The sequence below is a fragment of the Agrobacterium tumefaciens genome, from assembly GCF_013318015.2.
Lineage (GTDB): Bacteria > Pseudomonadota > Alphaproteobacteria > Rhizobiales > Rhizobiaceae > Agrobacterium > Agrobacterium tumefaciens.
In genome coordinates this window covers 961,661-1,017,873 of the sequence record NZ_CP115841.1, presented here as the reverse complement: position 1 = coordinate 1,017,873, position 56,213 = coordinate 961,661, and the positions used below count along the sequence as shown (strand labels likewise).

General features: G+C 60.0%; 55 protein-coding genes and 1 pseudogene (2 of these 56 running past the window's edge). 26 read left to right on the top strand and 30 right to left on the bottom strand.

What is annotated here, in order from left to right; genetic code table 11:
- The 3 genes from G6L97_RS05110 to G6L97_RS05100 form a co-directional block, all read left to right on the top strand.
- Positions 1-419 carry the 3' end of a YcjX family GTP-binding protein gene (locus G6L97_RS05110; RefSeq protein ID WP_111783110.1) on the top strand. Its footprint begins 1,060 nt before the window's first position, so the window shows 419 of its 1,479 coding nt (coding positions 1,061-1,479); its start codon lies beyond the left edge, outside the window; the stop codon is at positions 417-419.
- Entirely contained in the window at positions 416-1,495 is a 1,080-nt protein-coding gene (locus G6L97_RS05105) for a YcjF family protein (RefSeq protein WP_111783111.1), read from the top strand. Before G6L97_RS05110 ends, G6L97_RS05105 begins: the two co-directional genes overlap by 4 nt.
- A 129-nt stretch (positions 1,496-1,624) precedes the next feature.
- Positions 1,625-2,185: a hypothetical protein gene (locus G6L97_RS05100; RefSeq protein WP_003512790.1), complete on the top strand. Its 561-nt coding sequence runs from the start codon at positions 1,625-1,627 to the stop codon at positions 2,183-2,185.
- A 14-nt stretch (positions 2,186-2,199) separates the two neighbouring features.
- Here G6L97_RS05100 and folK read toward each other — a convergent pair whose 3' ends face one another.
- The 3 genes from folK to folP form a co-directional block, all read right to left on the bottom strand.
- Positions 2,200-2,715: a 2-amino-4-hydroxy-6-hydroxymethyldihydropteridine diphosphokinase gene (gene folK / locus G6L97_RS05095; RefSeq protein ID WP_111783112.1), complete on the bottom strand. Its 516-nt coding sequence runs from the start codon at positions 2,713-2,715 to the stop codon at positions 2,200-2,202.
- A 4-nt stretch (positions 2,716-2,719) separates the two neighbouring features.
- Positions 2,720-3,085 carry a dihydroneopterin aldolase gene (gene folB, locus G6L97_RS05090; RefSeq protein ID WP_013636000.1) on the bottom strand — a complete coding sequence of 122 codons (366 nt, stop codon included), beginning with the start codon at positions 3,083-3,085 and terminating at the stop codon, positions 2,720-2,722.
- Between the two features lie 77 nt (positions 3,086-3,162).
- On the bottom strand, positions 3,163-3,948 hold the full coding sequence (gene folP / locus G6L97_RS05085; RefSeq protein ID WP_111783113.1) for a dihydropteroate synthase: 786 nt from the start codon (positions 3,946-3,948) through the stop codon (positions 3,163-3,165).
- 179 nt (positions 3,949-4,127) lie between these two features.
- Between folP and G6L97_RS05080 the strand changes: the two genes are divergently transcribed.
- A complete protein-coding gene (locus G6L97_RS05080) occupies positions 4,128-4,754 on the top strand; it encodes a DUF922 domain-containing Zn-dependent protease (RefSeq protein ID WP_038490810.1) in 627 nt (208 codons plus the stop codon).
- A gap of 308 nt (positions 4,755-5,062) precedes the next feature.
- Here the strand turns inward: G6L97_RS05080 and G6L97_RS05075 are convergent, their stop codons facing one another.
- Complete coding sequence (locus G6L97_RS05075; RefSeq protein ID WP_003512782.1) at positions 5,063-5,383, bottom strand: 2Fe-2S iron-sulfur cluster-binding protein; 321 nt, start codon at positions 5,381-5,383, stop codon at positions 5,063-5,065.
- A 127-nt stretch (positions 5,384-5,510) separates the two neighbouring features.
- Positions 5,511-5,879 (bottom strand): Hpt domain-containing protein, encoded by a 369-nt coding sequence (locus G6L97_RS05070; RefSeq protein ID WP_111783115.1) that lies wholly within the window; start codon positions 5,877-5,879, stop codon positions 5,511-5,513.
- 479 nt (positions 5,880-6,358) lie between these two features.
- Between G6L97_RS05070 and G6L97_RS05065 the strand changes: the two genes are divergently transcribed.
- Positions 6,359-12,910, top strand: a complete 6,552-nt coding sequence (locus G6L97_RS05065) for an apolipoprotein A-IV repeat region-like domain-containing protein (protein ID WP_111783116.1) — start codon at positions 6,359-6,361, stop codon at positions 12,908-12,910.
- 104 nt (positions 12,911-13,014) lie between these two features.
- On the opposite strand, the gene G6L97_RS05060 is transcribed toward G6L97_RS05065, so the two are convergent.
- Entirely contained in the window at positions 13,015-13,932 is a 918-nt protein-coding gene (locus G6L97_RS05060) for a PhzF family phenazine biosynthesis protein (protein WP_035251764.1), read from the bottom strand.
- Between the two features lie 306 nt (positions 13,933-14,238).
- Here G6L97_RS05060 and G6L97_RS05055 point away from each other — a divergent pair, with 306 nt between their 5' ends.
- Together G6L97_RS05055 and G6L97_RS05050 are read left to right on the top strand one after the other, a co-directional pair.
- Complete coding sequence (locus G6L97_RS05055; RefSeq protein WP_003512774.1) at positions 14,239-15,012, top strand: NAD kinase; 774 nt, start codon at positions 14,239-14,241, stop codon at positions 15,010-15,012.
- A gap of 21 nt (positions 15,013-15,033) precedes the next feature.
- Entirely contained in the window at positions 15,034-15,534 is a 501-nt protein-coding gene (locus tag G6L97_RS05050; protein WP_111783317.1) for a hypothetical protein, read from the top strand.
- A gap of 80 nt (positions 15,535-15,614) precedes the next feature.
- Here the strand turns inward: G6L97_RS05050 and G6L97_RS05045 are convergent, their stop codons facing one another.
- From G6L97_RS05045 to G6L97_RS05030, 4 genes are all read right to left on the bottom strand, one after another.
- The gene (locus tag G6L97_RS05045; RefSeq protein WP_013635994.1) at positions 15,615-16,085 is read right to left on the bottom strand and encodes a cysteine hydrolase family protein; all 471 of its coding nucleotides are present in this window, start codon (positions 16,083-16,085) and stop codon (positions 15,615-15,617) included.
- 73 nt (positions 16,086-16,158) lie between these two features.
- A protein-coding gene (gene prfB / locus G6L97_RS05040) for a peptide chain release factor 2 (protein ID WP_174002783.1) occupies positions 16,159-17,290 on the bottom strand; the annotation gives its coding sequence in 2 pieces (ribosomal slippage) (positions 16,159-17,220 and positions 17,222-17,290; 1,131 coding nt in all).
- Between the two features lie 98 nt (positions 17,291-17,388).
- Positions 17,389-19,833, bottom strand: a complete 2,445-nt coding sequence (locus G6L97_RS05035) for a penicillin-binding protein 1A (protein WP_003512768.1) — start codon at positions 19,831-19,833, stop codon at positions 17,389-17,391.
- 326 nt (positions 19,834-20,159) lie between these two features.
- Entirely contained in the window at positions 20,160-21,431 is a 1,272-nt protein-coding gene (locus G6L97_RS05030) for an N-acetylmuramoyl-L-alanine amidase (protein WP_025593308.1), read from the bottom strand.
- A gap of 645 nt (positions 21,432-22,076) precedes the next feature.
- On the opposite strand from G6L97_RS05030, the gene G6L97_RS05025 reads away from it, so the two are divergent.
- Entirely contained in the window at positions 22,077-25,034 is a 2,958-nt protein-coding gene (locus tag G6L97_RS05025; RefSeq protein ID WP_111783117.1) for an Rne/Rng family ribonuclease, read from the top strand.
- 206 nt (positions 25,035-25,240) lie between these two features.
- Here G6L97_RS05025 and G6L97_RS05020 read toward each other — a convergent pair whose 3' ends face one another.
- The 3 genes from G6L97_RS05020 to G6L97_RS05010 form a co-directional block, all read right to left on the bottom strand.
- Positions 25,241-25,945, bottom strand: coding sequence for an SDR family oxidoreductase (locus tag G6L97_RS05020; protein ID WP_111783118.1), 705 nt, complete (start codon positions 25,943-25,945; stop codon positions 25,241-25,243).
- 147 nt (positions 25,946-26,092) lie between these two features.
- Positions 26,093-26,458, bottom strand: coding sequence for an antibiotic biosynthesis monooxygenase family protein (locus G6L97_RS05015; RefSeq protein WP_111783119.1), 366 nt, complete (start codon positions 26,456-26,458; stop codon positions 26,093-26,095).
- Positions 26,455-26,781 (bottom strand): NIPSNAP family protein, encoded by a 327-nt coding sequence (locus tag G6L97_RS05010; RefSeq protein ID WP_111783120.1) that lies wholly within the window; start codon positions 26,779-26,781, stop codon positions 26,455-26,457. Before G6L97_RS05010 ends, G6L97_RS05015 begins: the two co-directional genes overlap by 4 nt.
- A gap of 74 nt (positions 26,782-26,855) precedes the next feature.
- Here G6L97_RS05010 and G6L97_RS05005 point away from each other — a divergent pair, with 74 nt between their 5' ends.
- Positions 26,856-27,539 carry an ArsR/SmtB family transcription factor gene (locus G6L97_RS05005; protein WP_013635985.1) on the top strand — a complete coding sequence of 228 codons (684 nt, stop codon included), beginning with the start codon at positions 26,856-26,858 and terminating at the stop codon, positions 27,537-27,539.
- A 31-nt stretch (positions 27,540-27,570) separates the two neighbouring features.
- Here G6L97_RS05005 and G6L97_RS05000 read toward each other — a convergent pair whose 3' ends face one another.
- Positions 27,571-28,728: a pyridoxal phosphate-dependent aminotransferase gene (locus tag G6L97_RS05000; protein ID WP_041694532.1), complete on the bottom strand. Its 1,158-nt coding sequence runs from the start codon at positions 28,726-28,728 to the stop codon at positions 27,571-27,573.
- Positions 28,729-28,899: 171 nt separating this feature from the next.
- Between G6L97_RS05000 and G6L97_RS04995 the strand changes: the two genes are divergently transcribed.
- The 5 genes from G6L97_RS04995 (at position 28,900) to aat (ending at position 32,719) form a co-directional block, all read left to right on the top strand.
- The gene (locus G6L97_RS04995) at positions 28,900-29,667 is read left to right on the top strand and encodes a DsbA family protein (protein WP_111783121.1); all 768 of its coding nucleotides are present in this window, start codon (positions 28,900-28,902) and stop codon (positions 29,665-29,667) included.
- Between the two features lie 124 nt (positions 29,668-29,791).
- Complete coding sequence (gene aroQ / locus G6L97_RS04990; protein ID WP_019565501.1) at positions 29,792-30,229, top strand: type II 3-dehydroquinate dehydratase; 438 nt, start codon at positions 29,792-29,794, stop codon at positions 30,227-30,229.
- Between the two features lie 25 nt (positions 30,230-30,254).
- On the top strand, positions 30,255-30,740 hold the full coding sequence (accB, locus tag G6L97_RS04985; RefSeq protein WP_003512759.1) for an acetyl-CoA carboxylase biotin carboxyl carrier protein: 486 nt from the start codon (positions 30,255-30,257) through the stop codon (positions 30,738-30,740).
- 12 nt (positions 30,741-30,752) lie between these two features.
- A complete protein-coding gene (gene accC, locus G6L97_RS04980) occupies positions 30,753-32,099 on the top strand; it encodes an acetyl-CoA carboxylase biotin carboxylase subunit (protein WP_013635980.1) in 1,347 nt (448 codons plus the stop codon).
- A gap of 5 nt (positions 32,100-32,104) precedes the next feature.
- Positions 32,105-32,719 (top strand): leucyl/phenylalanyl-tRNA--protein transferase, encoded by a 615-nt coding sequence (gene aat, locus G6L97_RS04975; protein ID WP_003512757.1) that lies wholly within the window; start codon positions 32,105-32,107, stop codon positions 32,717-32,719.
- 16 nt (positions 32,720-32,735) lie between these two features.
- Here aat and G6L97_RS04970 read toward each other — a convergent pair whose 3' ends face one another.
- The 5 genes from G6L97_RS04970 to gatB all read right to left on the bottom strand — a co-directional run bounded on the left by G6L97_RS04970 (position 32,736) and on the right by gatB (position 36,459).
- The gene (locus G6L97_RS04970; protein WP_013635979.1) at positions 32,736-33,173 is read right to left on the bottom strand and encodes a DUF2155 domain-containing protein; all 438 of its coding nucleotides are present in this window, start codon (positions 33,171-33,173) and stop codon (positions 32,736-32,738) included.
- A gap of 145 nt (positions 33,174-33,318) precedes the next feature.
- On the bottom strand, positions 33,319-33,717 hold the full coding sequence (locus tag G6L97_RS04965; protein ID WP_013635978.1) for an NADH:ubiquinone oxidoreductase subunit NDUFA12: 399 nt from the start codon (positions 33,715-33,717) through the stop codon (positions 33,319-33,321).
- 109 nt (positions 33,718-33,826) lie between these two features.
- Positions 33,827-34,300: a GNAT family N-acetyltransferase gene (locus G6L97_RS04960; protein ID WP_111783122.1), complete on the bottom strand. Its 474-nt coding sequence runs from the start codon at positions 34,298-34,300 to the stop codon at positions 33,827-33,829.
- Complete coding sequence (locus G6L97_RS04955; protein ID WP_003512751.1) at positions 34,297-34,794, bottom strand: GNAT family N-acetyltransferase; 498 nt, start codon at positions 34,792-34,794, stop codon at positions 34,297-34,299. The genes G6L97_RS04960 and G6L97_RS04955 overlap by 4 nt, the downstream gene beginning before the upstream one ends.
- Positions 34,795-34,953: 159 nt before the next feature.
- The gene (gene gatB / locus G6L97_RS04950) at positions 34,954-36,459 is read right to left on the bottom strand and encodes an Asp-tRNA(Asn)/Glu-tRNA(Gln) amidotransferase subunit GatB (RefSeq protein WP_065688244.1); all 1,506 of its coding nucleotides are present in this window, start codon (positions 36,457-36,459) and stop codon (positions 34,954-34,956) included.
- 151 nt (positions 36,460-36,610) lie between these two features.
- Between gatB and G6L97_RS04945 the strand changes: the two genes are divergently transcribed.
- The gene (locus G6L97_RS04945; protein WP_162686633.1) at positions 36,611-36,943 is read left to right on the top strand and encodes a DUF1294 domain-containing protein; all 333 of its coding nucleotides are present in this window, start codon (positions 36,611-36,613) and stop codon (positions 36,941-36,943) included.
- On the opposite strand, the gene G6L97_RS04940 is transcribed toward G6L97_RS04945, so the two are convergent.
- Positions 36,925-37,434, bottom strand: coding sequence for a GNAT family N-acetyltransferase (locus G6L97_RS04940; protein ID WP_003512748.1), 510 nt, complete (start codon positions 37,432-37,434; stop codon positions 36,925-36,927). The genes G6L97_RS04945 and G6L97_RS04940 overlap by 19 nt on opposite strands.
- Positions 37,435-37,731: 297 nt before the next feature.
- On the opposite strand from G6L97_RS04940, the gene G6L97_RS04935 reads away from it, so the two are divergent.
- On the top strand, positions 37,732-37,989 hold the full coding sequence (locus G6L97_RS04935) for a YjhX family toxin (protein WP_174002781.1): 258 nt from the start codon (positions 37,732-37,734) through the stop codon (positions 37,987-37,989).
- A 65-nt stretch (positions 37,990-38,054) separates the two neighbouring features.
- On the opposite strand, the pseudogene G6L97_RS04930 reads toward G6L97_RS04935, so the two are convergent.
- The 4 genes and pseudogenes from G6L97_RS04930 to G6L97_RS04915 all read right to left on the bottom strand — a co-directional run bounded on the left by G6L97_RS04930 (position 38,055) and on the right by G6L97_RS04915 (position 41,140).
- Positions 38,055-38,466: pseudogene (locus G6L97_RS04930) on the bottom strand (GNAT family N-acetyltransferase).
- A gap of 20 nt (positions 38,467-38,486) precedes the next feature.
- Positions 38,487-39,968 carry an Asp-tRNA(Asn)/Glu-tRNA(Gln) amidotransferase subunit GatA gene (gatA, locus tag G6L97_RS04925; RefSeq protein WP_003512742.1) on the bottom strand — a complete coding sequence of 494 codons (1,482 nt, stop codon included), beginning with the start codon at positions 39,966-39,968 and terminating at the stop codon, positions 38,487-38,489.
- 54 nt (positions 39,969-40,022) lie between these two features.
- Positions 40,023-40,310 (bottom strand): Asp-tRNA(Asn)/Glu-tRNA(Gln) amidotransferase subunit GatC, encoded by a 288-nt coding sequence (gatC, locus tag G6L97_RS04920; RefSeq protein WP_003512734.1) that lies wholly within the window; start codon positions 40,308-40,310, stop codon positions 40,023-40,025.
- Between the two features lie 125 nt (positions 40,311-40,435).
- A complete protein-coding gene (locus G6L97_RS04915) occupies positions 40,436-41,140 on the bottom strand; it encodes a metal-dependent hydrolase (RefSeq protein WP_003512733.1) in 705 nt (234 codons plus the stop codon).
- 84 nt (positions 41,141-41,224) lie between these two features.
- On the opposite strand from G6L97_RS04915, the gene G6L97_RS04910 reads away from it, so the two are divergent.
- Both G6L97_RS04910 and ruvX read left to right on the top strand, forming a co-directional pair.
- Positions 41,225-41,527, top strand: coding sequence for an alkylphosphonate utilization protein (locus G6L97_RS04910; protein ID WP_025593281.1), 303 nt, complete (start codon positions 41,225-41,227; stop codon positions 41,525-41,527).
- Positions 41,528-41,542: 15 nt separating this feature from the next.
- Complete coding sequence (ruvX, locus tag G6L97_RS04905) at positions 41,543-42,022, top strand: Holliday junction resolvase RuvX (protein ID WP_003512731.1); 480 nt, start codon at positions 41,543-41,545, stop codon at positions 42,020-42,022.
- On the opposite strand, the gene G6L97_RS04900 is transcribed toward ruvX, so the two are convergent.
- The 5 genes from G6L97_RS04900 to G6L97_RS04880 form a co-directional block, all read right to left on the bottom strand.
- A complete protein-coding gene (locus tag G6L97_RS04900; protein ID WP_003512730.1) occupies positions 41,974-42,291 on the bottom strand; it encodes a DUF6105 family protein in 318 nt (105 codons plus the stop codon). The two genes, ruvX and G6L97_RS04900, sit on opposite strands and share 49 nt — an antisense overlap.
- A complete protein-coding gene (locus G6L97_RS04895; protein ID WP_013635969.1) occupies positions 42,288-42,449 on the bottom strand; it encodes a hypothetical protein in 162 nt (53 codons plus the stop codon). Before G6L97_RS04895 ends, G6L97_RS04900 begins: the two co-directional genes overlap by 4 nt.
- 258 nt (positions 42,450-42,707) lie before the next feature.
- The gene (locus G6L97_RS04890; RefSeq protein WP_003512728.1) at positions 42,708-43,352 is read right to left on the bottom strand and encodes a TetR/AcrR family transcriptional regulator; all 645 of its coding nucleotides are present in this window, start codon (positions 43,350-43,352) and stop codon (positions 42,708-42,710) included.
- 135 nt (positions 43,353-43,487) lie between these two features.
- On the bottom strand, positions 43,488-44,099 hold the full coding sequence (locus tag G6L97_RS04885) for a GNAT family N-acetyltransferase (RefSeq protein ID WP_174002779.1): 612 nt from the start codon (positions 44,097-44,099) through the stop codon (positions 43,488-43,490).
- A 139-nt stretch (positions 44,100-44,238) separates the two neighbouring features.
- Positions 44,239-45,891 carry an acyl-CoA dehydrogenase family protein gene (locus G6L97_RS04880; RefSeq protein WP_025593276.1) on the bottom strand — a complete coding sequence of 551 codons (1,653 nt, stop codon included), beginning with the start codon at positions 45,889-45,891 and terminating at the stop codon, positions 44,239-44,241.
- Between the two features lie 129 nt (positions 45,892-46,020).
- Here G6L97_RS04880 and G6L97_RS04875 point away from each other — a divergent pair, with 129 nt between their 5' ends.
- The 4 genes from G6L97_RS04875 to dprA are packed head-to-tail and all read left to right on the top strand — an operon-like array spanning position 46,021 to position 50,078.
- Positions 46,021-46,962 carry an aspartate carbamoyltransferase catalytic subunit gene (locus G6L97_RS04875; protein ID WP_003512724.1) on the top strand — a complete coding sequence of 314 codons (942 nt, stop codon included), beginning with the start codon at positions 46,021-46,023 and terminating at the stop codon, positions 46,960-46,962.
- A complete protein-coding gene (locus G6L97_RS04870) occupies positions 46,959-48,251 on the top strand; it encodes a dihydroorotase (RefSeq protein ID WP_013635967.1) in 1,293 nt (430 codons plus the stop codon). The genes G6L97_RS04875 and G6L97_RS04870 overlap by 4 nt, the downstream gene beginning before the upstream one ends.
- A gap of 48 nt (positions 48,252-48,299) precedes the next feature.
- The gene (plsY, locus tag G6L97_RS04865) at positions 48,300-48,917 is read left to right on the top strand and encodes a glycerol-3-phosphate 1-O-acyltransferase PlsY (protein ID WP_003512722.1); all 618 of its coding nucleotides are present in this window, start codon (positions 48,300-48,302) and stop codon (positions 48,915-48,917) included.
- 21 nt (positions 48,918-48,938) lie between these two features.
- On the top strand, positions 48,939-50,078 hold the full coding sequence (dprA, locus tag G6L97_RS04860; protein ID WP_111783125.1) for a DNA-processing protein DprA: 1,140 nt from the start codon (positions 48,939-48,941) through the stop codon (positions 50,076-50,078).
- Here the strand turns inward: dprA and G6L97_RS04855 are convergent.
- Positions 50,034-50,264 (bottom strand): hypothetical protein, encoded by a 231-nt coding sequence (locus G6L97_RS04855; RefSeq protein WP_019565491.1) that lies wholly within the window; start codon positions 50,262-50,264, stop codon positions 50,034-50,036. The two genes, dprA and G6L97_RS04855, sit on opposite strands and share 45 nt — an antisense overlap.
- A 258-nt stretch (positions 50,265-50,522) precedes the next feature.
- Here G6L97_RS04855 and topA point away from each other — a divergent pair, with 258 nt between their 5' ends.
- The 4 genes in view from topA to G6L97_RS04835 are tightly spaced (at most 46 nt apart) and all read left to right on the top strand, a layout consistent with a single transcriptional unit that may run on beyond the window.
- A complete protein-coding gene (gene topA, locus G6L97_RS04850) occupies positions 50,523-53,207 on the top strand; it encodes a type I DNA topoisomerase (RefSeq protein ID WP_111788236.1) in 2,685 nt (894 codons plus the stop codon).
- Positions 53,204-55,558: a ribonuclease R gene (gene rnr, locus G6L97_RS04845; RefSeq protein WP_111783127.1), complete on the top strand. Its 2,355-nt coding sequence runs from the start codon at positions 53,204-53,206 to the stop codon at positions 55,556-55,558. The genes topA and rnr overlap by 4 nt, the downstream gene beginning before the upstream one ends.
- Positions 55,559-55,604: 46 nt before the next feature.
- Complete coding sequence (locus G6L97_RS04840; RefSeq protein ID WP_003512717.1) at positions 55,605-56,048, top strand: DUF983 domain-containing protein; 444 nt, start codon at positions 55,605-55,607, stop codon at positions 56,046-56,048.
- Between the two features lie 20 nt (positions 56,049-56,068).
- Positions 56,069-56,213, top strand: partial view of an NUDIX domain-containing protein gene (locus G6L97_RS04835; RefSeq protein ID WP_065704967.1) — the beginning only. It continues 524 nt past the right edge of the window; the window shows 145 of its 669 coding nt (coding positions 1-145); the start codon lies at positions 56,069-56,071; its stop codon lies beyond the right edge, outside the window.

Here is a 56,213-nt window from a genome sequence, read left to right as displayed (position 1 = left end):
AACGGCTAACCCGCCGTCTGGTGGACCGCGCCATCACCACCATCGGCATGAATGGTGCCGGCATCGAGGTCATGGCGCTGGCTTCCGTGCGCGCTACGCGGGAAGCAAGCGTGAGGCAGGACGGTCACGAGCTTCCGGTCATCGTCGGCACACCGATGGCGGGTGAAACCATCAACGGCGAGATATTTGACGGCAACCGTAAAACGGCGATCTTTCCCGGCGACCTGCCCGAAGACCCGGAGCCGCTTTTCCGCAGCATCGACAGGGATGGCGACAAGGCGACGTTGCCGGACGTCAATGTCGTGCGTTTCCGCCCCCCCAATATCGATGAACCGGGCAGCGGCGGCATCCGGCTTTCCGTTCCCCACATAAGGCTCGACCGCGCCATGCAGTTCCTGTTTGGAGACAAGCTCGCATGAAGGCTCCCACACAAAACGATCCGCAGGCACGCCGCCCGGCGGCTTTCACGCTCGAAACCGAAGAAACGGCAAGCCCAACCGTCGTGCAAAAACGCGCACCGCGCAGCTTCGACACCGAGATTTCCCTGACGCCCGATGAGGATGATCCATTTTTAGCACCTGAAGAGACGGATGCCGCCGCATTGCCGGTGGCCGTGCCGAAGAAAAGCCGCTTCTCCTTCGGCAAGCTCGCGCTTGGTGCACTCGGCGTGCTGTTCTCGCTGGCCTTCGGGCTCTGGGCGGATCAGCTTATCCGCAATCTCTTTTCCCGCTCCGACTGGCTGGGTTACACGGCGAGCGTTGCGCTCCTTGTTGCGCTTTTTGCCGTCCTCGTTCTGGTCGGACGAGAAGTGTTCGGCATCATGCGGCTCAACGCCGTCCAATCGCTGAAAGCCGATGCGGAGACGGCCAGCCTCGACAAGAGCCCGAAACCCGCCCGCGCCATCGTTACCCGCCTCAATGCAGTTCTCTCCCACCGCGCCGAAACGGCCAAGGGGCGCGCCGCACTCAAGGACACCGAAAACGACGTGATCGACGGGCCGCATCTGATCGAGCTTGCCGAACGCGAATTGCTGGTGCCGCTCGACCGGCAGGCCCGCGCGCTGATCCTCAACTCCTCCAAACGCGTCTCCGTCGTTACCGCCGTCAGCCCACGCGCCGTGGTCGATCTCGCTTATGTGCTTTTCGAGGTGACAAGGCTGGTGCGCGCCATGGCGGAACTTTACGGCGGCCGGCCGGGCACGCTCGGCATGCTCAGGCTTTTGCGTGACGTCGTCGCCCATCTCGCGGTCACAGGTTCTATCGCCGTCGGTGATGGGCTTGCCCAACAGGTTCTCGGTCACGGGCTTGCCTCAAAACTCTCCGCACGCCTGGGTGAAGGTGTCATCAACGGGCTGATGACGGCGCGAATCGGCATTGCGGCGATGGATCTGTGCCGCCCGCTACCCTTCAAGGCGGTAAAGCGACCCGGCATAGGTGATTTCATGTCTGACCTCACGCCCGATCTTGGTGGCGGAAAAACCGGTCAAAAAGCCTGATCAGCCGGACTTGTACGGCTCAAAAGGTTACGGACGAAGCTGTAAATAAAGCCGAAATAAACCAAGCATTAACCATTCCGCCGGTAGATTGCCGCTTATCGAACAGGCTTCTTCGCCGGGGAAAGTATCATGTATTCGCGCTTCTTTTCGCTTGTGGGCGGACTTGCCGCCATATTGTCCGTCAGCGGCAGCTTTGGCCTGTCTGACGTCCATGCCGCATCGCGCGATCGCGACGACGTGTTTTTCCGTTCCGTTGCCGGAAGCTGGAAAGGTCCGGGCGAAATCGTCGCCGGCAAGTACAAGGGCACCAAGTTTACCTGCGACCTGACGGGCGAGCCGCTCGACGATAAGCAGACGGGCATCAAGCTCGCCGGCACCTGCCGCGTCGGCGTGTTCAGCCAGCCCATGTCCGCGGTCATCAGCCAGAAGGGCGGCTCTTACGAGGGCAAGTTCCTCGACGGCGCCGAAGGCAAGGGACTGGACATCATTTCCGGGCAAGTCAGCGGTGACAAGGTCGTTGTGGGCATCAATCGCGCCAAGCTCAACGGTGCCATGGTCGCCCGCGTCTCGAACGACAATTCGATGAACATCACCATTTCCGTCAAGGTCGCCGACCAGATGATCCCGGTTATCGGCGTCACACTCGCGCGCGACATCGACCAGATCGCCGTCGGTTCGATCAAGCCGTAAAACCCGCGACCTTTTCAACCATCGCCAAGCGGGAGTGTCCACCACTCCCGTTTTTCGTTTGCGCTGATGATGCCGGTTTTATCCGCCTGCCGCAGCCATTCCCGCACGGGCTTGCCCCGGACTTCGAGATCGGGTGCGATATCGGCTAGCGGCAGCAGCACGAAGGCACGCTCCGTCATGCGCGGATGCGGCACTTCAATGCTTTCCGTAACGACAACATCATTACCATAGGTCAGCACGTCGATATCGATGGTGCGTGGCCCCCAGCGCTCCGTTCTGACCCGTTTCATGCCCTTTTCGATATCGAGGCACAATTGCAGCAGCGCGGGTGCTGAAAGCGAGGTTTCGACCAGCGCACAGCAATTGAAAAAATCCGCCTGGTCCGTCTTACCCCAGGGCGGCGTGCGATAAAGCCCGGAGACAGACAGCACCCGGCAATCGCCGTGCGCATCCAGTTCGCGCAAGGCTCTGGCCATTGCAGCGGCAGGGTCACCGATATTCCCGCCAAGGCCTAGTGCGGCAACTGTCATCCTGTCAGGCACGGTGTTCAACACTCACCTGCGCATAGTCGAGAATGCCGGGAACCGGCGCAGAGGGCTTGCGAACCGTGATACGCAGCCAGACAATCTGCGGATAACGCGCGCGCAGGGCCTTGGCGATATCGTTCGCGAGAGCCTCTATCAGGTAACGGCGCTGGCCGACGACGATCTTTTCGATAACGGCGAAGGCGACGCCATAATCGACGGTATTTTCGATATCGTCGGTTTCGAGCGCATTACCCGCTTCAACCTCCATCTCGGCATCGACGAAAAAGCGCTGGCCCAGCACCTCCTCCTGCTCGAGAAGGCCATGACGGGCGAAAAAGGAACAGTTTTTCAGAATAATGGTGTAGCGGCTCATCGCATCGCCTCCATGGCGGGGTTATACCGGAATAGCCGGCCTCTTTTAAGGCATGCGGCACTCCGGCATCTATTGATCTATGCATCGGGCCTTGCCGACGCTTTGGCAAGAACCGCGTCGGCAATTGCCAGCGCATCGCGTGTTGCGGCGACATTGTGCACGCGAAAAATCGCGGCACCCGCCAGCCTGAGGATCACTGTCGTCGCTGCTGTTCCGATATCGCGTTCGTGGGCCGCATCCCTGCCCGTCAGCGACCCGATGAACCGCTTGCGCGACGTCCCGGCCAGAACAGGCAGGTCAAACGCGGCAAGTTCGCCAAAGCGCGCCATCAGCTCGACATTTTCACGCTCGTCCTTGGCAAAACCGAAACCTGGATCGAGCACGATGGCGTCACGGGCAATTCCCGCAGCTTCCGCCATCTCAAGCGAACGATTGAGGAATTCGAACTGATCCTCGATAACATCGGCGCGCTTCTGCCTGTCGCGCCCGGTATGCATGATGCAGACGCCCGCGCGCGCGGCGGCAACCACACCCGCCATGTTCCCGTCCTTCTGCAGGCCGAAAACATCGTTGACAATATGGGCGCCCGCCTCGATCGCCAGCCTTGCCGTGGATGCGCGGTAGGTGTCGACGGAAATCAGAACATCAGTCTCGCGACGGAGCCGTTCGATAACCGGCAGCACGCGATCCTGTTCCTCACCCTCGGTCACCTCGGCCGCGCCCGGGCGGGTGGATTCGCCGCCGATATCGATGATATCCGCCCCCTCCTCGACACAGGTCAGGGCATGGGAAAAAGCCGCATCAACGGCAAGATAACGGCCGCCATCCGAAAAGGAATCGGGCGTCGCATTGACGATGGCCATAATACGGCCACGTCCATCAAGTTTCAGGGAGCGACCATGGGCCGCTTGCCACACATTGCTGCCGGCTGTTATCACGTAACACGCGCCTTTCGGGAATAACGGAGTGTTATGCCAATTCTTATAAGTTCCGCTCCGCCTATGCAGCAAACGTTTTTCAAGTTCAACCGGAAGGCCGGGTTATGACCATATCTTCACGTGCTCTTTGCGCCGTTTTCGCTGGCGCATTAGCCTTTTCCATGCCCGGATCGGCCTTTTCCGAAACCATCGTCAGCAAGACCTATTCCTATTTTTCGATCAGCGGTAAAACCGCCGCTGACCTCGACAAGCAGCTTTCCAAGCATGGCCCGCTGACGCGCAACACCGGCGCACGCCATCCCGGTGCCACCGAGATCAAATTCGGCGGCGAACTCACCTATGTCGAGAAAAACGGCATGTGCAGCGTTGGAAGCACCAAGGTGTTGCTGAACACCCGTATTCTCCTGCCGCAATGGAAAAACCGCCGCCGCACCACGGCGGAACTGGCCTTCATCTGGGATACGTTGCTTGCAGATATCAAGCGCCACGAGGAACGGCACGCGGAAATCGCCCGCACCCATGCCCGCTCGCTCGAAAGGCAACTGACGGCGCTTCGTCCGCAAAAAGACTGTGAAACGCTACAGGCAATGGTCGGCAAGATCACCCAGACCGTCATGGACGAGCACGACAAGGATCAGTTGAGGTTCGATATCGTGGAATCCAAAAACTTCGACGCGCGCATGACCCGGCTTTTGAAGAACCGGATCGAACAGGGCCAGAACCGGCGCTGAGGCGCCTTTCCGCCCATACTCCCCTGGACGCGAAACGCAACGCTAACATGACGTTACGTCATGTTCGATATCACCCGTGACTTCTCGTCATGGTGCGGTCGACGAGACTCATTGTAGCTTGTTCACATGGTTTTTAACGGTGGTGATCCGCAGGGGTCCGGCGTTCGAAACCACCTCCGGTTCTCCCGGTGCGCACTTGAGGCTCGCAGGTGTTTCCTCCCTCGCTTGCATGCTGCGTACCCGCCTCGCCCCGCTCCCCGCTAACAGGTGAGCGGGGCTTTTTCTGTGGCGTATAATGCGGCTTGCCGTCAGCCCTGACGTTCGGGAACGTGAACGACAAGGCCGTCAAGCTCGTCCTTCATCTTGATCTGACAGGAAAGACGCGAGGTCGGGCGTACTTCGAAGGCGAAGTCCAGCATGTCCTCTTCCATCGGCTCGGGTCCGCCGACACGTTCCGCCCATGCGTCATCCACATAGACATGACAGGTCGCACAGGCACAGGCGCCGCCGCATTCCGCATCGATGCCGGGTATGGAGTTGCGCACGGCATTCTCCATGACGGTGGAACCGTTGCTTACGTCGAGTTCATGGGGCGTGCCGTCAAAGGCAACAATGGTCAGTTTTGTCATGCCGGAGATCCAAAATGGTGTCTAAGAACTGTTCTAAACAAACACATAGAAAGGCCGGTTCGCCTTGGCAACCCGCTTCTCGCAGGCGCCAAGCGCAACCGGCCCTGTAAAACAGACTGGATTCGCCTTAGCGGCAGAGCTTGAGGATGAAATTTTCCGCTTCGACAATCGCTGCCGCAAGTCTGGCTACAGCAGCGCTATCGTTGCCCTTGTCCTCCACTGCCGCCGCCGCCGTGGAAACGGTGGAGGCACCAACCGCCTGCGCGGCCCCCTTCAGACGATGGGCAGTTGCCTTGACGGTCTTGTCGTCAGCGCCGGCCATTTCATGCAAGGCAGCACGGGCGTTACGGCTGAAGAGTTGCAGCACCTCGATTTCAAGTTCCTTGTCGCCCATCGTCTGGCGGGCGAGATGTTCGAAATCGATTGGTCTTGTCGCGGCGGCCGGCGCACTACCAAAATTATCCGGAGCTTCGAAAGCAATACTGACGGCTGCCATATCTGAAATTCCTTTGTCTCGCCGTTTCCTGTTTCGTGTCACATCTGTGTCGTATTTACGCATTGAAGCCGGTGCTATCAGCTTAAATTACGGCGTGACGCGGGCGAAAATCTTCTGCTATGGTTAATTTATGTTAAACTTATGCGAAACAAGGCGTTCAGCGTGAAACTCAGGTTTAAAAACTGTTAAAAAGCCGACACTTCGCTGCTGCGGCAAACCCGCATTAATTGTTTCGAACACCTAAATGTGTCACTACGGTACTGCCGTTCCGACGAGGCTTATGCTCAAGCTTTGTTATTCCGGCACAGTGATGTAATTTCGCCCGAAAGCTGGACCACCAGCAATTCGGGATTGGTAATGGCGGAATTGTTCTCTTTAACGGGATAATGTTCCGCTGGCATGATGGCGGCAGTCCATTTGCGGGTCGCAGATGGTCAAACGGCATGAAGCCGGGCGTATGTGTAACGAGGCGTAACCGCATGGCGAATAACAAGATCAGCGACTCTGTCGACGAGACTGCATTTCAGGCGTTGGAAGACGCCCTGCAGCTTGGTGCTTTCGAAGACAAGCCGGAATCGCGGAAGACGACAGCGCCAAAGCAGCCGGAGGCCAGATTGAAGGAAGCAAGCAGACAGACCCCTGCTCCCGAGGCCGCGCGCGCGCCTGCCGAACAGGCGCCCAGATCCCCCAATCTGGAAGCTGCCAACGACGGCTCCAAGCGCAGCCCGGCCATGATCCTGAAATCGCTCGAAGGCGGCTCCATCGGCGGCGCGCTCAGAAACGCGACGATCATGTCGGTGATCTGGGCGCTCGGCGGCCTCGGCATCGCGCATCTTATCTACGGCAGTGCACTCTGGAACATCGGCTCGGTTGCCGATCTCGCCGCAATACCTGGGCTGATGGCGATCGTCGTCGGCATCGTCGTTCCGATCATGCTGTTCTTCGCCTTCGCGATCATGATGGCGCGTGCCCGCGATCTGCGCAACGCTGCCCGGTCGATGGCAGAAGTCGCCCTTCGTCTTGCCGAACCCGAAACTGTCGCCTCCGACCGGATCATGTCCGTCGGCCAGGCGGTTCGCCGAGAAGTCTCGGCCATGAACGACGGCATCGAGCGCACCATTGCCCGCGCGACGGAACTCGAAACGCTCGTCCATTCTGAAGTCAACGCGCTTGAGCGCAGCTATGCAGACAATGAACTGCGCGTGCGCAGCCTCGTGCAGGAACTGAGCGCCGAGCGTGACGCCATCGTCAACCATGCGGAGCGCATCCGCTCCTCCATCGTCGGCGCGCAGGAACAGATCAAGGAAGAGCTTTCCATCGTCGGCGAAGAGCTTTCGATGCGGCTTTCCACGACCGGTGAGGCCTTCGCCTCGATGATCGACACACGCTCGGCCGCGCTGCTGGAAAAATCGCGCGCCTCGACCGAAGCGATGGGCAGCTTGATTGCCGCCAAGACCGAAAACCTGCTTCAGGCACTGAATTCCTCGGGCGCAACGCTATCGAGCGAATTCGACATGCGTCTGCACAACCTCACCTCGACGCTGGACGAGCGCGGCGAAGTGCTGCTGGAACGCTTCGCGATCCACGCCTCGACGCTGGACAGCGGCGCGGAAAGCCTCAACAGCGCACTCGAGGAACGCACCCGCCAGCTCAACGAGACCCTTTCCACCCGCACGCTCGAACTCAACCGCAATATCGATCGCGGCCAGCAGATCATCGGCGGTTCGCTGGATAACGTGCTCGACAAGCTGTCCACGACGCTTGAAGAAAAAGGCCTGTCCTTCCGCCAGAGCCTGCAAAGCACGGCTGATGACGCGATCATGGATCTCGATCTTCGCTCCGGCCTCTACGAAGAACGCCTGCAGGCGACGGTCGGCCAGGTCAACTCCGCCTTCGACGAACATGTGGCGGATTTCGCCAGTGCCTTCGACCAGCGCGCCGGCAGCCTCGACAGCAAGCTGATGGAGAGCCTCGCCCGGATCAACGAAACCGTTGCTGGCGGCTCCGAAGCCCTCGACACCATGCTGACCAGCGGACTTGAGCGCATCGGCAACACCATGACCGACCAGTCGCTTGCACTTGCAACCGCACTGGGCACCGGCCAGGAAATGCTCGAAAGCGCGCTTGAGACCCGTACCCGCGCGTTCAGCGACGCAATCGGCCAGCGCACCGCTGAAATCACCGATGCCTTCGCCAATTCGCACGAGAAGATCGACGGCGTGCTGGCGGAGCGCAGCAATGCCCTGTTTGGCGCGCTTTCGGCAAGCCAGGACCGTTTCGACGAGGCGCTTGCCAGCCGTTCGCTGGCAATTACCGGCTCGGTCTCCGGCACGGCGGAACGTCTAGCCGCGATGCTTGAGGAGCGTGCAGCCGCAATCAACAGCGTCGTTGCCGATGTCGAGCGCCGTCTTTCGGAAACGCTCGAAACCCGCGCCGCCGCCATCACCGGCGCCGTTTCCGGCATCGAGGACCGCATTTCCGATACGCTGGAAAGCCGCACGGCTGCCCTGCACGACGTCGTATCCGGTGCGGAAAACCGTATTGCCGAGACGCTGGATGGCCGCACGGCCGCTCTTTCCAGCGCCATTTCCGGCGTCGAGGAACGCATCGCCGACACGATGGACAGCCGCACGCTGTCGCTCGACATGACCTTCGCCAATGTCGAGGAGAGGCTGTCGGAAACGCTCGACAACCGCACCTCCGCTCTGTCCGGCATTGTGGCAAGTGCCGAAGAGAGGATTGCGGGCGCACTCGACAGCCGCACGTCCACCTTCGGCGACGTGGTTGCCGGTGCCGAGAGCCGTATCGCGGAAACGCTTGATGGTCGCACCGCAGCACTCAACGCCGTCGTTTCGGGGGCTGAAGAACGCATTGCGGATGCACTCGACAGCCGCACCATGGCACTCGACATGGCGTTTTCCGGTGCCGAGGAAAAAATTACCGAAGCACTCGATACCCGCACCGCCGTCCTTGGCGAATTGGTGGCCGGTGCCGAGAGCCGTATCGCAGAAACGCTTGATGGCCGCACGGCGGCGCTTAACGCCGTCGTCTCCGGCGTTGAAGAACGCATTGCAGATGCACTCGACAGCCGCACCATGGCATTTGACATGGCGTTTTCCGGCGCCGAGGAAAAAATTACCGAAGCGCTCGATACCCGCACCGCCGTTCTTGGCGAATTGGTGGCCGGTGCCGAGACCCGCATTGCCAGCGCACTCGACAGCCGCACGGCTTCGCTCAAAAACGTCGTATCCGGCGCGGAAGAGCGGATCACTGACGTGTTCGACAGCCGCACCATGGCGCTCGACCTGAGCTTCTCCGGTGTCGAGGAAAAGATCGCCGACATCCTCGACGGACGCACTGCTGCGCTTCACTCGGCGGTTTCCGGGGTCGAAGATCGTATTGCCGATGCCCTGGACAGCCGCACTGCCACCCTTTCCGGCATTGTCTCCAGTGCGGAAGAACGCATCGCGGACGCTCTCGACAGCCGCACCATGGCGCTCGACATGACGATTTCTGGCGTTGAGGAGCGTATCTCCGAGGCGATGGATGCCAGAACCGCATCACTGTCGCTCGCGGCCGCAGGCGTCGGCCAGCGACTGGAATCGACGGCTTTCACGCTTGAAAACGCACTCGCCAGCGGCCACGAGCGGCTGGAGACCATGCTCGGTTCGCAGGCCGAACGCATTGCCGGCTCGCTTGAGCGCAATAGCGGCCTGATCGAGCAGAGCGTCTTCGGCGCGGCCAGCCGCATCGAAAGCGTCGTGGAAGACGGCAGCAGCCGTTTTGCGCAGACGGTGGAAGAAGGCGTCTCCCGCCTCGAAAACAACCTCTCGCAATCGCATGAAGACATCCGTACCGCGCTCGAGCAGCGCCAGGCGGATATCGCCGCGACGTTGAGCTCAGCCACGACCCAGATGGGCGACATGCTCTCCGAGCAGGCGATGATGATCGGCACCACCGTTGCATCCAGCGCCAGCATGCTCGAACTCTCGCTTGAAACCCAGCAGGAGACGTTGCAGAAGGCCATAGACGGCAGTGCAGCCACGCTGGAACAGCGTCTTCGCAACAGCGCCGGCGATATTGCCGTCAAGATTGGTGAGGCCGCCCGCGAAATTGGCGGTGCGACCGATGCTCTCTCCTCGCGGATCGAAACCTCGATCGGAAGCGTCACGGGCAGGCTCGACGAGACCGGCACCCGCATCGAGACTTCGCTCGGTGCGCTGCAGGAGCGTGTGTCGAGCGATCTCGGCAACGTCAACACCTCTATCGAGGATGCCGGACGTCGCTTTGCCGACGCGCTGGAAGACAAGACAGCCGCCTTCGCCCGCACCAGCGACGATGCGGCTCAACGTATCACCGGCATTCTGGACGAGCAGACGATACGGGTTGCCGACACGTTCGAAAGCCGCACCAGCCGTCTGGCGGAAACCTTCGATGCCGGTTCGGCCCGCATCGATGAACGCCTCGGCACCATGGACCGCGCGCTGACGATCGGCCTCGAAAACGTCAACCGCACCATCGAAGGCAAGGCGAGCGAGCTCGCGGTCGGCCTGCGTGGCGCAGTCATTTCCGCCACCCAGAGTATCGACGAAGAAGCCGTTCGTTCCACTGCCCTGCTTGCGAAAACCGGCTCGGAATTCGCCGAACAGGTACAGGCGCAGAACGACGCCTTCACCAAGGCGATCGAAGAACGTTCTGGCGAGATCGTCAATCGCATCTCGGATGCACAGACGCGCCTGTCCGGCCAGGCGGCAGCCGTCGCCCAGACCTTCTCCGAGGCGGGCAACATCATCGTCAACAAGGTTGCCGAGGCCGAAGCGGTCGTGCGCTCGCAGGTGGGCGTCATTTCCGAGACCCTGACCGGTGTTGAATCCGCTCTCGATGCGCGCGGCGAATCCATCCGCTCGGCGCTGGACAACCGCACTCGCGAACTCAACTCGATGCTGGCCAGCCGTTCTGCTGAACTGTCGCGCCTGATCGAAGAGAAGGCAAAGCCTGTCGTCGACGAATACGCCACCATCGGTCGCGAAGCCGCCGAAAAGATCGTCTCCGCCGCCCAGCAGAGCGCCGAACTTCTGTCGCAGAGCAACAGCGGCATGGTCGGCATGGTTGAACAGGCGATCAGCGATTATGCCAATGCCGGAAGCGAGGCAGCAAGCAAGCTTGTCGCGGCAACCCGCCAGAGCACGGACATGCTGTCGCAGACGCATACCGCCATGGCCGACGCCGTCGAAGAAGGTATCGACAAATACACCCGTACAGGCAGCGATGTGGCAAACAAGCTTGTCGCCGCCACGCGCCAGAGCACTGATATGCTGTCGCAGACCCATAACAGCATGGCCGAAATCGTCGAAAAGTCGGCAAACAACTTCAACTCTGCGGTTGAGCGCGCCGCGCAGGAATTCGGCACGGCCGACGAAGCGTTGAACGCATCGGCCACCCGCTTCTCCGAATCCGCCTCGCAGGCCGCCGACATGGTGTCCAGCTCCAGCCGTCTGCTGGAAGGAAAGATCGATCGTCTGTCGAATATTTCCGGCCAGACACTGGCGCAGGTTGCCGGCATCGTCGGACGTTTCGAGGAACATTCGAAGGTTCTGAGCCAGGCGTCCGAACTGCTCAATGCCGCGCAGTCGAGCCTTGTCGGTACGCTGGAAGAGCGTCAGGATGCACTTCGCAGCCTGTCTGTCGGACTAGTCAAGCGTTCCGAGGAGATCGAAACCGCCATGCGCGGCGTCGTCAGCGTGGTGGAAACCACGCTCAACGAGGCAGAGGAGCGTTCGCAGAACGTCGCCGGCAACCTGCGTGACAATCTGCAGGCATCCTTCTCCGATATCGGCCGTTCGCTCGACGAGACGGAACAGCGCGCCCGCTCGGCAGCACAGACCATGCGGGGCGCCCTGCTCGCCGCTGGTCAGGATGCCAGCCGTTCGATCGAGAGCACGCTTTCCGACGCGCAGAAATATTCCGACGAGCTGGTCAACCGCCTGCGTGGCGGTGTCGAATCCTCGCTTTCGGAAGTCGACAACCTGCTCGGCAGTGCCTCGGAGAAATCCAATGCCGCCGCCGCCAACCTCAAGGAAACGCTGCGTCAGGCAGTTGAGGAAGCTGTCAGCCGTTTTGCCGGCGCGACGGACGAAATCCGCCGCTCCAGCCACGATATCCGCCGCGAGCTGGATGCGACCCGTGCCGAACTGAAGCGTGGCGCGTTCGACCTGCCGGAAGAGGCCAAGGAAAGCGCCGCAGCGATGCGCCGCGCCGTTTCCGAGCAGATCAAGGCCCTGCAGGATATTTCCCAGCTTGTCGGTCGCTCGACCCAACAGATGGAAGTTTCCGAACCCGTCGCCCGCGCCATTGCAGCGACCCAGCCTGCCGCTGAACGCCGTGTCGAAGCGCGTCCGCAGCCGGCAGCAGCCACGCCGGCACAGCCACCACGCCCGGCTCAGCCGCAGCCGGCAGCCGCACCCGCCTTGCGTGGCACCCTGCCGCTTGAGAACCGCCAGGTCGAAAACCGTCAGGCGCCTGCCCCGTCCCAGGCGGCTGCAGCGCCTGCCGCACGCCGCGAAGAAGGCGGTGGCTGGATCAGCGATCTTCTGCGCGGTGCCTCGCAGGAATCGGCCGCCGCTTCCGCACCCCGCGCAAGCGGCGATCAGCAGCCGACCCGTGCTGCCGATACCCGCAATCCGCGTCACATGGTGGAATCGCTGAACTCGCTGTCCGTCGACATCGCCCGCGCGATCGACCACGATGCGTCGGTGGAACTGTGGCGCCGGTACCAGCGCGGCGAACGTGACGTCTTCACCCGTCGCCTCTATACGCTGAAGGGCCAGACGACGTTTGACGAGATCAAGCGCAAATATGAGCGGGAGGCCGAATTCCGCACCGCCGTAGACCGCTACATCACCGATTTCGAAAAGCTGCTCGCTGATGTCGCCCGCACGGACCGTGACCGGACAGTCACCCAGTCCTACCTCACCTCCGATACCGGCAAGGTCTACACGATGCTTGCCCATGCGGCGGGTCGGTTCAACTGATCTCTGGTTAAGACCAGAAACAATAAAACCCCGGTCATGGCCGGGGTTTTTCGTTTTGGTCGGCAGGTAGCTTTTCGACTGTAGTTCAGTCGCTCACGTTGAAATCAGATCTCGAACGTACCCGATGCTACCCGGACCGCGTGGCCACCGATGCGGGCGCGGGCGATTTCGTTGTCCTTGATGTCCATGCGCAGATGGATGTGGGAAGGACGTTCCATCTCCACGCCCTGCTCTATCAAGAGCGGATAGTGACCGTCTGTCAGGCCGTCGAAATGATGGATTGCACCGGAAAGGGCGGCGGCGGCGGAACCGGTGGCGGGGTCTTCCGAAATCCCCATTTCCGGGGAAAACATGCGGGCATGGAACTTTGCCGCGTGATTGACGCCGCCGCGACAGTAGATATAGGCCGCCGTCAGGCGCCCCTCCACCAGCGGTGCGGTGCGCAGCCAGAGATTGGCGTCGAAATCCATTTCGCTGATAGCGGCAATATTGTGCAGCGGCACGAGCAGGAACGGCACACCGGCCGTCCAGATCGACGGTACGTGGTTCTCAAAGCCGAGATGGCCTTCGCTCACGCCCAGCGCATCGGCAAGTGCGGTATGATCGAGCGGCAGGGTGACGCGGGACGATTTGCGCGGCAGGTCGAATTCGGCGAAGCTGACCGCACCGGCGCGCATTTTCACCGCACAGCGGACCGGACCCACCTTTTCCTCCAGCACACAGACCATATCGATATCGTCGTCACCTTCATTGCGATTGCGCTCGGCTATCGCGATCGCTGCGCCAACAGTCGGGTGGCCCGCGAAAGGCAACTCGCCCGAAGGCGTGAAGATACGCAGCGAAGCCGCGTGGGCCGGGTTGCCCGAGCGGTTGACGAAAACGGTCTCGGAGAGGTTCATTTCTCTGGCTATCGCCTGCATCGTCACTTGGTCGAGGCCATCCGCGTCATACATGACTGCCAGCGGATTTCCCGCCATTTTGGTCTCGGTAAAGACATCGTAGATATTGTAATTCAGCACCACGCCCGTCTCCTGCCACTCGCCGTTCCGCTTGTTTCGCGCAAGTTGCCTCACGTCGCGCCGCATCGCAACCCTTGTCGAAGGCCGGAAACCAAGAAGCTGTGGACCGCGCGCGGGCAAACCCGCCTGCTGCGAACGCCTGTCCGCCGGAAAGGCCTTGTCGCCTGCTGCCGTCTTCATGTACCAAGGATGCGTCTTGTGGCTTGCGATCGACCGTTTTATCGACGTTTGGAGATTATGAGCTGCTTCAACAGGTTACAGCATCGTCCGCATATCGATTCCGGTATGCGTCGTTGCCGAGGGAAGCGAATGTCGCATTCTAACTGTTCACTATCCTTCGTGGCCTCCGCAACCGAGGAGGCGCAGAGGGCGCTGGAGGAGCTGAAAGGCGCTTACGGCAACACACCCTTCGACGAGGCGGAAGTGATCGTGGCGCTCGGCGGCGATGGCTTCATGCTGCAAATTCTCAACGAAACGATGAATTCCGGCAAGCGGGTCTATGGCATGAACCGGGGATCGGTCGGCTTTCTGATGAACGACTACCGGGTAGACGGCCTGGTCGAGCGTATTGCGGTGGCGACCGGCAATGATTTTCATCCGCTGCGCATGACGACGACGGATTCCGACGGCGATGAATTTACGGCGCTTGCCATGAACGAGGTCAGCCTGTTCCGGCAATCGCATCAGGCCGCCAAGCTTCGTGTCGAGGTGGACGGCAAGACGCGGCTTGAAGAATTGATTTGCGACGGCATGATGGTTGCGACACCGGCGGGGTCAACAGCTTATAACTTCTCAGCCCATGGACCGATCCTGCCGTTGGAATCACCGCTGCTGGCGCTCACACCCGTCAGCGCCTTCCGGCCAAGGCGTTGGCGCGGCGCACTTTTGCCCAACAAGGTGACGGTCGATATTCACGTTCTGGAGCGCGACAAGCGTCCGGTGAACGCGGTCGCCGACCATACGGAGGTGAAATCCGTACGGCATGTGCGGATTGCGCAATCGCAGGACAGGACGGCCAGAATTCTCTCGGACCCAGACCGTTCATGGTCAGACCGCGTACTCGCCGAACAATTCAACAATTGACGCCAACCACTGATGATGGCCATGCCCCTGAAAAAACCTCTTCTCGCCGCGCTGATTTTCGCCGCCACAGCGCTACCCGTGCGGGCGCAAACGGAGGCCATCGACAACTTGCCGGTATCGGCGATCTTCGTTGTCAGCAGCGGCATGTGGGAAGAGCATAATCTTGAGCCGGTGAAAGGTCCTGACGGCCAGTTGCGGCCGCCGCCAGCGACGCCCACACGCGGTTATTACAAGGTGGTTGCAATCCGCCAGGGCGATGGCACCGCTAAAGTCTATCTGCAGCGCATCGCCACTAGCGCAAATGGACCGAACCTTCTCGAAAACATCGAGCTGGAAGAGTTCAGCCAGATGAAGTCCTACGTCACGGATATTCGCCCCGAAAGCTCAAACGGTGCATCGGCCTCGCCCGGCCTGTTTGTGACCGTCTATCTGAAAATCGATCCGCAGATCAGGGAAGCGGAAAGCTGGACGATCCTGATCGACGAACTCGGCGAGATGAAGATCGAAAAGGCCTCGAACTGAGGGCGAGAGAACGTCGGTTTGAACGGAATCGTTGGAGGTTCTCTACCCCCTGGATTATACGCAGTTTTACTGGAAACTCTCTACGCGTTAAGCTCATGCGGCCCGGCCAGAACCGCACCGAAATGATGTTTCCATAGTCTGGCGCCGAGTTCGCCGCTGCGATCGAGGCTGGAGCCCACCGTCAGCCATGGCAGAAGCGTGGGATGAAGCCCCGCATCGAACAGGGCAAAACCCGCAGCCAGCACGCAGGTATCGGCCTGAATGCCGCAGACCAGCACCCTGTCGAGCTTTAGAGACAGGAGGTGGTCGATAGCCGCCCTTGGCGGAGCGTAGCCGTGCTTTATGAAAATCCAGTCCGCCGCAACCAGCGAGCAGTCGTCCCTGCCCGGCTTCCAGCCGAGTTGCCGCTCGAAAGGCGTGACGCTTTCATCATGGCGCTCGACGCTGGCAACGCTTGGCATGGTGGCCGCCAGCGCGGATATTTCCGCCACAAGTGCAGCCGGCGGATTGAAGCTCGGCTGAACGTCGACGATGTAAAGCGCCTGTTTCATCCATCTCCTCCAACGAAAAACCCCTCGCAATGGGTTTGCGAGGGGTGATTTTTTCAAGCGACGCTGCGACGCGTCAGTCGATATCAGCCACTTCCACGTCTGCGCCGCCGCTGATGCGGTGCGCGAGGGCCGCTTCCATGAACTGGTTCAGATCGCCATCCAGCACGTTGCCGGGTGCGGTGCTTTCCACGCCGGTGCGCAGGTCCTTGATCAACTGGTAGGGTTGCAGAACGTAGGAACGGATCTGGTGGCCCCAGCCGATATCCGTCTTGGATGCGGCCTGAGCGTTTGCCGCATCTTCCCGCTTTTGCAGTTCCACCTCGTAGAGACGGGCGCGCAGCATGTCCCACGCCTTGGCGCGGTTCTTGTGCTGGGAACGCTCCTGCTGGCAGGCCACGGCAATACCGGTCGGTATGTGGGTAATACGCACGGCCGAATCGGTGGTGTTGACGTGCTGGCCGCCTGCACCGGACGAACGATAGGTATCGATGCGGCAATCGCTCTCATTGATGTCGATCTGGATCGAATCATCGACCACTGGGTAAACCCAGACGGAGGAGAACGATGTGTGGCGACGCGCATTGCTGTCATAGGGCGAGATGCGGACGAGGCGGTGTACGCCCGATTCCGTCTTCAGCCAGCCGAAGGCATTGTGGCCCTTGACGAGGATCGCCGCGGACTTGATGCCGGCCTCTTCGCCGTCATGAACTTCCAGCACTTCAACCTTGAAGCCTTCGCGGTCAGCCCAGCGGGTATACATGCGCAGCAGCATGTTGGCCCAGTCCTGGCTTTCCGTACCGCCGGCGCCGGAATGAACTTCGAGATAGGTATCGTTGCTATCAGCTTCACCGGAAAGCATGGCTTCCACCTGACGGCGGTTCGCCTCGCTCCTCAGCGCCTTCAGCGCATCTTCGGCGTCCTTGACGATCTCGTCGTCGCCTTCCATCTCGCCGAGTTCGATCAGCTCGACATTGTCCTTGAGCTGCTGCTCAAGCGCCTTCACGCCATTGATGCTGTCATCCAGCTGCTGGCGCTCGCGCATCAATTTCTGCGCTTCGGTGGCATCGTTCCAGAGGGTCGGGTCCTCTGCCTTGTTATTCAACCAGTCCAGTCGTCTTATCGCCTGGTCCCAGTCAAAGATGCCTCCTCAGCAGGCTTATGGCCTGCTTGATTTCGTCGACTACGTTCACAATTTCATTGCGCATTTCGCTGGTTCTTCGCCTTCATTTAAACTGGTAGCTCAAATAAATGCGGGGGGCGCGGATGTAAAGACCCGCGCCCCCCGCCAAACATAAGACTGGTATCAATAAAGACCGCCGCCACCGCCGGTGATGGCCTGCTGGGCCTGTGGCGAGGTCTTCAGAATATCCTCTTGCGACATGCCTTCCGCGCCGATCACCGAGAAGGTATCGGCCGGGCCGGTGCCCGGCTTGAAGGCTTCCATGATCGTATCAGGTTCGCCTTCCGAAGCGGCCATGCCGGTCTTGCGGTTGACGGCGATGAACTTCATGCCTTCAGGCACGATGAACTTGCTCGGTTCCAGGTGCTTGGCCGCATCGGCGATGAACTCGCCGAAGATCGGTGCCGACAGCGAACCACCGGTGCCGCCGCGCCCAAGCGGTGCGGGCGAATCGAAGCCGATATAAAGACCGGCAACCATGTCCGGCGTGTAACCGACGAACCAGGCGTCCTTTTCATCGTTGGTGGTGCCCGTCTTGCCGGCAACCGGCAGATCGACCTTGATCTTGCCCGCCGCCGTGCCGCGCTGCACGACACCTTCCAGCATGGATGTCGTCTGGTAAGCGGTCATCGGGTCGAGAACCTGCTCGCGGTTATCAACGATGACCGGCTCGTCCTGATTTTGCCAGCTTGTGGCGTTGCAGCCCTCACAGGCACGTTCCTCATGCCGGAAGATCGTCTTGCCGTAACGGTCCTGGATGCGGTCGATCAGCGTCGGCTTGATCTGCTTGCCGCCATTGGCGATCACAGAATAGGCCGAGACCATGCGCATGATGGTTGTTTCGCCCGAACCGAGCGACATTGCCAGAAGCGGCGGCATCTTGTCGTAGATGCCGAAGCGTTCGGCATATTCAGCGACCAGATTCATGCCCATGTCCTGCGCCAGACGCACTGTCATGAGGTTACGGGATTTTTCGATGCCGAGACGCAGGGTCGAAGGGCCGGCGGAACCCCCGCCGTAATTCTGCGGCTTCCAGACCTGGCCGCCCGAAACAACCTCGATCGGCGCGTCGAGAATGACCGAGGCCGGGGTATAGCCGTTGTCGAGTGCAGCCGCATAGATGAACGGCTTGAAGGAGGAGCCGGGCTGGCGCATCGCCTGCGTGGCGCGGTTGAATTCCGATTGCGCGTAGGAGAAGCCGCCGACCATGGCCAGAACGCGGCCAGTGTGCGGATCCATCACCATCATGCCGCCCTGCACCTTCGGGGGCTGGCGCAGACGATATTCGTTGCCGGAACCGGACAGCGGCTGTGCGTAAACGACGTCACCAACAGCCAGAACGCCAACCGGCGACTTAGCCGTCGGCTTTTTGCCTGTGGCATCGCGATAGGCCCAACGCATGTTTTCAGCGGAGATATGGCCGCGTGTGCGCTTGTCGCCATCCTCGGCATCGGGGTCGACCTGCACGCCAATATCGATGCCATCGGCAGCAACGGCGAGGACAACCGCGATCTTCCATTCGGGAACGTCGCGAAGGCCCTTTACCTTGGCGAGTGCCGCAGTCCAGTCACCGGTTGTCTCGATCTTTTCGACGGGTCCGCGGAAACCGCGACGCTCGTCATATTGCACCAGACCGTCCTGAAGCGCCTTGCGCGCCTCCATCTGGATCTGCGGATCGAAAGAGGTGCGAACCGAAAGGCCTCCTTCAAGAAGCGCCTGCTCGCCGTATTTCTCGACGATCTGGCGGCGGACTTCCTCGGCGAAATAGTCAGACGCGAAGATATGCGCGCCGCCACGGCGCAGATTGACGCCAAGCGGCTGCTTCTTTGCATCCTCGGCATCGCCGACCGTGATGTAGCCGTTCTCGGCCATGCGGTCGATCACCCAGTTGCGGCGCTCCAGCGCCGCCTTCTCGCGGCGGATCGGATGGTAGTTGGCCGGGCCCTTCGGCAGCGATGCAAGATAGGCGGTTTCCGCAATCGTCAGTTCGGTGACCGATTTGTTGAAATAGGTGAGTGCCGCACCGGCGATACCGTAGGAATTCAGGCCGAAAAAGATCTCGTTGAGATAAAGCTCGAGGATCTTGTCCTTGGAATAGGTCTGCTCGATGCGGAAGGACAGAAGCGCTTCCTTGAGCTTGCGGTCGAAGGTCTGGTCGTTGGTGAGCAGGAAGTTCTTTGCCACCTGCTGAGTGATTGTGGACGCGCCGACCGGACGACGGCCGGAGCCGATATTCTGGAGGTTGACGAGAACGGCACGGCCGAGACCCCAGATGTCCACACCCGGATGGTTGTAGAAATTCTTGTCTTCCGCCGAAAGGAAAGCTGCCTTCACACGGTCCGGGATAGCCTGGATCGGCAGGAACAGGCGCTTTTCATGGGCGTATTCCGCCATGAGCGCGCCGTTGCCGGCGTGCACGCGGGTCGTCACCGGCGGCTCATAAGTGCTCAGAACTGCGTAATCCGGCAGGTCCTTCGTCACGCCGTGCAAATAAATTGCACCGGCGGCGGCGGCGCACAGGAAGAGCACGCTGGCCAAGCCGAAAAAATATCCAATCAGTCTGATCATACCAAGCTACCGATAATTCGAATCGTAACCATCAACGCCCGATGATACGGGCGCATCCTTGCATATCGCGTGCCGTTTTGCACACCATACCTTCGATGACAAGCCGGAACGACAGCATTCGCTGATATGTTACCGGGCCGACTGCCGCAATTGCGGTTCCAGCCGCAATGGCGGATCACCACAGAATCCGCTTCCGCAATAACGCGGCGAATGTGAGTAAAATAGGGCTTCGCCAACGTAATCGTCCGCAAGGCCCAAGAATTGAACAGCTTTTCGGCAGCAAGGGGCACGGCGACAACGGGGGCGCCGCTCGCCCGCCCGGCCCTTTAGCCGCCGTTCGCCATGGCCTTGGTGCGGTATCGTCCGACCGCAGTTGCAAGCGTATCGGCGACCTTCTTGCGCCATTCCGCATCAAGAAGCAGTTTTTCATCTTCCGGATTGGAGAGAAAGCCGAGTTCCAGCAACACCGATGGCACGTCATGGGCGCGCAGCACCATGAAACCGGCATAACGATGCGGATTGTTGATGAGGCCGACCTGTCCCTCGAAGGACGACACGATATTTTCTGCCAGCGTCACCGAAAAGGCCTGCGTTTCGCGCCGGGTGAAATCGAGAAGGATATCGGCCACCTCAGGCGGCTCGCTGGAGGCTGCTACACCGGCAATCTGGTCGGACTTGTTTTCGCGCTCGGCCAGCTCCTGCGCCCTGCGGTCTGAGGCGCGGTCTGACAATGTATAGACGGTCGCGCCCCGGATGCCCTTCTGCTTCAGTGTATCGGCGTGCAATGAAATAAACAGGTTTGCATTGTTCTGCCGGGCGATCGTCACCCGTTCCGACAGAGCGAGAAATGTGTCGGAATCACGCGTCAGGAACGCCTTGATGCCGGGCTCCCGGTTCATCCGCTCCACAAGTTCCTTGGCAAAGGTCAGCGTGATGACCTTTTCCTCCGTGCCGGTTACGCCACCGGAAGCGCCGGCATCGATGCCGCCATGACCGGCATCAACAGCGATGACGAAATCCGTTTGCCGCGATGTCTTGTCGTCAGGCGTGATCGCCGCCGTCGAGACCGGCGCCGGCGCGCGCCATTGCTGCTCTTTCACCAGTTCGGCGAATTTGGCCTTGGTGGTGATCTCCGCATCCAGGACGAAACGGAACGATGTGCCGTCCTCGCCCTTCTTGGTTTCAGCAACCGCCACCTGGACCGGTTTTTTTGCCGTCAGCACGATGCGGGCGCTGTCTTGCCCCATGCTACCGAAGCGAATGTCCGAGAAAAGGCCGGTTGGCGCCAGAGCCGATGCGGGGAACGCAAAATTCACCGCCGGAAAGTCCACGACGATGCGGGCGGGCGAATCGAGATAGTGAATGTCGAATTCCGGCTCCTCGGCAAAATCGAGAACGATGCGCGTGCGCGCCTCGTCGCCGATGATGCGTGCCTGATTGGCGATGAGCGGCTCCACGGCGAAGGCCTGTGGAACGCAGGAGACGAATGCGGCGACCGAAAAGACAACCGGCAAGACAAGGGCACCCGCAAGCCGCGCGATTCGCGCGCCAAGCGGCCCTGCCCCATCGAATATCGCTGCGCTGCGCGTGAAATTCATGGTCTTCAAGAAATTCCGTATTTCAGTCATTTTTCATAAATGGTGCGGCAAAGTGCCGGGAACGTCGTAATTTCGGCCACGCCGGACACGTGTTTGTGCGTTTGCGCCCCACAATCGCAGGCGTTGGTGAACCAATTGTTAACCCGGAAATTCCACCAACAATATGGCATATTTAGCCAGCCTATTGCTATTATGACAGAGAAAACATACAACAAGGATGAGGGTTAAAAGTGTTGACGGGATAGATGCCCGCCGGCTGCCAATCGAAAAAGACGCTGGCGCTGCAAAACGGGCAATCATCTGCCGTCGTTACATTTATCCTGAAACTGGATCAATTCCGGCCGTGGTCGGAGACCTACCCGGTGGCAATGCCACCGCTGCTCTGAGGAGAGCAAATTCATCGGACCCCAAGGGGTCTATATATTATTGTCGTTCCGCCTGGCCAATGATGTCGCAGCAGTTTTCATATGAACCGGATACCAGGAGCAGGCCAAGCGCCTCGCCGTCGGTCCGGATGCTGCCAGTTTACAGAGGCCCGGCTGGAGACTTCATTTCCGGCACATCCTTGCACTCATATGAAAGGCTCGTCCGTGTGGCGGGCCTGTTCTCGTATAAAACAAGGCTGCGCCGAGGAGCACAGCTTACATGGCAGACAAAATGCTTATCGACGCCTCCCACGAAGAGGAGACACGCGTAGTCGTTGTCCGTGGGAACCGGATCGAGGAATTCGACTTCGAATCGGAGCACAAGAAACAGATCCGCGGCAATATCTACCTTGCCAAGGTCACGAGGGTTGAGCCCTCCCTTCAGGCGGCGTTCGTCGATTACGGTGGAAATCGCCACGGGTTTCTCGCTTTTGCGGAAATCCACCCTGACTATTACCAGATCCCGCTCGCCGACCGTCAGGCGCTCCTCAAGGCGGAAGCCGAGGATCATCGCCGCAGCGACGACTTTGAATCGGCTGACGCCCCCGAGCCCGGCGCACCGGCTGTCGATCTATCGCAGGCGGACCAGCCGGATGTCGGCATCGTTGCCGTCAGCGAGACGACTGACGCCGTGGTCGTGGACGAAACCGTTGCCGCTGCCGCTGCCGAAGAGGTATCCGAAGACGTGACTGCTGTGGCCGTCGAGGCCGTTGCGGAAGAAGCACCGAAGAAGCGTACCCGCCGCCCCCGCGCCAAGAAGAAGGTCGCGGAAGAAGAAGCCGTTTCCGACACTACTGCTGAGGCCTCTTCCGAAGAAGACGGCAGCACGGGCGGCGAAATGGCTGCCATGGTCGATACAGATACGATTTCCGAGGAAGTCGAGGGTCTTCGCCGTGGCAATGACGATGATGACGACGACGATGATGACGATCATCACGAAAAGGAAGTGATCGAATCCGTCGGCGCCGAAGACGCCATGGAAGAGGTTCCCGATCGCGTTGCCCGCAAGCCGCGCAAGCAGTATCGCATTCAGGAAGTCATCAAGCGCCGCCAGATCCTTCTCGTGCAGGTTGCCAAGGAAGAACGCGGCAACAAAGGTGCCGCACTCACCACCTATCTGTCGCTTGCCGGCCGTTATTCCGTGCTGATGCCGAATACCGCACGCGGTGGTGGCATTTCCCGCAAGATCACCCAGCCGACCGACCGCAAGCGCCTGAAGGAAATCGCGCGCGATCTGGAAGTTCCGCAGGGCATGGGCGTCATTCTGCGTACCGCAGGCGCCAACCGCACCCGCGTCGAGATCAAGCGCGACTTCGAATATCTGATGCGCCTGTGGGAAAACGTCCGCACGCTGACGCTGAACTCCACGGCCCCCTGCCTCGTTTACGAGGAAGGCTCGCTCATCAAGCGTTCGATCCGCGATCTCTATAACAAGGATATCAGCGAGATCATCGTTTCGGGCGAAGAAGGCTACCGTGAAGCAAAAGACTTCATGAAGATGCTGATGCCGAGCCACGCCAAGGTGGTTCAGCCTTACCGCGACATCCACCCGATCTTCTCGCGCTCGGGCATTGAAGCCCAGCTCGACCGCATGCTGCAGCCGCAGGTTACGCTGAAATCGGGCGGTTACCTCATCATCAACCAGACGGAAGCTCTGGTTGCCATCGACGTGAACTCCGGTCGTTCGACCCGTGAGCATTCCATCGAAGAAACGGCGCTGACGACCAATCTGGAAGCGGCGGAAGAAGTGGCTCGCCAGCTGCGTCTTCGCGACCTTGCCGGTCTTGTTGTCATCGACTTCATCGACATGGAAGAAAAGCGCAACAACCGCTCCGTCGAGAAGAAGCTCAAGGACTGCCTGAAAAACGACCGGGCGCGCATCCAGGTCGGCCGTATCTCGCATTTCGGTCTTCTGGAAATGTCGCGCCAGCGCATCCGCGCTTCGGTGCTGGAATCGACTACGCAGGTCTGCCAGCATTGCGGCGGCACGGGTCACGTTCGCTCCGAATCCTCCATCGCGCTGCACGTGCTGCGCGGCGTTGAGGAATATCTGCTGCGCAACACGACCCACAACATCACCGTGCGCTGCACGCCGGAAACGGCTCTCTACCTGCTCAACCACAAGCGCGGCACGATTGTCGATTATGAAGGCCGCTTCGGTGTGGCGATCATCATTGCGGCCGATGCCGGCGTCGGCGCGCAGCATTTCGCCATCGATCGTGGTGAAGCGGTTGAAAATCCGGTGAAGATCGAAAGCCTTATCCAGATGCTCCCGAGCTTCGTGGAAGAGGAAGACGATTTCGTTGTTGAGGTGGAAGAGGACGAGGAAGAGGAAGAAATCGTCAAGGCGCAGGCCAGCGAGCCGCGCCAGCAACAGCAGCAGGGCGACAATGGTGAAGACGGCAAGCGCAAGCGCAAGCGTCGTCGTCGTCGTCGTGGCAAGGGCGGACAGAACGACCAGAACGGTGCAGTTGATGCGCAGGCTGGCGATGACACCGGCGCTGATGATGCGGACGACGAAGATGGCGTCGAAACTGATGAAGCCGCAGACGACGCCGATGAAAACGGTGTGAACGAAGCTGCAAGCTCTGATGAAGAAGGCAAGCGCAAGCGTCGCCGTCGTGGCAAGCGTGGCGGCCGTCGCAACCGTGCTGAAGACGAGGCTCTCGATGCCGCAGGCACTGAGTCCGGCGAAGAAGGCGAAACGGAAGGCGAAAGCGAAGAGGTTTCCGCCGCAGCATCCGTAACCGAAGAGCCTACCGCTGCCGAAGTGGTGGAAGGTGTGGTTGCCGACGTCGTGGAAGCGGAAGCCCCGAAGAAACCGCGCCGCACCCGCAAGGCGAAGGCCAAGACCGAAGACGTACCGCCGGCTGAAGCGGCACCGCAGGCTGAAGTCGCGGCCAAAACCGTTGAAACGGTCGAGCCGGTGATCGTCGAGCCCGCAGTCGTTGTGGAAACCGTCGTCGATGTCGCCCTCGACGAAGTGGGTGAAGCCTCGGCCGATCTGGGTTCGGAAGCGGTAGCACCCGCGACGGAAGAAAAGGTTCGCGCGAACCGGGGCAGCAATGTTTCGAGTTCGGAGCCGGTCGTGACCTCGTCGGGCACGCCCGCCAACCCTGACGGCGACGAGCCGAAGCCGCGCAAGGGCGGCTGGTGGCAGCGCAAAGGCTTCTTTTGATAGAAGACAGTGAAACGAAAAACGCCCGCAACCATGTTGCGGGCGTTTTGCTTTGTTGGCGGATGTTAGGTTTATCTCATGCCGTAATCAATCCGGCATCCAGCCACGGCGCGTCTGCGCCGTGAAAAAAATCTCTCGCGATCAAGGACTTGACCGCGTTGGCAAAGGACCAAGTCCGGGGTGACGGAAGCCCGATATGCCAATCGTCAAACAGACCGTGTCAGACCACCATCGACGCGGATGTTCTGGCCGGTGATGTAACCCGCACCTTCCGAGGCGAGGAAGGCAACGGTTGCGGCTATCTCCTCGCTCGTTCCGTAACGCTGCATCGGCACACCCTGGCGGCGCTCTTCCGTGGCTGGCAGGCTATCGATCCAACCGGGCAGAACATTGTTCATGCGCACATTGTCGACCGCATAGGTATCGGAAAAAATCTTGGTGTAGGAAGCAAGGCCGGCGCGGAACACTGCAGAAGTCGGGAACATGCTGCTCGGCTCGAAAGCCCAGGCAGTCGAAATGTTGATGATCGACCCGGTTTTCTGTTTCACCATGAATGGAGCCACGATCCGTGTTGGGCGGATGACGTTCATCAGGTAGACATCCAGACCCGTGTGCCATTGCTCATCGGTGATATCGAGGATGGAGGCGCGCGGGCCATGGCCTGCACTGTTCACGAGAACGTCGATACGGCCGAATTTTTCGAGCGTCAGTTCCACCAGTCGATTGAGATCGTCGTTGGACTGGTTGGAGCCGGTGACGCCGATGCCGCCCAGTTCCTTCGCCAGCGCCTCTCCCTTGCCGGAGGACGACAGGATCGCGAGCTTGTAACCATCAGCGCTTAGACGTTTCGCCACAGCCGCCCCCATGCCGCTGCCGCCTGCCGTCACAATCGCCACTTTTTCTGCCGACATCGTTCTTTTCTCCATGTCCAATCGGGCGGACCGCCGCGTGGCAGCCCTTCTCCATCCATAACCCGCTCCATCTATAGCGGGTTTTGGCAGCGAGTTCGAACCAGAAAGCCTTGGACCGGCTTGAAGAAAAACTGATCTGAAGGCCCGTCAACGCCGCACTTGATCATCCGCCGCATGGACCTGCCTGCTGTCCGTCGGGGCCTCCTCCCTCTCCTCCAGACCATAGTCCCGCATCACGGTGGCGATACGCAGGCGGTAATTGCAAAAGACGCCGGACCGTCCCAGCGACTGCGCTGCGCGATGCGACGTGGTGTTGCGCCATGCCTTCACCGCCTCCTCGTCCCTGAAGAATGACAGCGAAAGCATCTTGTCGGGATTGCCGATGCTCTGAAAGCGTTCGACGGACAGGAAGCCGTCGATGGTTTCGAGCTCGGCGCGCAGGCTGGCGGCAATATCGAGATAATGCTGTTTTTCGCCCTCAGCCGACCAGACCTCGAATATGACGGCGATCATCGTTCGCCTCCGCCGTGCGGCGCAGATGCCAGTCTCAGGAACAGCCGGTCCTCACGGCGGATGAATAGCTCGCGCCGGGCGAATTCATAATTTTCCCGCCCTGCCGGGTCGGCGGCAAGTCGCGCCCGGTAGGCTTCGTACGCGGCAAGGTTTTCGATGTTATAGACGCCGTAGGCAATAGTGCTCGATCCCTCTTTCGGCGCGTAATAGCCGATCAGATCGGCGCCGCAGCGCGGTATCGCCTCACCCCAGTTGCGGGCATATTGATCGAAAGAATCGGCCTTGAAGGGGTCGATCTCGTAACGGATGAAACAGGTCAGCATCGTCGGTCTCCTCGTGTTCTGCCTTCCCTGTCTACGCCATTGCCTCACATCAATGCTTCGGCTATCATCGAACTATGAAAGACGGACCCTTGATCGCAAATGTCGCCGCCCTGATCGGCGACCCCGCCCGCGCCAACATATTGACGGCGCTTATGGACGGACGCGCGCTAACGGCAAGCGAGCTTGCCGAAGCCGCCGGCGTGACACTGCAGACCGCTAGCGGTCATCTGTCAAAACTCTCTGACGCCCAATTGCTCAAAGCGGAAAAACAGGGGCGACATCGCTATTTCCGGCTTTCCGACGCGGATGTGGCGCAGGTTCTTGAAGCGCTGATGGGACTTGCGCAGCGCACCGGGGCCGTGCGCGTGCGTACCGGACCAAAGGACACCGCGCTTCGCGAGGCGCGCATCTGTTACGATCATCTGGCCGGAGAAAGTGGCGTGGCACTGCTTTCCACCATCACCGCAAAAGGTCTCGTCACGTCAGGCGACGATCCCGCACTTACGGATAGCGGGCGGGATTTCTTCTCGAGCTTCGGCATTGATCTTTCGCCGCTGGAAAAGGCAAGGCGCCCGGTTTGCCTGCATTGCCTGGACTGGAGCGAACGTCGTCACCACCTCGGCGGCGGGCTCGGCGCATCGCTTCTGAAAGCCATGCAGCAGCGCGACTGGCTGCGGCAAGGAAACGGGCGCGTGCTGACCTTCACCAGAAAGGGTGAAAAGGCCTTTGCCAGCACCTTCGGTTGCTCGCCCGCCTGATCCCCGCCAAAGGCGAGAAGAACCCAAGGGCTTATTTCAGCCAGCCAGCAATGCGCCCAACGGCCTCGGCAATATCCGACACCGAACCCGCATAGGAAATGCGCAGCGCCCTGTGGCCCTCCTCTGGATCGAAATCCATGCCGGGCGTCGCCGCCACGTCGATTTCCGCCAGCATGCGTTTGGCGAAATCCATGCTGTCATTAGAGAAGCGGCTGGTATCGACATAGGCGTAAAATGCGCCATCCATGGGAGACGCCAGCGGCAGGCCTATTTCCGGAAGGCGCGTCATCAGGAAATCGCGGTTCGTGCGGTAGCTTTCCCGGTAGACGTCGAGTTCCTCCGCCGCCGAAAAGGCTGCGGTTGCCGCCAGTTGGGATAGTTCCGGCGGTGAAATATACAGGCTCTGAGCAAGACATTCGACCGGACGGACGAGTTTTTCCGGCAGGACCATCCAGCCGATGCGCCAGCCGGTCATGCAATAATATTTCGAGAAGGAATTGATGACGACGGCATTGTCGGTGAGTTCGAGCGCGCTCGTTTCCTCGCCGACGAAAGTCAGGCCGTGGTAGATCTCGTCGGAAATGAAGGCGATATCCCGGCTTTCACAATAGTTTGCCAGCCGTTTCAGCGCTTCGCGGCCGGTGACCGTGCCGGTCGGGTTGGCCGGGCTTGCCAGGAGCACGCCCTTTAACTTGCAGCCCGCCCTCGTCTCCGCCCGCTCGAGGCTGGCAGGCGTCAGCGTATAGCCGGTTTCCGCCGTTACCGGCACTTCCACGACATTGAGGCCAAGCGCTTTCAAGATATTGCGATAGGCGGGATAACCGGGTCTTGCGATCGCGACATGATCACCGGCATCGAAAAGGCTGAGGAAGGCGAGGTTGAAAGCGGCGGAAGACCCGGTGGTGACGGCAATGCGCGCCGGATCGACGATAACCTGGTGGCGCAGCCGGTAGTGGCCAGCAATCGCTTCGCGCAATTCACGCAGGCCCAGCGCATCGGTATAGCCGATCCGCCCATGCTTCAGCGCCTCCTGCGCGGCCGCCAGAGAGGCTTTCGGTGCGGGATGGGAAGGCTGGCCAACCGCCATGGAAATGACGGGGCGTCCCGCCTGCCGTCGCCGGTTCGCCTCCGCCAGAATATCCATGGCGTGAAAGGGTTCGACTGCGCTCCGCTTCGACATCGTTATCAAGGGCATGCTCTTTCCTGAACCGTATTTCAGAGACTTGCCCCAGAATCACACGCTTCACAATCGTGCGACCATAATGCGGACAACTATTTTTGGCGTATGGCATTTGGCTTAAAGTAAGGTAATTGCATCATAACATTCATGAGGCATTGGCCGCACAGTATGAGGACCGATATGGCGCATCTTCTCCGTTCAACCCTTCTCGCCAGCGTAACGGCCCTTTCCACGGCTTTCGCTTCTCTGCCCGCCCATGCCCTCGATGACAAGCAGAAGAAGGAAATGGGCGAGTTCATCAAGCAATATCTGATCGAGAACCCCGAGATCATGCTTGAAGTTCAGGACGCGCTTGAACGCAAGCAATATGCGACCCGCAACGCCAAGGCGGCGGAAGCCGTGGCCGACAACCAGAAGACCATCTTCGAATCGAAATACGATCTGGCGCTCGGCAATCCGGACGGCGACGTCACGCTGGTCGAGTTCTTCGATTACAATTGCGGTTATTGCAAACGCGCCATGGGCGACATGGACAATATTCTGAAGACGGACAAGAAAGTACGCGTCGTGCTCAAGGAATTCCCGATCCTCGGGCCGGAATCGGTCGCAGCGCATCGGGTCTCCAACGCCGTCAAGCTGCTTGCACCTGCCAAATATCCTGAATTCCAGCGCGCCTTGCTGGGCGGCCGCGGACGTGCGAATGAAGACAGCGCCATGGAAGTCGCGACGTCGCTCGGTCTCAAGGAGGCCGACATCCGCAAATCGATGGCAGAAAACCCCAACGACGCGCAGGTGCAGGAAACCTACAAGCTCGCCAACAGCCTCGGCATTACAGGAACACCGTCCTATATCGTCGGCAACGAGGCCGTTTTCGGCGCTGTTGGTGCGGACCCGTTGAAGGAAAAAATCGCCAATATGCGCAGTTGCGGAAAAGCCACCTGCTCCTGATTCCGCAAAAAGCCGCTGCATTCCCTGTGGATGCCGGGCCTGCCGGCTGTTTACGGCTTTCGGGGGCTTTTCCTTGAAGGCTGCGCAGTCTATAGGTGTCGCTGATTTTCTTATGGAAACACGAATGGGCAACATCATCATCGTCATCAACGGCCCCAATCTCAACATGCTGGGAAAGAGGGAACCGGGTATCTATGGTGGCAAGACGCTGAAAGACATCGAGAATGATTGTCTTGCTGCTGGTGCAGATCTCGGGTTCGCTGTGGAATTCCGCCAGTCCAACCACGAAGGCGTGCTCGTGGACTGGTTGCATGAGGCGGGAGAGAGAGCGGCAGGTGTCGTCATCAATCCCGGCGCCTACAGCCACACCTCGATCGCGCTGCATGACGCCATTCGTGCGATTTCCACGCCTGTCGTGGAAGTGCATATTTCCAACATCCACGCGCGGGAAGAGTTCCGTCACAAATCGATGGTATCGCCCGCCGCGAAGGGCATGGTCTGCGGTTTCGGACCATATGGCTACATCATGGCGCTTCACGCGCTGAAGAACATCACGGCATAAAAAGAAACAAAGAATAGGGTTTGTCATGTCTGAAAAGAAACAGGGTATCGACAAGGAACTGATCCGCGAGCTCGCGAATATCCTCAACGATACCGACCTTTCGGAAATCGAAGTGGAGCAGGAAGACCTGCGCATCCGCGTTTCCCGCGCCGCTCCGCCCACCACGGTATATGCCGCAGCGCCCACCGGTTACGCAGCACCGGCGCCAGCCCCTGCAGCGGCGGCAGTTGCCGCTCCGGCAGCACCTGCGGTCGCCGCAGCACCTGCCCGCAACCCGGCCAATACCGTTACCTCGCCAATGGTCGGCACGGTTTACCTGTCGCCTGCTCCGGGCGCACGTCCGTTCGTCGAAGTGGGCGCGACCGTCAAGGAAGGCCAGACCATCCTCATCGTCGAAGCCATGAAGACCATGAACCAGATTCCGGCTCCGAAGTCCGGCAAGGTCGTGGAAATCGTCGTCAACGACTCACAGCCCGTGGAGTATGGTGAAGCTCTCGTGGTCATCGAATAAAGGCGGTTCAGCATGGTTTCGAAGATCCTCATAGCCAACCGCGGCGAGATTGCGCTGCGCGTCCTGCGCGCTGCCAAGGAGCTTGGCATTCCGACAGTCGCCGTGCATTCCACCGCAGACGCGGACGCCATGCATGTGCGCCTTGCCGACGAAAGCGTGTGCATCGGCCCGCCGCCTTCGCGTGACAGCTACCTCAACATCCACCAGATCGTTGCGGCCTGCGAAATCACCGGTGCTGACGCTGTTCACCCCGGTTACGGCTTCCTGTCGGAAAACGCCAAGTTCGCCGATATCCTCGACGCGCACGGCATTACCTTCATCGGACCGACCGCAGAGCATATCCGCCTTATGGGCGACAAGATCACCGCCAAGCAGACGGCGCAGGAACTCGGTATTCCCGTGGTTCCCGGCTCCGACGGCGAAGTGAAGCCCGAGAATGCGCTCGAAATCGCCCGGACGATCGGCTTCCCGGTCCTGATCAAGGCGACGGCAGGCGGCGGCGGTCGCGGCATGAAGGTGGCGAAGACGGAAGCGGATCTCGACGAGGCGGTGTCGACGGCCCGCTCCGAAGCGGCAGCTGCCTTCGGCAACGACGCCGTTTATATGGAAAAATACCTCGGCAAGCCGCGTCATATCGAAGTGCAGGTTTTCGGCGACGGTGAAGGCAACGCCATTCACCTTGGCGAACGCGATTGCTCGCTGCAGCGCCGTCACCAGAAGGTGCTGGAAGAGGCGAACTCCCCGGCCCTCACCGTTGAACAGCGCATGAAGATCGGCGAAATTTGTGCAAGCGCCATGCGCAAGCTGAAATATCGCGGTGCCGGCACCATCGAGTTCCTTTACGAAAACGGCGAGTTCTATTTCATTGAAATGAACACGCGTCTTCAGGTGGAACACCCGGTGACGGAAGCGATCACCGGCATGGACCTCGTGCAGGAACAGATCAGGGTTGCTTCGGGACAGGGCCTGTCGGTCACGCAGGCGGATATCGAATTCCATGGCCATGCCATCGAATGCCGTATCAATGCCGAGGACCCGCGCACATTCGTTCCCTCCCCCGGCACGTTGACCTATTTCCATACGCCGGGCGGCCTTGGCGTGCGCGTCGATTCGGGTGCCTATCAGGGCTACAAGATCCCGCCTTATTACGACAGCATGATCGGCAAGCTTATCGTTCACGGTCGCGACCGTGACGAATGCATCCGCCGTCTGCGCCGGGCACTGGACGAGTTCGTCGTCGACGGCATCAAGACCACGCTCCCGCTTTTCCAGGATCTTCTTCAGAACGAAGATATCCTCAGCGGCAATTACGACATTCACTGGCTGGAAAAATACCTGGCCGGTGATGCGTCTCACTAAGAGATATGGTTGGGCGGCGCAGCAAAAATAACGGCATAACCGTCGATATATTGCTGCGCGCCTATTCCGCCGGCCTGTTTCCGATGGCCGATTCGGCTGATGATCCCGAGCTTTTCTGGGTCGAGCCGGAAATACGCGGAATCATTCCGCTCAACGATTTCCACATTTCCAAAAGCCTCGCCAAGGCGATGCGCAAGAAGCCGTTCGAGATACGCTTCAATACCGCTTTCGAAGCGGTGATGGCAGGATGTGCGGCTGAAGCGCCGGACAGGCCGAGCACTTGGATCAACGCCACAATTCGCAAACTCTACACCGAACTGCACCAGATCGGCCATGCCCATAGTGTCGAGGCGTGGGATGGCAAGGAACTTGTCGGCGGACTTTACGGTGTATCGCTTGGGGCCGCATTCTTCGGCGAGAGCATGTTTTCCCGCCGCACCAACGCCTCGAAAATTTGCCTCGTGCATCTGGTGGAGCGGCTGAGAGCAAGCGGTTTCGTGTTGCTCGACACTCAATTCACCACCGAGCATCTGAAGACATTCGGCGCGATCGATGTGCCGAAGCAGCAATACGCGAAAATGCTCGATCAGGCCGTCAACCAGCCAGACCTGCAATTCTAAAAATCATAACGTAACGTTATTTGCTTGCCGTTGAGGGAGCGGGAACTTCAGAGTCCTGCTTGCAGCCCGTCAGCCATACGTCGTAGATCGGGTGCTCGACAGCATTGAGGCCGGGGCTGTCGGCGAACATCCAGCCAGTGAAAATCCGCTTTATCTTGCGGTCGAGAGTGATTTCATCCACCTCGATGAAAGCATCGATCTTCTGGGCTTCCGTCTGGTCGCGCGAGTAACAGACCTTAGGCGTCACCTGGAGCGCGCCGAACTGAACCGTTTCGTCGATATAGACATCGAAAGACGTAATGCGGCCGGTGATCTTGTCGATGCCGGAAAACACTGCCACGCGGTTTTCAAGACGGGCGGCGGAGACGGGCGATACGAGGATGACAGCAGAGACCGCTGCAAACAGCGAGACTGTCAGCGCACGCAAAGAACGATCCCGCGTGAATATCCTCATACGATATGTCTCCAAAAAATTGCCTGTGTCGGGACGACGACCGGATCAACGCGTAAGGGCGGAATGTGGCAAAAACCGGTGAGGTCGGGTGCCAAGCGCGGCGTTTTGCACAACACCGCGCATCGCAATGCTCATTTTGCCCTGCTCAGTTGCCGGGGGTCCAGGCGTCGTAGTCGCCGGTTACGCGTGGACGCTCGCCTGCGACCGCCAGCGATCCCTGTGGGCGATAGGCCTTGGATGTGCCGGTAAGGTTGGCCTGATGCGCCTTCTGCCATTCCCGCGGAACATATGTTTCCTGGCTCGGCGGCACGTCGGTGCGGTAGTGCATCCAGCCATGCCAGCCGGGCGGAATGGCCGAAGCTTCGGCATAACCGTTATAGATCACCCAACGGCGCGGCATGCCCCAGGAGGTGGTGCCGCCTTCGTAATAGGTGTTGCCCAACTCGTCCTGTCCGACCTTCTTGCCGAAACGCCAGGTGTGAAACCGCGTTCCGATCGTCTGGCCGTTCCACCAGGTGAAGATTTGCGTCAGGAGAGTCTTCATTATGCGTTCCTCGGGCTTGAATGCGCCGCAGCGATTTTCCGTGCACGGCACAAGACAAGCTTATGCCGCCCCTCACGGCGATTGTCCAGTATTTCCCGATATATCCGCGCTATTTCAGCTTCATCCTGAAACCGAAATGCCGCTTCTCGAAACCCAGCCGCTCGTAAAAGCGATGGGCATCGAGCCTCGCCACGTTGGAGGTGAGCTGCACGGCTTTCATGCCCTTGGCGCGCGCTTCATCAAGGCAATAGTTGATCATGACTGCGCCGATGCCACGGCCGCGCATGTCGGGCCGCGTCTGCACCGCTTCAATCACCATGGATTTGGCGCCGCGCCCGATAAGCTTGGTCAGGATGGCCGTCTGGAAAGTGCCGACGATCTCGCCGTCCAGTTCCGCCACGTAAAGCGTCTCGGTGGGGGACGCCTCGATATCGCGGAAGGCCGCGAGATAGTCCGGCAGCGCCGATTCGTCGGCCGTATCGCCGTGGCCTCCGATTTCGTCAGCGGCATAGATGGCCGCGAGTGCGGAAACATCCTCTTGCCGTGCCGCGCGGATTATCAGCGTATCTAATGTCGCATTCATCGTTTCAGGCTCTTTTCCATGACGATACCGGGAAAACCATCGATACCCGCCATGCGCTCGATTCGGTCAACCTCGGTAAATCCGACGCCTTCATAAAAGGCTATTGCGACAGTATTTTTGGGCTCCACTTCCAGACGCATGATTTCCGCATCCGGAAAGCAGGTTTCAAGCTCGGCGAAGAGATCGCGGCCGACCCCCTGACGCTGGAATTCGGGCCCGACATAAAGCTGGTGCAACAGGGCCGTCTTGCTCATCTTCGCAGACATGGAAGCATAAGCCATACCGCCGATCTGCCGGCCATTATCGGCCACCAGAAATTCGCCGCCCTTTTTCTCGATGCGGTCCTTCATGGCCTGTGGCGAATGCCATGCGGCAATCAGCTCCTTCACCTTGTCCGCGCCGTAGATCGCGTCGTAGGTCGCATGCCAGGTGGTAGCCAGAAGCGCCCGGACCGGCTCGATATCGCGCTGGCTTGCCGTGCGTATGAAAAACATGATGTTTGCTCCGTCTCGAAACAGAAATGCCGGGCGTGATCCCGGCATAAATCAATGTCAGTCCCAGTGCTCGACGTCATCCTCGGGCTTATGCCGAGAATGACGGATGAGAACTTGCTACTTCAATGCCTTTGTACAGGCACGGGAAGCAGCGTCCGCTTACTCGTCCTCGATGCCGAGCTTGGCCTTCACCAGCGCCTGCACGGCCTGCGGGTTGGCCTTGCCGCCCGTCGCCTTCATGACCTGGCCGACGAACCAGCCGGCAAGCGCTGGCTTCGCTTTCACCTTCTCGACCTGATCGGGGTTGGCGGCGATGATCTCGTCCACAGCCTTTTCGATGGCGCCGGTATCCGTCACCTGCTTCATGCCGCGCGTCTCGACGATTTCGGCCGGGTTGCCACCCTCGTTCCAGACGATTTCGAACACATCCTTGGCGATCTTGCCGGAAATGGTCTCGGACTTGATGAGATCGATAATGCCGCCCAGCTGTTCGGGAGAAACCGGCGTCGTCTCGATGTCCTTGCCTGATTTGTTCAGCGCACCGAGAAGATCGTTGATGACCCAGTTGGCGGCGGCCTTCGGGTCGCGGCCGGCAGCAACCGACTCGTAATAATCGGCGATCGCCTTTTCCGAAACGAGGATCGAGGCGTCGTAGACCGACAGGCCAAGATCGGCAACGAAACGGGCCTTCTTGTCATCAGGCAGTTCCGGCAGATCGACCTTCAGCGCCTCGACGAAAGCATCGTCGAATTCAAGCGGCAGCAGGTCCGGATCAGGGAAATAGCGATAGTCATGCGCGTCTTCCTTGGAGCGCATGGAACGCGTCTCACCCTTGCCGGGATCGAACAGGCGAGTTTCCTGATCGATGACACCGCCGTCTTCGAGAATGGCGATCTGGCGGCGCGCCTCATATTCGATGGCCTGGCCGACGAAGCGGATGGAGTTGACGTTCTTGATCTCGCAGCGCGTGCCGAAACCTTCGCCGGGACGGCGCACGGAGACGTTGACGTCGGCGCGCATCGAGCCTTCGTCCATGTTGCCGTCGCAGGTGCCGAGATAACGCACGATGGAGCGCAGCTTGGTGAGATAGGCCTTTGCCTCATCTGACGAGCGCATGTCGGGCTTGGAGACGATTTCCATCAGCGCCACGCCCGAACGGTTCAGGTCCACGAAGGACATGGTCGGGTGCTGGTCGTGCATGGACTTGCCGGCGTCCTGCTCCAGATGCAGGCGCTCGATGCCGATCTCGATATCCTCGAAATTGCCCTGACGATCCGGACCGAGCGAAATCGTGATGATGCCCTCACCGACGATCGGGTCCTTGAACTGCGAAATCTGGTAGCCCTGCGGCAAATCCGGATAGAAATAGTTCTTGCGGTCGAAGATCGAACGGTTGTTGATCTTGGCCTTCAGGCCGAGACCGGTGCGCACCGCCTGCTTGACGCATTCCTCGTTGATGACGGGAAGCATGCCGGGCATGGCGGCGTCCACCAGCGACACGTTGGAGTTCGGCGCATTGCCGAAAGTGGTCGAAGCGCCGGAAAACAGCTTGGAATTGGAGAGAACCTGCGCATGCACCTCCAGGCCGATCACGATTTCCCAATCGCCGGTGGCGCCGGGAATGAAGCGTTTCGGGTCGGGGGTGCGCACGTCTACAAGGGTCATATGAAGCTCACGATATACGGGTTCTTTGGCCTTGGTGGGTAGAACAAATGGAGCGCGGGCGCAAGACATCTTGCACCCTGTCGCGCCAAGCACCGGATTTTCGCCGAAACCGGATACGCGTTTTTTACGGTTCTCAGTTTCTATTCACGTCATGACCAAGATCGCTCTCTGCTTCATGACCTATATGGCCTTCAATCTTTTCGTCTTTCTTGTCTATTGGTGGGACAAGGAGGCGGCAAGAAACGGTGGCTGGCGCATTCGGGAAAGTACTCTGTTATTGCTTGCTTTTATTGGCGGCAGCATGGGTGCAGTCTCGGCTCAACAACTGCTGCGCCACAAAACCCGCAAGGAACCCTTCCGCAGCATCCTGATATCCATCGTAATTTTACAGGTGGGCCTTGTCGCGTCCCTCGCCATCATGCCGGACTGGCCGATACGGCTTGTAACCGGCCTGCAGACGCTCTCTCAGAATCCCGGCCCATAAAGGCCGCTCTCGACCTCGACCAGCTGCTTTTGCAGGCCGACGGATTGCACGTCGCGATCAAGCTTCGGCGCATAGGAGACGGAGAGCCAGTGGACGCTGTAACCGTGATGACGGAAAAAGGCGACCGCCGGTTCGTTCTGCGCATGAGTTTCAAGCCGGATGGTTTCGAAATCACGTTGCAATATCTGCCGTTCGATATCCGCAAGCAGGAGGCTGCCTATACCCCTGCGCTGAAAATCCGGATCGATCCAGAAATCGGAAATCGCCTCGTTGAAATGTTCCCGTGCCGCCCATCCGGCAACCGCGCCCCCGAACTCGGCCACGCGGATGGCAAGCCAGGACGAGCGGGTGAAATTGGAAAAGGCACTGGCTGCGTTATCGTAAAGCGTCGCGGTAATGCCGAGCGCCGTTGTGGCCTGCCGCCATGCCCTGAGGCCGATGGCTGCCAGAACCTCCGCTTCCTGCTCCTGCGCATTGCGAATGACGATCAAGCCGCGCCCTCCATGGCCCAACGAAGTAAAGCACCGGTGGTGCGATTCGGCCAGTGCGGTTTCCACACACCCTGCCCACCCGGTCGGGTGATGCCCGTGGGACTTGACCGCACACGTCTCCCCCGCTAACCAAAAAGAGCAAACAAGGAGCTTTTATGTTCGCTCAATCGGAGTCCCGGTAACGGCCCTGCCCGCAAGTTTCTTGCGCGCCGGGCCATTATGAAACCGACCTGGATGCCTTAACGGCAACCGGACTTGTTTTCATGCGTCTAGAAGACGCCGACCGGATTTCCGACAATGGACATTTCCCGCGCCGAACAGCGCATTCTTCACCTGCTCGCCCAGGGCGGCAGCATCGAACTCGTTCGAGACGACCATCACAAAATCGAAAAACTCGCGCTCTATACGCGCGACGGCTGGATTTTCAGCGGCCTCGATCTCCTCACCTTCCGCAAACTGAAACGGAAGAGAGCCATCGCCTCGTCAGGCGGCAAGCCCTACCGCATCACCACGCGCGGGCTGGCGCTCGTAAGGGGTGAGTTGGACAACCGATAAACCGACCGGGCGGCGGGAATGCTGTCGCCCGGCATTTCGCCATGCGGCATCGACGGTGAAACAAATTATGAAGAGAGCTTTTGCTCCAACTTCACTTTCTCAAGTTCGACTTTCATGATGTCGGAATATTCCATGCCGCGCCAGACGATCTGAAAACCGCAGCGCTCGTAAAGACCGAGGGCGGCGCGGTTCCTGGCATGAGTGTCGATGGTGGCAAGCGGCCTTGCCCTGCCAGGTTGGGTCCACCCACAGATCGGAAATATGATGAGGCTTGGCATCGCAAGCGCCCCAACCGACGACGACACCGTCCATTTCGGCAACGACAACATCACCGGTCGGAGACTTGGCGAAGTTTTGGAATTCGCCCCTCACCCGCTCGATGACATGGGAATCGAGATATGAGGCGTCGAAAGCTTCGCCGGCATGCCACGCGGCAAAACCGACAAAGCCGACCGCATCGCGATCGGCTTTGTTCATCTGTCTAAGCTTGAGACCGCTTACCACCACTTGGCAGGCGTGAACTTGCCGGCAGCCTGCTCGATGGCATGCGCCGTCTTGAAGAGCGTCTCTTCTTCGAAAGGCTTGCCGATGAGCTGCAAGCCGAGCGGCAGGCCCTTGCCGTCCAGGCCGGCAGGCACCGAAAGACCGGGAAGACCGGCCATGTTGACCGTGATGGTGAAGACGTCCTGGAGGTACATCTTGACGGGATCGGAAGCGAGTTCCTCATCGCCGACAGCGAAGGCGGAAGACGGGGTAATCGGCGCCAGAATGGCGTCGACGCCCTCATGGAAGACGTTTTCGAAATCGCGCTTGATCAGCGTGCGGACCTTTTGCGCCTTCAGGTAATAGGCGTCGTAATAACCGGCTGAAAGCACGTAGGTGCCGACCATGATACGGCGCTGCACTTCCTTGCCGAAACCGGCTGCACGGCTCTTCTCGTACATGTCGGCAATGTCCTTGCCGTCCACGCGCAGGCCGTAACGTACGCCGTCATAACGAGCGAGGTTGGACGAAGCTTCCGCGGGCGCGACGATGTAATAGGCCGGAAGCGCGTATTTGGTGTGCGGCAGCGAGATATCCACCACTTCGGCACCGGCATCGCGCAGCCATTCGACGCCCTTTGCCCAGAGCTTTTCGATTTCTTCCGGCATGCCATCGACGCGATATTCCCTGGGGATACCGATCTTCAGGCCCTTGAGCGACTGGCCGATGGCCTTTTCGTAATCCGGCACCGGCAGGTCGACGGAGGTCGTATCCTTTGCGTCAACGCTCGCCATCGTCTTCAACAGGATAGCGGCGTCGCGCACGTCACGTGCGATCGGGCCGGCCTGATCGAGCGAGGAAGCATAAGCAACGATGCCGTAACGCGAGCAACGGCCATAAGTAGGCTTGATGCCGACGGTGCCGGTAAAGGCCGCAGGCTGGCGGATGGAGCCGCCGGTGTCGGTTGCCGTGGCGCCGGCGCACAGATGCGCGGCAACGGCCGCGGCCGAACCGCCGGAGGAACCACCGGGCACCAGCTTCTGCTCTGAGCCATTGGCGCGCCAGGGGTTGATGGCCGGACCGTACCAGGAGCTTTCGTTGGACGAGCCCATGGCGAACTCGTCCATGTTGAGCTTGCCGAGCATGACGGCGCCCTGGTCCCAAAGGTTCTGGGTGACGGTCGATTCGTATTTCGGCTTGAAGCCATCGAGAACATGCGAACACGCCTGCGTGTGCACGTCACGGGTGGCGAAAAGGTCTTTCACGCCAAGCGGAACGCCTTCCAGCTCGCCCGCCGCGCCTGCGGCGATGCGGCCATCGGAGGCTTTCGCCATGTCGCGCGCTTTTTCAGGCGTCAAGGCAACATAGGCGTTCAGCGCGCCGTTGGCGGCGTCGATGGCGGCAATATAGGCGTCGGTCAGCTCGAGGGCGGAAAACTCTTTCGCCTTGAGCTTTTCGCGGGCTTCGGCAATGGTCAGGCTCGTCAGGTCGGTCATGGTCGGCAACGGCTTTCGAAATCTTGAAAAATCGGGCGGCAAACGGCGGTCGGATTACTCGACCACTTTCGGAACCATGAAGAAGTCCCGGTCGGTCGCAGGCGCATTGGCGACGATGTCTTCCGCCTTGTTGCCGTCGGTCACGACGTCGGCACGCTTTTTCATATCCACGGGGGTAACGGAGGTCATCGGCTCGACGCCGTCAACATTCACTTCCGAAAGCTGCTCCACGAAACCGAGTATGCCGTTCAACTGGCCGAGCATATTTTGTGCTTCGTCTTCAGTAACAGCGATACGGGCAAGGCGCGCAACGCGCTTTACGGTGGCGAGATCGACGGACATGGTTCTACTCCGGTCAGAATTTTCCTAACCGCTATAATCACCATGTCCGCCATTCGCAACGGTAGAAAGCATGTCGCGTAAAACTGTGTAGCGGTTTTGCTGTAGCGACATGCGTCAGCAAAATGTCAGAAGGACAGTATTTCGCCCGGCTTCGGCGTGTGGACGCGCGCATCCGAGCCTTCCATGCCGGCCACGAACTTCTCCGGCGTCTGGTCAACGATGGGGAAGGAACCATAGTGGCAGGGAATGACGTTGGCGAATTTGAAAAAGCGCTGGCAGGCGAGTGCAGCCACCGCACCACCCATGGTGAAGCGGTCGCCGATTGGCACGAGACCGATATCCGGCTGGTGCAATTCGTTGATGAGCTTCATGTCGGAGAAAATATCCGTATCGCCCATATGATAGACGGCCGGACCGTCTTCGAAATGCAGCATCAGTCCATTGGCGTTGCCGAGTGAATGGGAAACGCCATCCTCAGTGATCTGGGCGGACGAATGCAGCGCATTGGTAAAGGTTACGGAAAAACCGTCGAAATGTACCGTGCCGCCGGTATTACCCATATCGACCTTCGCCACGCCCTTGGTGGAAAGCCAGGCGGCGAGATCGGCATTGGCAAGCACAGTCGCGCCCGTTTCGCGAGCAAGCTGGACGGTATCCCCCACATGATCGCCGTGGCCGTGGGTCAGGAGAATATGGGTGATGCCTTCAGCCGCGCTTTTCGCATCCTGTCCGGCAAAACCGGGATTGCCGGTGAAAAACGGATCGATAAGGATCTTCGCGCTGCCGTTTTCAAGGCGGAAGGCGGAATGGCCGAGCCAGGTGATTTTCATGGGAAGTTCTCCTTTGTATTGCCCGTATATTATGACATAGGACGGCTTGAACAACCGCACTACCGATATTTCAGAGAGGCGACAATGGCCGCAGATAATGACGATTACGTGTATGACGAGGCGACCGGCGAATGGCGGCCTGCGTCCGAGCTGGCCGCAGAAGCTTCGCGCGCGAACGAAGTGCGCGATGCGGCAGGCAACGTGCTTGCGGATGGTGACCAGGTAACGCTGATCAAGGATCTGAAGGTCAAAGGCACCAATACGGTCATCAAGCAGGGCACTGTCATCAAATCGATCCGCCTGACCGGAAATCCGGAAGAAATCGATTGCAGGCACGAGACGGTTAAGGGTCTGGTGCTGCGCACCGAATTCGTCCGCAAAAGATAAAGGACAGCGTACGACATGGCGATACTTACCATCGAGGAGCTCGCGGAAACGCTTCAGCCGGCACAGGCGATTGCGGGCCTCGACCTTGGGACGAAAACCATCGGACTTGCCATGTCGGACCTGTCGCGGCGCTTCGCCACGCCGCGCCCCGTCATCAAACGGGTCAAATTCACTCGGGATGCCGAGGTGCTGCTGGCCTTTGCCGAAAAGGAAAAGGTATCCGCTTTCATCATCGGCCTGCCCATAAACATGGATGGATCGGCCGGACCACGCGCGCAGGCAACACGCGCCTTCGTTCGTACCATGGGGGAAAAAACCGCCCTGCCCTTCATTTTCTGGGATGAACGGCTTTCAACGGTCGCCGCCGAACGTGTGCTTCTGGAAATGGATGTCTCTCGCGCCAAACGGGCCGAACGCATCGATTCGGCAGCCGCAAGCTTCATTCTTCAGGGCGCGCTGGACAGGCTTTCGGCACTCGCCCGCGCAACGGGCTGACGTCCCTGCCACCAATTGGCAATTTGTTTTCGCTTGCGGAAAGCAAGGATTGCAAAAACGATTAGGCTGTCGACCGCTATGGCGCGCGCGACCAGCGGCGGCAGGCTTTCCGGCGGCAGGCCGAGGATATTGCCGTAAATCTGGAATACCAGATCATGCGTCTGGCGCGTCAGCATGAAGAAGCCGAAGCTCAAGTCGTAATAGGATAGCCAGTACCAGCTGCCGAGCAATGCGACGGGACCGGCCCAGAGGATCAAAAACCACTTCATGCAGTCTGCTCCCGCGTGAAAATCGTATCGGGAATGCCAGCAAGCACCGCCCAGCGCACCAGAGCCATCAGGCAAAGGTTAAACGCTGGCGCGTCAATATCCAACGGCAGCATAGCAAAAAACGTCATCATGACGCCCAAAGCTGTCCAGCGGCTCACTTGCGGCTCCCTTATACGCAGTCATTGCGCATGGTTAACATTTTGTTAATTCACACTGGACCGGTAGCCATGGCTAAGCAAATGAAAGCTGTCGGTATGGTTAACGGTGGCCGGTCCGGCTGTGGAAAACACCCCTCACGAAGCCAACGGCATGCGATGCCGCAAGGTTGCCGGACCGCTGAAAACATGGTTGATTTTTCGTCAAATAACGGCCGATTTTGTTAAGGCGACCGTCTCGCCCGGCTCGTTACGCCGGGTTCAGCCGTAAACGCCGCGCACCAGTCTTTTGACGGCGGTTGCAATCTTGTCCCAGTCCTTGTCCGACTTCAACGGCACACCGGCGAACTGGCCGCTGGTGGCGGCGGAAATCACGAGATGCTGGATGGCGGCGAACAACACGGCATTGACGGCTGCGGTATCTACGCCCTTGGGTGCTGCCAGCGATCCGCGCATGCGCTCCAGCCATTTGCCGAGCGATTTGGCACGGGCTTCGGCAAGCTGCCTGACCTGCGGCGAGCCATCCGACACTTCCCAGGCAATGATCTTGCAGACGAGAGGATCGCTGCGCAGCGCATCCATGAAATAAAGCGCCAGCTTTTCCATGAGATCGCCATAGGTCAACAGGAACATGCCGCCAGTATCTTCAGGAATACGGTCCTTTACCCAGGATCCGAGATCCTCGCCGATCGCCTCGATCAACCCTTCCAGACCGCCGAAATAACGGTAGATCAGCTGCTTGTCGCATCCGGCGCGGCGGGCAACGGCATTGATGCCAAAACCCTGAAAGCCCTCTTCGGCCAGAAGCGACCGGGCCGCCTCAAAAATCGCCTTCTCGGTCGCGGCGCGATCCTTGATGCGCTTTTCCGGCTTGTCGGCTGAAATCACCTCTGCGGTCGCCAGCATACTTCCCTACCCGTCTTTTAAAAGGCCTGACCCAACGGGTTAACAAAGCATGAAGACGAGGACAATGCAGCGCAGCAGCTGGGGAGAAGGTTCCTGTGGATGAATGAAGATCGAGGACCCGTACCCCGCAAATAATCACTCCAGCGCCATTCCAAACCACACGGTGCCTGGTGTGTCGTGGGTTTCGAGACGTTTGAAGCCGCGGGTTTCCCAAAAGCGAATACCCGCCTGGTTGCGCTCGCTGGCGCCGAGGTGGATGCCGTAGACGTTGTTTTGTCTCGCCATATCGAGCCAGCGCGACAAAAGCCGCGTGCCGCCGCCCTTGCCCTGCGTGCGTGGCAGAAGGTTCAGGTGGATATGGGCCGGAAACGGATCGGTCAGCCAGGTTGGCGTGTGGCGCGGGTGGTGGATGAAATGTGCACGGCGCTGATCGGCGTCCCATGTTTGCTGGTCGCCAACGGGGTCGGGATAAAGGGCGCGCAGATGCGGCCACCACTCATGCTCCAGCCGCTCATTATGCAAGGCGGTATCGAGCGCGCCGGCGATGTAACCGCAGACACCCTCTTCGTCTTCCGCCACAAAAACGGCATCGGGCCACAGATGCAGATAAGGCACGGAATAGATATGCCCCACCATGCGGCCATCGCGATAAAGCGGGGTGGCATCCTGCCCGGCATCGCCGGTGGCAAGACTGATGGCGTAGAGCGCCTCTTCATCTTCAGGACGGGCGGAGCGGAAGGTCAGCATCTGCTATCGACCTCCATCTCCATGCGCGCGCACGCGCCCAACGACTTAAAGACAGAAATACGCCCCACGCCAACGCCTTTTCTCAAATCCGATACCCCTCCCACAGGGACTGCAACAACAGCTTTCCACCCTTTATCGGTCAGGACGCGGGCGGATACAATAAATCGATTATATAATTCGGATCAAAGCGAGAATCGAGCATGCCGTAAGTATGTCGCCAACCACCCGCCAGACGGGTTTCGAGGAAGGCGTCTGCGATCTTGCCGGCGCCGAGCCGGCAAAGCTCTGCGGCAGCGGCAGCAAGTGCGAATTGCTCCACCAGCAGGCGGGCAGCACCCTCATCGCGTTCGGCAAGCGCGATTGCGGCGCGCAGCACATCCGTGGTCTTTTTTCCGGCGGGTCCGAGGTCGCGCTCCAGCGTCTGGAAAACGAGATCGAACAGATCCTTGCCGCGCTGAAGAACACGCAGCACATCCAGCGCCATGACGTTGCCGGAGCCTTCCCAGATGGCATTGACCGGCGCTTCGCGGTAGTGGCGGGCAATCGGCCGTTCTTCCACATATCCGTTGCCGCCAAGGCACTCCATCGCCTCGTAGATCAACGCCGGCGCGATCTTGCAGCACCAGTATTTCACAATCGGCGTCATCACCCGCGCATAGGCCGCCTCGGCGGCATTGTTGCGGGCGGCATCGAATGCCGATGCCAGCCGGAAGGAGAGTGCCGTCGCGGCTGCGACATCCAGCGCCATATCGGCGAGAACGCGCGTCATGATCGGCTGGCTGACCAGCGTCTTGCCGAAGACGGAACGGCCGCGTGCGAAATGCACGGCTTCGGCGAGCGAAGCGCGCATCATGCCTGATGATGCCAGCGCGCAGTCGAGCCGCGTCAGCGTCACCATGTCGAGAATGGTGCGCACACCGCTGCCCGGTTCACCCAGAAGATAACCGAAAGCATCGGTGAACTCGACTTCGGCGGAGGCGTTGGAGCGGTTGCCGAGCTTGTCCTTCAGGCGCTGGAAATGCAGGCCGTTCGCGGAACCGTCTTCCAGATAACGCGGCACCAGGAAACAGCCCATGCCGTCGCCCATCTGCGCCAGCATGACGAAACCGTCGCTCATCGGCGCGGACAGGAACCATTTGTGGCCGGACAGGCGATAGATGCCCTCGCCCACCCGCTCCGCCGTGCTGCGGTTGGCGCGCACATCCGTGCCGCCCTGCTTTTCCGTCATGCCCATGCCGACGGTGACGGCGGTTTTCTGCAAGGCCGGTTTCTGCGAGGAATCATATTTCCGTGACAGTATCTTCGGCACCCATTCCTTCTGCACACGCGACGAGGTCATGATGGCGGCGACAGAGGCGCTGGTCATGGTCAACGGGCAGAGATGCCCGGCCTCGAGCTGCGAGGTCAGATAAAATTTGGTGGCGCGCGCCTTGTGTTCATTGCCGCGCGTTTCGGCTGCATTTTCCCAGACGCTGGAATGAAGACCCGATGACATGGAACGGCGCATCAGCGCGTGCCATGCGGGATGGAACTCAACCTGATCGAGACGTTCCCCGCGCGGGCCATGCGTGTGCAGCTGCGGCACGCCCTGATTGGCCATGCGCGCCAGTTCCTGCGCCTCGTGCGAGGTGACGTAACGGCCGAGCTGGTCGAACTCGTCCCTCAGATTGCGTGACAGGCCGGATGTGAGGTCGACGATCAGCGGATCGGAACGATAGGCATTGATACCGGACCATAGGCTAGGCTGGTTTAGTTCGGCGAGCGATTCTTCTGTCCGGTTCATGCCTGTCATTCGCATCCTTCTATCGGGATTCGTGCTTTATTGCGTGTATATGCCAAAACCCGGCTTATCGCATGCTTGCCCGCAAAGCCACCTGTCTTTATAGACCCGTTGACTATTGCGACCCGGAGGACAATTTCCATGGTCTATTTTCCCCACCGCCATCTCCTCGGCATAAAGGGGCTTTCCCATCAGGATATAACCCTGCTTCTCGACAAGGCCGACGAAGCGGTGAAAATCAGCCGTCAGCGCGAGAAAAAAACCTCGACGCTTCGGGGCCTCACGCAGATCAACCTGTTCTTCGAAGCTTCGACCCGGACACAATCCTCCTTCGAACTTGCCGGAAAACGGCTTGGCGCCGATGTGATGAACATGTCGGTCAGCAATTCCTCGGTGAAGAAGGGCGAAACGCTGATCGACACGGCGATGACGCTGAACGCCATGCGCCCCGATGTGCTGATCGTGCGTCACTCCTCGGCCGGTGCCGCAGCCCTTCTCGCGCAGAAGGTTGCCTGCTCCGTGGTCAATGCCGGCGACGGCCAGCATGAACACCCGACGCAGGCCCTTCTCGACGCGCTGACCATTCGCCGCGCCAAGGGTGATCTTTCGGGAATAACGGTGGCGATCTGCGGCGACGTACTGCATTCGCGCGTTGCCCGCTCCAACATCATCCTGCTCAACCAGATGGGGGCGCGTGTGCGCGTCGTGGCTCCCGCGACGCTTCTTCCCTCCGGAATTCGCGACATGAGTGTCGAGGTCTTCCATGACATGAAGGAAGGCCTGAAGAACGCCGATGTGGTGATGATGCTGCGCCTGCAGCGCGAGCGCATGTCCGGCTCCTTCGTGCCTTCGGTGCGCGAATATTTCCACTATTACGGTCTCGATGCCGAAAAGTTGAAGGCAGCGAAAGAAGATGCGCTGGTCATGCATCCCGGCCCGATGAACCGTGGCGTGGAAATCTCATCCGAAGTGGCTGATGGTCCGCAGAGCGTCATCGAAAGCCAGGTGGAAATGGGGGTTGCCGTGCGCATGGCTGTCATGGAAACCCTGCTTGTCTCGCAAAATCAGGGTGAGCGCGTATGAGTGCCGTGACCGTTCTCAAAAACCTTCGCATCGTTGATCCCTCCCGCAATCTGGACGAGGTGGGCAGCATCGTCATCGGTGCCGACGGCACGATCCTCGACTCCGGCGGGCAGGCACACAACCAGGGTGTGCCCGAGGGTGCGACGGTTCGCGACTGCAAGGGGCTGCTGGCCGTTCCCGGTCTGGTGGATGCCCGCGTCTTTGTCGGTGAGCCGGGTGGCGAACACCGTGAAACCATCGAATCCGCTTCCCGCGCGGCAGCGGCCGGCGGCGTCACCAGCATCATCGTCATGCCGGACACCGACCCCGTTATCGACGACATTGCGCTGGTCGAATATGTGAAAAAGGCCGCACGCGACAAGGCGCTCGTCAATGTGCATCCCGCCGCAGCCCTGACCAAGGGCCTCAACGGCGAGGAAATGACCGAGATCGGCATGCTGAAGGAAGCCGGTGCGGTTGCCTTCACCAATGGCCGCAGGGCGCTTTCCGACACGCTGGTGCTGCGCCGCGCCATGACCTATGCGCGCGAATTGGGTGCGGTGATTGCACTTGAGACCCGCGACAAATATATCGGCGGCGGCGACATGAACGAGGGGCTTTTCGCAAGCTGGCTCGGTCTGTCCGGAATCCCCAAGGAAGCCGAGATCATTCCGCTGGAGCGCGACCTGCGCATTGCCGGTCTGACGCAAGCGATCTATCACGCCGCCAAGATTTCCGTGCCGGAATCGGCAGAAGCGATCCGTCTTGCCCGGCAGCGGGGCGTCAAGGCGACCTGCGGCATCTCGATCAACCATCTGACGCTGAACGAGAACGATATCGGCGAATACCGTACCTTCTTCAAGCTCTCACCTCCCTTGCGCGCCGAAGACGACCGCAAGGCCATGGTCGAGGCGCTGAAGGATGGCACGATCGACATCATCGTTTCCTCGCACGACCCGCAGGACGTGGACACCAAGCGCCTGCCCTTTTCGGATGCGGCAAGCGGTGCGGTGGGGCTGGAAACCATGCTGGCGGCGGCGCTTCGCCTTCACCATAGCGGCGAGGTTCCGCTGATGCGGCTGATCGATGCGCTTTCCACCCGCCCGGCGAAAATCTTCGGACTGGATGCGGGAACGCTTAAAGCCGGCGCGAAGGCTGATATCACGCTGATCGACCTGGACGAGCCTTGGCTGGTTGCGAGAGATCAACTGGTGTCGAAATCCAAGAATACGCCGTTTGAGGATGCCCGTTTCAGCGGCCGCGCTGTCGCCACTTATGTGGCTGGCAAAGCGGTTCATTCCTTGGCATAAGATCACGGGCATGGGATCACGCAGGCGCGCGACGAGAGGGAACGTTGAATGAGTGCTTTGACTGACTGGCAGACGGCGCCTGCCCTTCTCGCGCTTGCGGCGCTGATTGGCTATCTATTCGGCTCGATACCCTTCGGCCTGCTTCTTACCCGCATGGCGGGGCTGGGCGATGTGCGCAAGATTGGTTCCGGCAATATTGGCGCCACCAATGTGCTGCGCACCGGCAACAAGAAGCTCGCCGCAGCGACATTGCTGCTCGATGCGCTGAAGGGCACCGCCGCAGTGCTCGTCGCCAATGCGCTCTGGGGTTACGAGGCGTCGCTGGTTGCCGGTTTCTTTGCCTTTCTCGGCCATCTGTTTCCGGTGTGGCTCGGTTTCAAGGGCGGCAAGGGCGTGGCGACCTATATCGGCGTGCTTTTAGGCGCTGCCCCCCTGATGATGCTGGCTTTTGCGCTGATCTGGCTCGCAACCGCGTTCATCACCCGGTATTCCTCGCTGTCGGCGCTGGTTGCCATGCTTGTGATCCCGGTCGCCCTATGGATAGTCGGGCCTGAAAAGACGGCGCTTCTGGTAACGTTGCTGAGCGTGATTTCCTGGTGGAAACACCGGGAAAACATCGCACGGCTTCTGGCCGGCACGGAAAGCAGGATCGGGCAAAAGGGCTAAGGCCAGCTTTAGGGATACGTCATGCCGCATGAGGAAACGACACGGCAGGGCATCGAGCTTTCCGCGCGGCAGCGGGTCGCATGGCTTCGGCTGATCCGCAGCGACAATATCGGCCCCGTCACCTTCCGCGAACTCATCAATCATTTTGGCAGCGCTGAAAAAGCGCTTTCTGCCCTGCCCGAGCTTTCAAGGCGCGGCGGTTCATTGCGCAGCCCGCGCATTGCCACACAGGCGGAAGCGGAAGGCGAAATCGAAACGGCTGAAAGATTCGGCGCTCGCTTCGTCGGCATCGGTGAGCCAGACTATCCGCCTGCCCTGCGACAGCTCGACGGCGCGCCGCCACTGATCGCCATGAAGGGCTCGGCTTCCACCGCAACAAGACCTTGCGTCGGCATCGTCGGATCACGCAACGCCTCCATCAACGGCGCGAAATTCGCCGCGATGCTGGCGCGCGATTGCGGTCGTGCGGGCTATACGATCGCTTCCGGGCTGGCGCGCGGCATCGATGCGGCAGCGCACCGGGCAAGCCTTGCAACCGGCACGGTGGCCATGCTGGCGGGCGGTCTCGACCGTCCCTACCCGCAGGAAAATTTCGGGCTTTTGCAGGACATCTACGAACAGGGCGGCGCGACGATCAGCGAAATGCCCTTCGGCTGGGAGCCACGCGCGCGGGATTTCCCCCGCCGCAACCGGCTGATATCGGGCGTCTCGCTCGGCGTCGTCATAGTGGAAGCGGCGGAACGATCCGGTTCGCTGATCACGGCGCGGCTTGCCGGCGAAGCAGGCCGGCTGGTTTTCGCTGTGCCAGGCTCCCCACTCGATGCGCGCTGCGAAGGCACCAACCGGCTGATCAAGGAAGGCGCGATGCTGACCACGGGGGCGGTCGATATTCTCGATGCGCTACGACCGCTGATGGAACCGCAATTGCCTTATGACCGCAAGGTCGAGGAACCACGATCCGACGAGGAAATGTCACCGCCCGGAGATGACGAGCGCAGCATCGTTGCCGCCGCTCTCGGGCACTCGCCCGTCGAAACGGACGATATCATTCGCCACACGGGTTTTTCCGCGGCCACGGTTCACATGGTGCTGCTGGAACTCGATATTGCCGGGCGGTTAAACCGGCACGCCGGGGGGCGGGTTTCGCTCCTCGCGGATTGATAGCTTGCGCCGCCCGCTCTGGATATCGCCGACTTCCACATAGGCCATTTCAATCAGATAGCACAGCATGTCGGCGCCCTCGCGATTGGCGACGAGCCTCAGTTCCGCGAGCATCTGGCGAATGTAAGCCAAGTTCTCTCTGGTCCCTTCATTATCGGCATTATTGTTTGTTGCGTTCGGGACCATATATCTATCCTGGAATTTCAACCTGAAACAAAGATCATTACGTCAATTCAAATCATGTTGGTCACTATAACAAATTTACCAAAGATTGCAATACAACGACAGATTATCCATAGGTTGCAATTGCCTTGGAGCGATAAAATCGGGCTTGCCTCTTGACCCGCGCGCATTACCTGTCCATGTCGAATTATAAAGAAGGCGAATTGCGGCATTATGCCGTGATCCGGCTATGTTAACGGACCAGTTCCAGAGAAAAACAATATGAATGTCGTCGTCGTAGAATCTCCTGCCAAAGCCAAGACGATCAACAAGTATCTTGGTCCGGGCTACAAGGTTCTTGCATCCTTTGGCCACGTCCGGGACCTTCCTGCCAAGGACGGATCTGTGCTGCCCGACCAGGACTTCGAAATGTCCTGGGAGGTCGATAGCGCATCCGCCAAGCGCATGAAGGACATTGCCGACGCGGTGAAGTCCTCCGACGGCCTGTTTCTCGCAACCGACCCGGATCGCGAGGGTGAAGCGATTTCCTGGCATGTGCTTGATCTCTTGAAGAAGAAGCGCGTTCTCGGCGACAAGCCGGTGAAGCGCGTGGTCTTCAACGCCATCACCAAAAAGGCGGTACTGGACGCGATGGCGAACCCGCGCGACATCGACGTGCCGCTGGTCGATGCCTATCTTGCCCGCCGTGCGCTGGATTATCTCGTCGGTTTCAACCTGTCGCCGGTTTTGTGGCGCAAGCTGCCGGGCGCCCGTTCCGCCGGCCGCGTGCAGTCCGTTTCGCTGCGTCTCGTCTGCGACCGCGAAGCCGAGATCGAGCGTTTCGTCTCCGAGGAATACTGGAACATCAGCGCGCTGTTGAAGACACCGCGCGGTGACGAGTTCGAGGCGAAGCTGGTTTCCGCCGATGGCAAGAAGCTGCAAGGCCGTTCGATCAAGACCGGAGATGACGCCAACCGCCTGAAGGCGCTCCTGGAAGGCGCGACCTATATTGTCGATACGGTCGAGGCGAAACCCGTCAAGCGCAATCCCGGCCCGCCCTTCACCACCTCGACGCTGCAGCAGGCTGCCTCCTCGCGCATGGGCTTTTCGGCCTCGCGTACCATGCAGGTGGCCCAGAAGCTTTATGAAGGTATCGACATCGGCGGCGAAACCGTTGGTTTGATCACCTATATGCGTACCGACGGCGTGCAGATGGCGCCGGAAGCGATCGATGCCGCACGCCGCGCCATCGGCGAGCAATTCGGCGACCGCTATGTGCCGGAAAAGGCGCGCTTATACTCGACCAAGGCGAAGAACGCGCAGGAAGCGCACGAAGCTATCCGTCCGACCGATTTTAACCGCACGCCGGATCAGGTGAAGCGTTACCTCGATGCCGACCAGTTGCGTCTTTACGACCTGATCTGGAAGCGCGGCATTGCGAGCCAGATGGCATCTGCCGAAATCGAACGTACCACGGTGGAAATCCTTGCCGACAAGGACGGTGAAAAGGCCGGGCTTCGTGCTGTCGGTTCCGTCATCCGCTTCGACGGCTTCATCGCCGCCTATACCGACCAGAAAGAAGATGGCGAGCAGAGCGACGACGGTGACGATGAAGGCCGCCTGCCACAGATCAATGCGCGCGAGAACCTCGCCAAGCAGAAGATCAACGCCAGCCAGCACTTCACCGAGCCGCCGCCGCGTTATTCGGAAGCATCGCTCATCAAGAAGATGGAAGAACTCGGCATCGGCCGTCCTTCCACCTATGCGGCGACACTGAAGACGCTAAGCGACCGCGAATATATCATCATCGACAAGCGCAAGCTCATTCCCCATTCGCGCGGACGGCTGGTGACGGCTTTCCTCGAAAGCTTCTTTGCCAAATATGTCGAATACGACTTCACCGCCGATCTGGAAGAAAAGCTCGACCGCATTTCCGCGGGCGAACTGGACTGGAAGCAGGTGCTGCGCGATTTCTGGAAGGATTTCTTCGCGCAGATCGAAGATACCAAGGAATTGCGCGTTACCAACGTGCTGGATGCGCTCAATGAAGTTCTGGCCCCGCTGGTCTTCCCCAAGCGTGAGGACGGTTCCGATCCGCGCATCTGTCAGGTTTGCGGCACCGGCAACCTTTCGCTGAAGCTCGGCAAATACGGCGCTTTCGTCGGTTGCTCCAATTATCCGGAGTGCAACTTTACCCGCCAGCTCACGTCCGATGGCTCGGAAGCCGAAGCTTCCGTGTCTAACGAGCCGAAAGCGCTGGGTGCCGATCCGATGACCGGCGAGGAGTTGACGCTTCGGTCTGGCCGTTTCGGCCCGTACATCCAGCGCGGCGATGGCAAGGAAGCCAAGCGCTCCTCGCTGCCCAAGGGCTGGAAGCCTGAGGACATCGACCACGAAAAGGCGCTGGCGCTCATCAACCTGCCGCGCGATATCGGCAAGCATCCCGAAACCGGCAAGATGATTTCCGCCGGGCTTGGCCGCTACGGACCCTTCCTGTTGCATGATGGTTCCTATGCGAACCTCGAAAGCATCGAAGACGTGTTCTCGATCGGCCTCAACCGTGCCGTTACCGTCATTGCCGAGAAGCAGAGCAAGGGACCGGGGCGCGGCCGCAACGGCACGCCTGCGGCGCTGAAGGAACTGGGTGATCACCCCGATGGCGGCCCGATCACCGTCCGCGACGGGCGTTACGGCGCTTACGTCAACTGGGGCAAAGTTAACGCCACCATTCCAAAGGGGCAGGATCCGACCTCCGTGACGCTGGACGAATCGCTGGTGCTGATTGCCGAGCGTATCGCCAAGACAGGAACCGGCGGCAAGCCCGCCAAGGCCAAGAAACCTGCTGCCAAGAAGGCCGATGGCGACACAGCCGCAAAGCCGAAGGCGACAAAAGCCAAGGCCGCAACGAAAAGCAAGACGGCTGCCAAGCCGAAGGCCGCAGCCAAACCCAAGAAGGCAGAATCGTGAGCAAGGCGCCGCGTCAGAGACAGGGTTCCGCCAGCGACGGCTTCGGACGTACCGGGCGCGGCAAGCGGGCAAATGAAGGTGAAGGCATCATCCATGGCGAGGTGCCTTCCCGCGAATTGCTGCTGAAATTCATCGCCGAGCATCCGCAGCAGGCCTCCAAGCGCGAAATCGCCAAGGCTTTCGGGCTGAAAGGCGACGACCGCGTTGTGCTCAAGGCACTGCTGAAGGAGCTTGAAACCGACGGCATGGTGCAGAAGAGCCGCAAGACGCTGACGCGACCGGGTGGCCTGCCGCCGGTGACGGTTCTCGACATCACCACCCGCGACAAGGACGGCGAATTGATCGGCCGGCCTGCCGAATGGCCTGAAGATCAGGGCGCGGCCCCCGCCGTGCTCATCCGCCAGTCCTCGCAGGATCGCAGTAAGAAAGCCCCTGCCGCCGGTCTCGGCGATCGCATTCTGGCAAAAATCTTCCCGTCCAAGGACAGCATCGGCCCAGCCTACACGGCCCGCGTCGTCAAGCTGATCGACCGTCGTCAGAACGCACTGCTTGGCGTGTTCAAGGAAACGGAAGGCGGCGGCGGACGCCTGATGCCGATCGACCGGCGCGGCGAGGAAATGGTCATCGACCCCGAGGGTGTCGGCGATGCCAAGGACGGCGACCTGATCGAGGTGGAAACCTCGCGCAACAGCGGTCGTTACGGCCTAACACGCGCAAAGGTTCTTTCGGTCGTCGGCTCAGTCGCCTCGGAAAAGGCGATCTCGATGATCGCGATCCATGCCCACGGTATTCCGCACATCTTCCCGCCGAATGTTCTGGCCGAGGCGGATGCCGCAAAACCCGCGACCATGTCGCACCGCGAAGACTGGCGCGACCTGCCGCTGATCACGATCGATCCGGCCGACGCCAAGGACCATGACGACGCGGTCTATGCCGAACTCGACCCCTCGCCCGACAATCCTGATGGAGTGATCGTCACCGTCGCTATCGCCGACGTGTCCTGGTATGTGCGATCAGGCGCACCGCTCGACCGCGAGGCGCTGAAGCGTGGTAACTCCGTCTATTTCCCTGATCGTGTCGTGCCGATGCTGCCGGAACGCATCTCCAACGACCTCTGCTCGCTGAAGGAAGGCGTCGACCGCCCTGCCCTTGCTGTGCGGATGACCTTCTCGAAGGAAGGCCGCAAGGCGAGCCACACTTTCCATCGCATCATGATGAAGAGTGCCGCCAAGCTCTCCTACCAGCAGGCGCAGGCCGCCATCGACGGCCGCCCGGACGACAAGACCGGCACGCTGCTGGAGCCGATCCTGAAGCCGCTGTGGCACGCCTATGCCGTGATGAAGCGCGGCCGCGATCGCCGCCAGCCGCTGGAACTCGACATGCCGGAGCGCAAGATCCAGCTCAGGCCCGACGGCACTGTGGACAAGGTCATCATTCCCGAACGCCTCGACGCGCACAAGCTGATCGAGGAAATGATGATTCAGGCGAACGTCGCCGCCGCAGAGACCCTGGAAAAGAAAAAGCAGCGGCTGGTCTACCGCGTGCATGACGCCCCCACACTTACCAAGCAGGAAGTGCTGCGCGAATTCCTCGGCACCATCGGCATTTCCATGGCCAAGGGTGTCGCGATGCGCGCCAATTCCTTCAACGGCATTCTGGCGCGCGCACTCGACACGCCGCACCAGATCATGGTCAACGAGATGGTGCTGCGCAGCCAGAGCCAGGCGATCTACAGCCCCGAAAATATCGGCCATTTCGGCCTCAACCTGATGAAGTACGCGCATTTCACCTCACCGATCCGCCGTTATGCCGACCTGATCGTGCATCGGGCGCTGGTCGGATCGCTAGGCCTCGGCGAAGGCGGCATCACCCCGCAGGAAGAGGCGACGCTGGACGATATAGCCGCCGAAATCTCGACCTTCGAGCGCCGCGCCATGGCCGCAGAGCGCGACACCATCAACCGGCTGATCGCGCACCATCTTTCCGAGCGCGTCGGTGAGGAGTTCGATGGCCGCGTCGCGGGTGTCACCAAGGCGGGACTATTTGTCGCGCTGCCGCAGTTTGGCGCCGACGGGTTTGTTCCTATATCTACACTTGGAACCGACTATTTCCTCTACGACGAAGCCCATCAGGCTCTGACGGGGGAAAAGACGGGTCTCGGTTATCAACTCGGCGATACGGTTCAGGTGCGGCTTGCAGAAGCGGTACCCTTGGCTGGTGCGCTGCGGTTTGAAATGCTGAGCCCGGGGCGCAAGATGCCGGTCGGCTCGCGGTCGTTCCACAAGGCAGGCCGGCGGACATCACGTCCTTCCGCCAAGCCGGGAACAAGGCCGCCGAGAGGACGTCGGTAACAAGACCGCGTCAAGCGGTTAAGACAAACGGGAGAAGGACTTCAGGATGAGTGCAAATCAGGGCTCGGAAACGGTTACCTTCGGAGATGGAAGCGCGGAGCGTCCGCTTGGCCGCTCGATCATGCGGGGCATGGCCAATCGCTGCCCGGCCTGTGGCAGCGGTCGCCTGTTTCGGGCCTTCCTGAAGCCGGTGGACAATTGCGCGGCCTGCGGCGAGGAAATGCATCATCACCGCTCCGACGACCTGCCGCCCTATATTTCCATCGTCATCATCGGCCATATCGCCGTTGGCGGCTTCATGATGACCGATCTCGTGCTTTCCGTTCCCATGTGGGTACACTTCGCCATCTGGGTGCCTATCACCATTCTGGCCGCGCTTCTGACGCTGCAACCGATCAAGGGTGGCGTCATCGGCCTGCAATGGGCACTTAGAATGCACGGCTTCGACGGAAAACAGCCAAAAGTGCAGATAGACGGCTCCTCCCACTGACGGCGGACGGGAATTTGAACGTGTCCGAGCTTCCCTCGAGCACCCAGGCGGCGAGCGGCCCGTTGCGGCCGCGCGATGCCGCCTCGATCATCCTGTTTGATCGTTCCGGCCCTGCTATTCGCGTGCTGATGGGCCGGCGCAGTAACGCCCACATATTCATGCCCG

Excerpts from the sequence above, each read along its gene's own strand:
- G6L97_RS05105 (WP_111783111.1), top strand. The coding sequence starts at position 416 with ATGAAGGCTCCCACACAAAACGATCCGCAGGCACGCCGCCCGGCGGCT.
- G6L97_RS05100 (WP_003512790.1), top strand. The coding sequence starts at position 1,625 with ATGTATTCGCGCTTCTTTTCGCTTGTGGGCGGACTTGCCGCCATATTG.
- folK (WP_111783112.1), bottom strand. The coding sequence starts at position 2,715 with ATGACAGTTGCCGCACTAGGCCTTGGCGGGAATATCGGTGACCCTGCC.
- folB (WP_013636000.1), bottom strand. The coding sequence starts at position 3,085 with ATGAGCCGCTACACCATTATTCTGAAAAACTGTTCCTTTTTCGCCCGT.
- folP (WP_111783113.1), bottom strand. The coding sequence starts at position 3,948 with ATGGCCATCGTCAATGCGACGCCCGATTCCTTTTCGGATGGCGGCCGT.
- G6L97_RS05080 (WP_038490810.1), top strand. The coding sequence starts at position 4,128 with ATGACCATATCTTCACGTGCTCTTTGCGCCGTTTTCGCTGGCGCATTA.
- G6L97_RS05075 (WP_003512782.1), bottom strand. The coding sequence starts at position 5,383 with ATGACAAAACTGACCATTGTTGCCTTTGACGGCACGCCCCATGAACTC.
- G6L97_RS05070 (WP_111783115.1), bottom strand. The coding sequence starts at position 5,879 with ATGGCAGCCGTCAGTATTGCTTTCGAAGCTCCGGATAATTTTGGTAGT.
- G6L97_RS05065 (WP_111783116.1), top strand. The coding sequence starts at position 6,359 with ATGGCGAATAACAAGATCAGCGACTCTGTCGACGAGACTGCATTTCAG.
- G6L97_RS05055 (WP_003512774.1), top strand. The coding sequence starts at position 14,239 with ATGTCGCATTCTAACTGTTCACTATCCTTCGTGGCCTCCGCAACCGAG.
- G6L97_RS05050 (WP_111783317.1), top strand. The coding sequence starts at position 15,034 with ATGCCCCTGAAAAAACCTCTTCTCGCCGCGCTGATTTTCGCCGCCACA.
- G6L97_RS05045 (WP_013635994.1), bottom strand. The coding sequence starts at position 16,085 with ATGAAACAGGCGCTTTACATCGTCGACGTTCAGCCGAGCTTCAATCCG.
- G6L97_RS05035 (WP_003512768.1), bottom strand. The coding sequence starts at position 19,833 with ATGATCAGACTGATTGGATATTTTTTCGGCTTGGCCAGCGTGCTCTTC.
- G6L97_RS05030 (WP_025593308.1), bottom strand. The coding sequence starts at position 21,431 with ATGAATTTCACGCGCAGCGCAGCGATATTCGATGGGGCAGGGCCGCTT.
- G6L97_RS05025 (WP_111783117.1), top strand. The coding sequence starts at position 22,077 with ATGGCAGACAAAATGCTTATCGACGCCTCCCACGAAGAGGAGACACGC.
- G6L97_RS05020 (WP_111783118.1), bottom strand. The coding sequence starts at position 25,945 with ATGTCGGCAGAAAAAGTGGCGATTGTGACGGCAGGCGGCAGCGGCATG.
- G6L97_RS05015 (WP_111783119.1), bottom strand. The coding sequence starts at position 26,458 with ATGATCGCCGTCATATTCGAGGTCTGGTCGGCTGAGGGCGAAAAACAG.
- G6L97_RS05010 (WP_111783120.1), bottom strand. The coding sequence starts at position 26,781 with ATGCTGACCTGTTTCATCCGTTACGAGATCGACCCCTTCAAGGCCGAT.
- G6L97_RS05005 (WP_013635985.1), top strand. The coding sequence starts at position 26,856 with ATGAAAGACGGACCCTTGATCGCAAATGTCGCCGCCCTGATCGGCGAC.
- G6L97_RS04995 (WP_111783121.1), top strand. The coding sequence starts at position 28,900 with ATGGCGCATCTTCTCCGTTCAACCCTTCTCGCCAGCGTAACGGCCCTT.
- aroQ (WP_019565501.1), top strand. The coding sequence starts at position 29,792 with ATGGGCAACATCATCATCGTCATCAACGGCCCCAATCTCAACATGCTG.
- accB (WP_003512759.1), top strand. The coding sequence starts at position 30,255 with ATGTCTGAAAAGAAACAGGGTATCGACAAGGAACTGATCCGCGAGCTC.
- accC (WP_013635980.1), top strand. The coding sequence starts at position 30,753 with ATGGTTTCGAAGATCCTCATAGCCAACCGCGGCGAGATTGCGCTGCGC.
- aat (WP_003512757.1), top strand. The coding sequence starts at position 32,105 with ATGGTTGGGCGGCGCAGCAAAAATAACGGCATAACCGTCGATATATTG.
- G6L97_RS04970 (WP_013635979.1), bottom strand. The coding sequence starts at position 33,173 with ATGAGGATATTCACGCGGGATCGTTCTTTGCGTGCGCTGACAGTCTCG.
- G6L97_RS04965 (WP_013635978.1), bottom strand. The coding sequence starts at position 33,717 with ATGAAGACTCTCCTGACGCAAATCTTCACCTGGTGGAACGGCCAGACG.
- G6L97_RS04960 (WP_111783122.1), bottom strand. The coding sequence starts at position 34,300 with ATGAATGCGACATTAGATACGCTGATAATCCGCGCGGCACGGCAAGAG.
- G6L97_RS04955 (WP_003512751.1), bottom strand. The coding sequence starts at position 34,794 with ATGTTTTTCATACGCACGGCAAGCCAGCGCGATATCGAGCCGGTCCGG.
- gatB (WP_065688244.1), bottom strand. The coding sequence starts at position 36,459 with ATGACCCTTGTAGACGTGCGCACCCCCGACCCGAAACGCTTCATTCCC.
- G6L97_RS04945 (WP_162686633.1), top strand. The coding sequence starts at position 36,611 with ATGACCAAGATCGCTCTCTGCTTCATGACCTATATGGCCTTCAATCTT.
- G6L97_RS04935 (WP_174002781.1), top strand. The coding sequence starts at position 37,732 with ATGGACATTTCCCGCGCCGAACAGCGCATTCTTCACCTGCTCGCCCAG.
- gatA (WP_003512742.1), bottom strand. The coding sequence starts at position 39,968 with ATGACCGACCTGACGAGCCTGACCATTGCCGAAGCCCGCGAAAAGCTC.
- gatC (WP_003512734.1), bottom strand. The coding sequence starts at position 40,310 with ATGTCCGTCGATCTCGCCACCGTAAAGCGCGTTGCGCGCCTTGCCCGT.
- G6L97_RS04915 (WP_003512733.1), bottom strand. The coding sequence starts at position 41,140 with ATGAAAATCACCTGGCTCGGCCATTCCGCCTTCCGCCTTGAAAACGGC.
- G6L97_RS04910 (WP_025593281.1), top strand. The coding sequence starts at position 41,225 with ATGGCCGCAGATAATGACGATTACGTGTATGACGAGGCGACCGGCGAA.
- ruvX (WP_003512731.1), top strand. The coding sequence starts at position 41,543 with ATGGCGATACTTACCATCGAGGAGCTCGCGGAAACGCTTCAGCCGGCA.
- G6L97_RS04900 (WP_003512730.1), bottom strand. The coding sequence starts at position 42,291 with ATGAAGTGGTTTTTGATCCTCTGGGCCGGTCCCGTCGCATTGCTCGGC.
- G6L97_RS04890 (WP_003512728.1), bottom strand. The coding sequence starts at position 43,352 with ATGCTGGCGACCGCAGAGGTGATTTCAGCCGACAAGCCGGAAAAGCGC.
- G6L97_RS04885 (WP_174002779.1), bottom strand. The coding sequence starts at position 44,099 with ATGCTGACCTTCCGCTCCGCCCGTCCTGAAGATGAAGAGGCGCTCTAC.
- G6L97_RS04880 (WP_025593276.1), bottom strand. The coding sequence starts at position 45,891 with ATGACAGGCATGAACCGGACAGAAGAATCGCTCGCCGAACTAAACCAG.
- G6L97_RS04875 (WP_003512724.1), top strand. The coding sequence starts at position 46,021 with ATGGTCTATTTTCCCCACCGCCATCTCCTCGGCATAAAGGGGCTTTCC.
- G6L97_RS04870 (WP_013635967.1), top strand. The coding sequence starts at position 46,959 with ATGAGTGCCGTGACCGTTCTCAAAAACCTTCGCATCGTTGATCCCTCC.
- plsY (WP_003512722.1), top strand. The coding sequence starts at position 48,300 with ATGAGTGCTTTGACTGACTGGCAGACGGCGCCTGCCCTTCTCGCGCTT.
- dprA (WP_111783125.1), top strand. The coding sequence starts at position 48,939 with ATGCCGCATGAGGAAACGACACGGCAGGGCATCGAGCTTTCCGCGCGG.
- G6L97_RS04855 (WP_019565491.1), bottom strand. The coding sequence starts at position 50,264 with ATGGTCCCGAACGCAACAAACAATAATGCCGATAATGAAGGGACCAGA.
- topA (WP_111788236.1), top strand. The coding sequence starts at position 50,523 with ATGAATGTCGTCGTCGTAGAATCTCCTGCCAAAGCCAAGACGATCAAC.
- G6L97_RS04840 (WP_003512717.1), top strand. The coding sequence starts at position 55,605 with ATGAGTGCAAATCAGGGCTCGGAAACGGTTACCTTCGGAGATGGAAGC.